Source organism: Paenirhodobacter hankyongi, assembly GCF_003664585.1.
GTDB lineage: Bacteria > Pseudomonadota > Alphaproteobacteria > Rhodobacterales > Rhodobacteraceae > Rhodobacter > Rhodobacter hankyongi.
Genome location: NZ_RCHI01000002.1, coordinates 273530 through 323395 on the forward strand (window position 1 = coordinate 273530; position 49866 = coordinate 323395).

The 49866-nt window shown below is 67.7% G+C and carries 50 protein-coding genes, 1 tRNA gene and 1 pseudogene (1 of these 52 running past the window's edge); 23 read left to right on the forward strand and 29 right to left on the reverse strand.

All coding sequences use genetic code 11. The annotated features are described in order from the left end of the window. From DYS74_RS03315 to DYS74_RS03375, 13 genes are all read right to left on the reverse strand, one after another. Nucleotides 1–531 carry the 5' portion of a F0F1 ATP synthase subunit gamma gene (locus tag DYS74_RS03315; protein ID WP_121530879.1) on the reverse strand. The gene continues 303 nt to the left of window position 1, outside the view, so 531 of the gene's 834 nt are visible here — the first part of the coding sequence; the start codon lies at nucleotides 529–531; the stop codon falls past the left edge of the window. Further along, nucleotides 528–2033: a F0F1 ATP synthase subunit alpha gene (locus DYS74_RS03320; protein ID WP_121530881.1), complete on the reverse strand. Its 1506-nt coding sequence runs from the start codon at nucleotides 2031–2033 to the stop codon at nucleotides 528–530. Before DYS74_RS03320 ends, DYS74_RS03315 begins: the two co-directional genes overlap by 4 nt. Further along, nucleotides 2030–2746, reverse strand: a complete 717-nt coding sequence (locus tag DYS74_RS03325) for an ATP synthase F0 subunit B (RefSeq protein ID WP_121530883.1) — start codon at nucleotides 2744–2746, stop codon at nucleotides 2030–2032. The genes DYS74_RS03320 and DYS74_RS03325 overlap by 4 nt, the downstream gene beginning before the upstream one ends. Nucleotide 2747: 1 nt before the next feature. Further along, entirely contained in the window at nucleotides 2748–2993 is a 246-nt protein-coding gene (locus DYS74_RS03330; RefSeq protein ID WP_113898359.1) for a F0F1 ATP synthase subunit C, read from the reverse strand. Then, the gene (locus tag DYS74_RS03335; protein WP_121530885.1) at nucleotides 2990–3691 is read right to left on the reverse strand and encodes a F0F1 ATP synthase subunit A; all 702 of its coding nucleotides are present in this window, start codon (nucleotides 3689–3691) and stop codon (nucleotides 2990–2992) included. The genes DYS74_RS03330 and DYS74_RS03335 overlap by 4 nt, the downstream gene beginning before the upstream one ends. Next, nucleotides 3688–3960: an N-ATPase subunit AtpR gene (locus DYS74_RS03340; RefSeq protein WP_121530887.1), complete on the reverse strand. Its 273-nt coding sequence runs from the start codon at nucleotides 3958–3960 to the stop codon at nucleotides 3688–3690. The genes DYS74_RS03335 and DYS74_RS03340 overlap by 4 nt, the downstream gene beginning before the upstream one ends. Beyond that, complete coding sequence (locus tag DYS74_RS03345) at nucleotides 3957–4235, reverse strand: AtpZ/AtpI family protein (protein ID WP_121530889.1); 279 nt, start codon at nucleotides 4233–4235, stop codon at nucleotides 3957–3959. The genes DYS74_RS03340 and DYS74_RS03345 overlap by 4 nt, the downstream gene beginning before the upstream one ends. Then, nucleotides 4232–4678 carry a F0F1 ATP synthase subunit epsilon gene (locus DYS74_RS03350; protein WP_121530891.1) on the reverse strand — a complete coding sequence of 149 codons (447 nt, stop codon included), beginning with the start codon at nucleotides 4676–4678 and terminating at the stop codon, nucleotides 4232–4234. Before DYS74_RS03350 ends, DYS74_RS03345 begins: the two co-directional genes overlap by 4 nt. Beyond that, a complete protein-coding gene (gene atpD, locus DYS74_RS03355; RefSeq protein WP_121530893.1) occupies nucleotides 4675–6081 on the reverse strand; it encodes a F0F1 ATP synthase subunit beta in 1407 nt (468 codons plus the stop codon). Before atpD ends, DYS74_RS03350 begins: the two co-directional genes overlap by 4 nt. A 275-nt stretch (nucleotides 6082–6356) precedes the next feature. Further along, nucleotides 6357–6432: transfer RNA gene (locus DYS74_RS03360), tRNA-Thr, on the reverse strand. A 47-nt stretch (nucleotides 6433–6479) separates the two neighbouring features. Beyond that, a complete protein-coding gene (locus DYS74_RS03365; RefSeq protein WP_121530895.1) occupies nucleotides 6480–7934 on the reverse strand; it encodes a heme biosynthesis protein HemY in 1455 nt (484 codons plus the stop codon). Between the two features lie 10 nt (nucleotides 7935–7944). After that, complete coding sequence (locus tag DYS74_RS03370) at nucleotides 7945–9138, reverse strand: COG4223 family protein (RefSeq protein WP_121530897.1); 1194 nt, start codon at nucleotides 9136–9138, stop codon at nucleotides 7945–7947. A gap of 78 nt (nucleotides 9139–9216) precedes the next feature. Then, nucleotides 9217–9954: a uroporphyrinogen-III synthase gene (locus DYS74_RS03375; RefSeq protein WP_121530899.1), complete on the reverse strand. Its 738-nt coding sequence runs from the start codon at nucleotides 9952–9954 to the stop codon at nucleotides 9217–9219. A 72-nt stretch (nucleotides 9955–10026) separates the two neighbouring features. On the opposite strand from DYS74_RS03375, the gene tsaD reads away from it, so the two are divergent. The 11 genes from tsaD to phoB all read left to right on the forward strand — a co-directional run bounded on the left by tsaD (nucleotide 10027) and on the right by phoB (nucleotide 19974). Beyond that, nucleotides 10027–11121: a tRNA (adenosine(37)-N6)-threonylcarbamoyltransferase complex transferase subunit TsaD gene (gene tsaD / locus DYS74_RS03380; RefSeq protein WP_121530901.1), complete on the forward strand. Its 1095-nt coding sequence runs from the start codon at nucleotides 10027–10029 to the stop codon at nucleotides 11119–11121. Then, nucleotides 11118–12074: an NAD(P)H-dependent glycerol-3-phosphate dehydrogenase gene (locus DYS74_RS03385; RefSeq protein ID WP_121530903.1), complete on the forward strand. Its 957-nt coding sequence runs from the start codon at nucleotides 11118–11120 to the stop codon at nucleotides 12072–12074. Before tsaD ends, DYS74_RS03385 begins: the two co-directional genes overlap by 4 nt. Before the next feature lies 1 nt (nucleotide 12075). Continuing rightward, a complete protein-coding gene (locus DYS74_RS03390) occupies nucleotides 12076–12345 on the forward strand; it encodes a YciI family protein (protein WP_121530905.1) in 270 nt (89 codons plus the stop codon). Beyond that, nucleotides 12345–12764 (forward strand): EVE domain-containing protein, encoded by a 420-nt coding sequence (locus tag DYS74_RS03395; protein ID WP_121530907.1) that lies wholly within the window; start codon nucleotides 12345–12347, stop codon nucleotides 12762–12764. The genes DYS74_RS03390 and DYS74_RS03395 overlap by 1 nt, the downstream gene beginning before the upstream one ends. A 260-nt stretch (nucleotides 12765–13024) precedes the next feature. Further along, a complete protein-coding gene (locus tag DYS74_RS03400) occupies nucleotides 13025–13708 on the forward strand; it encodes a CbiX/SirB N-terminal domain-containing protein (protein ID WP_121530909.1) in 684 nt (227 codons plus the stop codon). A 120-nt stretch (nucleotides 13709–13828) separates the two neighbouring features. Next, on the forward strand, nucleotides 13829–14881 hold the full coding sequence (locus tag DYS74_RS03405; protein ID WP_121530911.1) for a substrate-binding domain-containing protein: 1053 nt from the start codon (nucleotides 13829–13831) through the stop codon (nucleotides 14879–14881). Between the two features lie 64 nt (nucleotides 14882–14945). After that, the gene (gene pstC / locus DYS74_RS03410; RefSeq protein ID WP_121530913.1) at nucleotides 14946–16406 is read left to right on the forward strand and encodes a phosphate ABC transporter permease subunit PstC; all 1461 of its coding nucleotides are present in this window, start codon (nucleotides 14946–14948) and stop codon (nucleotides 16404–16406) included. Further along, a complete protein-coding gene (pstA, locus tag DYS74_RS03415) occupies nucleotides 16403–17749 on the forward strand; it encodes a phosphate ABC transporter permease PstA (protein WP_121530915.1) in 1347 nt (448 codons plus the stop codon). Before pstC ends, pstA begins: the two co-directional genes overlap by 4 nt. Nucleotides 17750–17761: 12 nt before the next feature. Then, entirely contained in the window at nucleotides 17762–18559 is a 798-nt protein-coding gene (gene pstB, locus DYS74_RS03420) for a phosphate ABC transporter ATP-binding protein PstB (protein ID WP_121530916.1), read from the forward strand. Between the two features lie 11 nt (nucleotides 18560–18570). After that, nucleotides 18571–19278, forward strand: coding sequence for a phosphate signaling complex protein PhoU (gene phoU, locus DYS74_RS03425; protein WP_121530917.1), 708 nt, complete (start codon nucleotides 18571–18573; stop codon nucleotides 19276–19278). 3 nt (nucleotides 19279–19281) lie between these two features. Then, on the forward strand, nucleotides 19282–19974 hold the full coding sequence (gene phoB, locus DYS74_RS03430) for a phosphate regulon transcriptional regulator PhoB (RefSeq protein ID WP_121530918.1): 693 nt from the start codon (nucleotides 19282–19284) through the stop codon (nucleotides 19972–19974). Here the strand turns inward: phoB and DYS74_RS03435 are convergent. Both DYS74_RS03435 and DYS74_RS03440 read right to left on the reverse strand, forming a co-directional pair. Further along, nucleotides 19959–20846, reverse strand: coding sequence for a ribokinase (locus DYS74_RS03435; RefSeq protein ID WP_121530920.1), 888 nt, complete (start codon nucleotides 20844–20846; stop codon nucleotides 19959–19961). The genes phoB and DYS74_RS03435 overlap by 16 nt on opposite strands. A 69-nt stretch (nucleotides 20847–20915) precedes the next feature. Beyond that, a complete protein-coding gene (locus DYS74_RS03440; protein ID WP_121530922.1) occupies nucleotides 20916–23183 on the reverse strand; it encodes an NADP-dependent malic enzyme in 2268 nt (755 codons plus the stop codon). Between the two features lie 105 nt (nucleotides 23184–23288). On the opposite strand from DYS74_RS03440, the gene mutS reads away from it, so the two are divergent. Further along, the gene (gene mutS, locus DYS74_RS03445) at nucleotides 23289–25934 is read left to right on the forward strand and encodes a DNA mismatch repair protein MutS (RefSeq protein WP_121530924.1); all 2646 of its coding nucleotides are present in this window, start codon (nucleotides 23289–23291) and stop codon (nucleotides 25932–25934) included. Between the two features lie 103 nt (nucleotides 25935–26037). Here the strand turns inward: mutS and DYS74_RS03450 are convergent, their stop codons facing one another. Then, a complete protein-coding gene (locus tag DYS74_RS03450) occupies nucleotides 26038–26586 on the reverse strand; it encodes a nucleotide exchange factor GrpE (RefSeq protein ID WP_121530926.1) in 549 nt (182 codons plus the stop codon). 4 nt (nucleotides 26587–26590) lie between these two features. Next, a complete protein-coding gene (gene hrcA / locus DYS74_RS03455; RefSeq protein ID WP_121530928.1) occupies nucleotides 26591–27652 on the reverse strand; it encodes a heat-inducible transcriptional repressor HrcA in 1062 nt (353 codons plus the stop codon). A 124-nt stretch (nucleotides 27653–27776) separates the two neighbouring features. Between hrcA and rph the strand changes: the two genes are divergently transcribed. From rph to hemW, 4 genes and pseudogenes are all read left to right on the forward strand, one after another. Further along, nucleotides 27777–28490, forward strand: coding sequence for a ribonuclease PH (gene rph / locus DYS74_RS03460; protein ID WP_121530930.1), 714 nt, complete (start codon nucleotides 27777–27779; stop codon nucleotides 28488–28490). Beyond that, a pseudogene (rdgB, locus tag DYS74_RS18785) lies at nucleotides 28487–29086 on the forward strand (RdgB/HAM1 family non-canonical purine NTP pyrophosphatase); the annotation flags it as partial. The gene rph and the pseudogene rdgB, both read left to right, overlap by 4 nt. 9 nt (nucleotides 29087–29095) lie before the next feature. Further along, the gene (locus DYS74_RS18790) at nucleotides 29096–29476 is read left to right on the forward strand and encodes a RidA family protein (protein ID WP_220668817.1); all 381 of its coding nucleotides are present in this window, start codon (nucleotides 29096–29098) and stop codon (nucleotides 29474–29476) included. Then, nucleotides 29473–30630 (forward strand): radical SAM family heme chaperone HemW, encoded by a 1158-nt coding sequence (gene hemW, locus DYS74_RS03470; RefSeq protein WP_121530932.1) that lies wholly within the window; start codon nucleotides 29473–29475, stop codon nucleotides 30628–30630. The genes DYS74_RS18790 and hemW overlap by 4 nt, the downstream gene beginning before the upstream one ends. A gap of 3 nt (nucleotides 30631–30633) precedes the next feature. Here hemW and DYS74_RS03475 read toward each other — a convergent pair whose 3' ends face one another. From DYS74_RS03475 to DYS74_RS03505, 7 genes are all read right to left on the reverse strand, one after another. After that, nucleotides 30634–31533, reverse strand: coding sequence for a ParB/RepB/Spo0J family partition protein (locus tag DYS74_RS03475; protein WP_121530934.1), 900 nt, complete (start codon nucleotides 31531–31533; stop codon nucleotides 30634–30636). A gap of 3 nt (nucleotides 31534–31536) precedes the next feature. Beyond that, complete coding sequence (locus DYS74_RS03480) at nucleotides 31537–32352, reverse strand: ParA family protein (RefSeq protein WP_121530936.1); 816 nt, start codon at nucleotides 32350–32352, stop codon at nucleotides 31537–31539. After that, nucleotides 32345–32965: a 16S rRNA (guanine(527)-N(7))-methyltransferase RsmG gene (rsmG, locus tag DYS74_RS03485; protein ID WP_121530938.1), complete on the reverse strand. Its 621-nt coding sequence runs from the start codon at nucleotides 32963–32965 to the stop codon at nucleotides 32345–32347. Before rsmG ends, DYS74_RS03480 begins: the two co-directional genes overlap by 8 nt. After that, nucleotides 32962–34824, reverse strand: coding sequence for a tRNA uridine-5-carboxymethylaminomethyl(34) synthesis enzyme MnmG (mnmG, locus tag DYS74_RS03490; protein WP_121530940.1), 1863 nt, complete (start codon nucleotides 34822–34824; stop codon nucleotides 32962–32964). Before mnmG ends, rsmG begins: the two co-directional genes overlap by 4 nt. Before the next feature lie 12 nt (nucleotides 34825–34836). After that, nucleotides 34837–36120, reverse strand: a complete 1284-nt coding sequence (gene mnmE / locus DYS74_RS03495; protein ID WP_121530942.1) for a tRNA uridine-5-carboxymethylaminomethyl(34) synthesis GTPase MnmE — start codon at nucleotides 36118–36120, stop codon at nucleotides 34837–34839. 13 nt (nucleotides 36121–36133) lie between these two features. Beyond that, a complete protein-coding gene (gene rho / locus DYS74_RS03500) occupies nucleotides 36134–37417 on the reverse strand; it encodes a transcription termination factor Rho (RefSeq protein WP_394342931.1) in 1284 nt (427 codons plus the stop codon). Nucleotides 37418–37548: 131 nt separating this feature from the next. Then, nucleotides 37549–38013 (reverse strand): CopD family protein, encoded by a 465-nt coding sequence (locus DYS74_RS03505; protein ID WP_121530944.1) that lies wholly within the window; start codon nucleotides 38011–38013, stop codon nucleotides 37549–37551. Between the two features lie 396 nt (nucleotides 38014–38409). Between DYS74_RS03505 and DYS74_RS03510 the strand changes: the two genes are divergently transcribed. The 7 genes from DYS74_RS03510 (at nucleotide 38410) to nadC (ending at nucleotide 44675) form a co-directional block, all read left to right on the forward strand. After that, nucleotides 38410–39009, forward strand: a complete 600-nt coding sequence (locus DYS74_RS03510; protein ID WP_121530946.1) for a Maf family protein — start codon at nucleotides 38410–38412, stop codon at nucleotides 39007–39009. Further along, nucleotides 39006–39845, forward strand: coding sequence for a shikimate dehydrogenase (locus DYS74_RS03515; protein WP_121530948.1), 840 nt, complete (start codon nucleotides 39006–39008; stop codon nucleotides 39843–39845). The genes DYS74_RS03510 and DYS74_RS03515 overlap by 4 nt, the downstream gene beginning before the upstream one ends. After that, nucleotides 39842–40438, forward strand: a complete 597-nt coding sequence (gene coaE / locus DYS74_RS03520; protein ID WP_121530950.1) for a dephospho-CoA kinase — start codon at nucleotides 39842–39844, stop codon at nucleotides 40436–40438. Before DYS74_RS03515 ends, coaE begins: the two co-directional genes overlap by 4 nt. Then, entirely contained in the window at nucleotides 40431–41120 is a 690-nt protein-coding gene (dnaQ, locus tag DYS74_RS03525) for a DNA polymerase III subunit epsilon (RefSeq protein WP_121530952.1), read from the forward strand. The genes coaE and dnaQ overlap by 8 nt, the downstream gene beginning before the upstream one ends. 113 nt (nucleotides 41121–41233) lie before the next feature. Then, nucleotides 41234–42286 (forward strand): quinolinate synthase NadA, encoded by a 1053-nt coding sequence (gene nadA, locus DYS74_RS03530; RefSeq protein ID WP_121530954.1) that lies wholly within the window; start codon nucleotides 41234–41236, stop codon nucleotides 42284–42286. Continuing rightward, nucleotides 42283–43833: an L-aspartate oxidase gene (locus DYS74_RS03535; RefSeq protein WP_121530956.1), complete on the forward strand. Its 1551-nt coding sequence runs from the start codon at nucleotides 42283–42285 to the stop codon at nucleotides 43831–43833. The genes nadA and DYS74_RS03535 overlap by 4 nt, the downstream gene beginning before the upstream one ends. After that, nucleotides 43830–44675 (forward strand): carboxylating nicotinate-nucleotide diphosphorylase, encoded by an 846-nt coding sequence (gene nadC / locus DYS74_RS03540; RefSeq protein WP_121530958.1) that lies wholly within the window; start codon nucleotides 43830–43832, stop codon nucleotides 44673–44675. Before DYS74_RS03535 ends, nadC begins: the two co-directional genes overlap by 4 nt. A gap of 3 nt (nucleotides 44676–44678) precedes the next feature. On the opposite strand, the gene DYS74_RS03545 is transcribed toward nadC, so the two are convergent. The 5 genes from DYS74_RS03545 to DYS74_RS18440 form a co-directional block, all read right to left on the reverse strand. Next, nucleotides 44679–45164 (reverse strand): RNA pyrophosphohydrolase, encoded by a 486-nt coding sequence (locus DYS74_RS03545; RefSeq protein ID WP_121530960.1) that lies wholly within the window; start codon nucleotides 45162–45164, stop codon nucleotides 44679–44681. 48 nt (nucleotides 45165–45212) lie between these two features. Then, nucleotides 45213–46649 (reverse strand): S41 family peptidase, encoded by a 1437-nt coding sequence (locus tag DYS74_RS03550; protein WP_121530962.1) that lies wholly within the window; start codon nucleotides 46647–46649, stop codon nucleotides 45213–45215. A gap of 3 nt (nucleotides 46650–46652) precedes the next feature. Further along, a complete protein-coding gene (locus DYS74_RS03555; protein ID WP_121530964.1) occupies nucleotides 46653–47792 on the reverse strand; it encodes a murein hydrolase activator EnvC family protein in 1140 nt (379 codons plus the stop codon). Continuing rightward, a complete protein-coding gene (gene gpmI, locus DYS74_RS03560; RefSeq protein WP_121530966.1) occupies nucleotides 47789–49312 on the reverse strand; it encodes a 2,3-bisphosphoglycerate-independent phosphoglycerate mutase in 1524 nt (507 codons plus the stop codon). Before gpmI ends, DYS74_RS03555 begins: the two co-directional genes overlap by 4 nt. A gap of 72 nt (nucleotides 49313–49384) precedes the next feature. Continuing rightward, nucleotides 49385–49866, reverse strand: a 482-nt coding sequence (locus DYS74_RS18440) for a hypothetical protein (RefSeq protein ID WP_220668814.1), incomplete at its 5' end; no start/stop codon positions are given.

Here is a 49866-nt window from a genome sequence, read left to right on the forward strand (position 1 = left end):
CAGGCTGCGGTGCTGCGGTCCCGCCCCAATGTCGTCCGGATCGGCATGGATCATCCGCACCGAGGCCTCGGGCGCCTCTGCCAGCCGCTCGAACAGCGCGTCGGTCATGCGGATCGCCAGCGGCGGCACCTCGGGCGCATGCGGCGCCATCTCGGCGCTCCAGTCGGGCACGATGCCCTGATCGGCGAGCGCCCCAAGCGTGCGGCTGCCCACCACCATCAGCCGGTCCCCCGCCTGCACGGCGGCCTGCGCGGCTTCGGCCATGCGCTCGCCATAGGTGCCCGAAAACCCCTGCGCCGCACCGATGACAATCGTGATGCCCGGCGCCGGAGCGCCTGCACCATTCGGCCCGCCAAGTGCCAGCGCCACCGACAGCGCCTCGGCCACGGCCGCCTCCTGCGCGCGGATCGCCTGCAGATGCGCCTTCGCCTCGGCCTGATGCGCGGCGGCAATCGCCCGCAGCGTGGAGATGATCGAGCCGATCTGGTGAACATTCGCCAGCCGGTCGCGGATCTCCTCGGGCCGGCTCACGTCGCCCCCCCGGTGATCCGCCCGACCGCCGATTTCACGCAGGCGACCAGCACCGCGCGCAACTCGTCGCTCAGCTTCGCCGGGCTTTCGCGGAAGGCGGCCAGCTTCGGCTCGGCCGCGATCAGCGGCTCGAGCGCCTGTTTCACCGCGGCGATCTGGCCGGGCTCGATCGTGTCGAGCAATCCGGCATCCAGCGCCGCAAGCAACGCCACCTGCGCGGGCGTCGACAGCGGCTCGAACCGGGGCTGGGTCAGCAGCGCGCCGATCCGCTCACCCCGCGCCAGCCGCGCCTTCATCGCCGCGTCACCGAACCCGCCAAAGCGCGAGAACATCTTCATTTCCAGATATTGCGCGTAATCGAGCCGAACCCGGCCCGAAACGGCCTTCAGCGCCCCCCATTGCGCCTTGCCGCCGACCCGGCTGACCGACAGGCCGATATCGACCGCCGGCCGCTGGTTGCCGGCAAACAGCGCCGCCGAGGTGACGATCTGCCCGTCGGCGATCGAGATCAGGTTGGTCGGGATATAGGCGGACAGGTTCCCGGCCTCGATCTCGGCGATCGGCAGCGCGGTGAGCGAGCCCGATCCCTTCTCCTTCGACAGCTTCGCCGACCGTTCGAGGAGCCGCGAATGCAGGTAGAAGATGTCACCCGGATAGGCCTCGCGCCCCGGCGGCTGGCGCGACAGCAGCGCCAGCTCGCGGTGCACGGCGGCGTGTTTCGTCAGGTCGTCATAGACGATCAGCGCATGCCCGCCGCTGTCGCGCACCCATTCCGCCATCGTCGTCGCGGCAAAGGGCGCAAGCCAGCGCAGCCCGGGCTCGGCCGTGGCGGGGGCGACGACGAAGATCGTGCGCTCGAAGGCGCCCTTCTCGCGCACCGCCTCGATCACCCGGCGCACCGCGGTGCTGCGCTGCCCGATCGCGACATAGACCGAGATGATGTCGGAGCGTTTCTGGTTCACGATGGCGTCGATGGCGATCGAGGTCTTGCCGGTCTGCCGCTCGCCGATGATGAGTTCGCGCTGGCCGCGCCCCACCGCGAAGAGCGCGTCGACGACCAGGATCCCGGTCTCGACCGGCTCGGCGACGAAATCGCGCTCGATGATCTCGGGGGCGGGGCGTTCGGTCTCCATCATCGCCTCGGCCACGATCGGTCCGAGCCCGTCGAGCGGCCGGCCGAGCGGGTCGACGACCCGGCCGAGCAACCCCTTGCCCACCGGCACCGACAGAAGCTGTCCGGTGCGGCGCACCACCGATCCCGCCTCGACCCCGGTCATCGGGTCGAGAAAGGCGGCCTTGACGCTGTCGGTGTCGAGCATCTGCACGAAGCCGCGCGCGCCGGTGTCGAAGACCAGGATCTCGCCGAATTGCGCGTCGGGCAGGCCCGAGATATCGGCCAGACCGTCGGCGAGATGGGTGACGGTGCCGATCTCCTCTGCCTCGGGGCCAAGCGCGGCCGTGGCCACCTTCGCCTTCAGCCCGTCGAGGGGGGCGTCGCTCATGCCGCCGCCTCCGCCGTCAGGGCCTGCGCGATCCGGTCGAGATCATGCGCCAGCGAGTTGTGCACAAGGCCGGTGTCCGAGCGCAGCTCGAGCCCGGCAATCAGGCTCTGATCCTGCTCGAAACCGATGTTTTCAAGGCCGAGTGCCGCCAGTGCCACGGCCTGATCGGCCGCGCTCAGTGGTGCCGGGGCCGCGAGCCGCAGGTTCGCCCCCGACAGGATCGCCGCGCGCTGGTCATCAGGCAGAGCCGTCAGCGCCTGCGCCAGCCGCGCCGCATAGCCCGCGCCGTCAGGCTGCGCGGAAAGCGCGCGCCGCGCGATCACCTCGGCCAGATCACGCGCGCGGGTCAGCGTCTCGGCCGCCGCGCCGGTGACCGTCGCCTGCGCCTGCGCCGTTGCCTTTTGCACCAGTGACGCCGCCTCGGCCCGCGCCGCGTCGAGGATCGCCTTGCGCTGTGCCTCGGCTTCGTCCTGGGCCGCGGTCAGCACGTCGTGGCGGGCGGCCTCGGTCTGATGCCGGGCCTCTTCGGCGGCGCGCTCGGCCGCCCCCGCATCCTGTTCGGCCGCCTCGGCACGGCGCAGCGCCTCCTGCGTTTCCGCCTGACGCTTGGCGATGATCTCGGCCACCGGGCGGAACAGGAAATGCTGCAAGATCGCCAGCAGAACCAGAACGTTCACCAGCTGGAAGCCGAATGTGACCCAGTCGAAGCTCATGTCAGTGAACGAAGGGGTTGGCGAAGAGCAGAAGCAGCGCGATGACGAGGCAATAGATCGCCATCGTCTCGATCATCGCGAGGCCGACGAAGAGCGTGCGCGAGATCGTGCCCGCCGCCTCGGGCTGACGCGCGATCGCCTCCATCGCGGCGGCGACGGCGCGGCCCTCGCCCAGTGCCGGCCCGATCGCGCCGAAGGACACGGCAAGCGCAGCGCCAAGAATGCTGACGATTTCGACCCAGTTCATGCGTCTTTCTCCTGTTTCGGGGGAGGATTCCTGCTGCCTTCGCCCTCGACGGCAGAGCCGATGAAGACGAGGGCGAGGATGGCGAAGATGTAGGCCTGCACGGCGCCGGTCAGCAGATCGAGCGCCATCAGCGGGATCGGCACCAGAAGGCCCGCCAGCGTCAGCACGATGCCGATAACGAAGACGCCGCTCATCACATTGCCGAAGAGGCGCACCATCAGCGAGAAGTTGCGGGTCACCTGTTCGACCAGATTGAGCGGGACCATCACCCAGCTTGGCCGCGCGAAACTGGCCAGATAGCCGCCAAGGCCCTGCGCGCGGATGCCATAAGCGATGGTCGCGACGAAGACGATCACGGCGAGCGCGGCGTCGGTTTCCAGCCGCGCCGTCGGCGGCTCGACCCCGGGGATCAGCGAGGACCAGTTCGCGGTCAGGATGTAGAGCAGAAGCGTGCCGATCAGCGGGCGGAAGCGCGCGGGCTCGCCCGCGATGGTGGCGCGGATCTGCGCATCAAGCGTGGTGACCACCAGCTCGACCACCGCCTGGACCTTGCCCGGGCGCAGGGTCAGCCGCCGCGTCACCGCCCAGGAGCCGAAGCCGAGCGCGCCGATCAGCACCCAGGTGGTGACCACCGCCTTGTCGATGCCGAGCGGGCCGATCGAGAACAGGATGTCGCCGGACAGCGGAGACTGGATCATGCCGCGGCCTCCATCCGTTTCAGCGCGATGCGCCGCCCGATCAGCACCCCCGCCGCGCCAGTGACCAGCGGCGCCGCGCCCGCCCTGGCGCACAGGAAGAGGAAGAGGCCGAGCACCGCAAAGCGGCCGACCTGCAGCGCGACGGCGGTCAGATCGCCCGACAGAAGCCGGTCCGACACCGCGCGCAGCGTGCGAAAATGCAGCCAGCCCGCGCCGGTGCCAAGCCCCAGCGCCGCAAGCGAAAGAAGGATCTGTGCGCTCTGGCTCATTGCTGATGCATCCATCTGAAGGCGAGATAGAGACCAAGCCCGGCGCCCAGCATGGTCAGCGCCGCACTCACCGTGATGCCGGAGTTCAGGGCCCCGTCGATCCAATGGCCGAGCGCCAGCCCCGCCAGCGTCGGCCCGACGATCACCCAGCCCAGCACGCCGATCTGGCCGAAACGGCGGGCCAGCGGCGGTTCTGGATCCTTCTGGCCGGCCTCGACCCGGCCACGCGCCTCGTTGACGGCGCGGCGCAGTTTCGGGTCTGCATCGTCGATCATCGGAACGCCTCCCCGATCTCGTCGAACTCGGGCTCGGGCCCGCCACCGGGGCCGAGCTTGCGCATCAGGTTGCGGATCGCCGCGGTATGCAGGCGCAGCTGTTCGCCACGCGCGCGCCGGGCGGCATCGGCCTGGGCGGCGGCCTGTTCGACCACCAGCGCCTCGAGCTGGTCAAGATCATCGCCCGCCACCGCCTCGCGGCAGGCGACGCGCACGGCATCGCCCGCGACCCGCATCACCCCGCCACGCAGCGCGACGTGATGCCAGGGGCCATCCGCCCGCCGCCAGTGCAGCACCGAGGGGCGCAGCACGGTCAGCAGATCGGCGTGCCCGGGCATCAGACCGAAACCGCCGCTCTCGTCCTCGGCCCGGATCGAGGCGACCTCGCCCTCGTCCAGCACCACCGCAAGCGGCGTGGTCACGGTGAGGTGCAGCCCGCTCATGCCGCCTTCCCCTTGGCACGGCGCGCTTCCTCGCGCGAACGCGCCTCGTCGAGCGTGCCGATCATGTAAAGCGAGCCCTCGTCCCAGTCGTCGCAGGCGCCGTCGAGGATCGCCTTGCAGCCCTTCACCGTCTCGGCGATCGGCACCGAGCGCCCCTCCATCCCGGTGTAGGCGGAGGCGACGAAGAACGGCTGGGTCAGGAAGCGTTGCAGCCGCCGCGCCCGGCCGACCAGCAGACGCTCCTCGCGGCCCAGCTCCTCGACGCCCAGAAGCGCGATGACGTCGCGCAGTTCCTGATAATGTTCGATCACCTCGCGCAGCCGGCCGGCGACGCTGGCGTGTTCGACCCCCACCACCCCCGGATCGAGCAGCACCGAGGTGGTCGAGATCGGGTCGATTGCCGGATAGATCCCTTCCGAGGCGAGCGCGCGCGACAGCACCACGGTGCTGTCGACATGGGCCGAGATCGCGGCGACGGCCGGGTCGGTGAAATCGTCGGCCGGCACATAGACCGCCTCGATCGCGGTGACCGAGGCCTGCCCGACCGAGGCGATGCGTTCCTGCAGATCGGCCACCTCGGTCTCAAGCGTCGGCTGATAGCCCACGCGCGAGGGCATCCGGCCCAGAAGCCCCGACACTTCCGAGCCCGCCTGAACGAAGCGGAAGACATTGTCCATCAGCAGCAGGACGTTCTTCGCCTCGACATCGCGGAAATGCTCGGCGATCGACAGCGCGGTCAGCGGCACCCGCCAGCGCGCCCCCGGCGGCTCGTTCATCTGGCCATAGACCAGCACGGTCTGATCGAGCACGCCGGAATCGCGCATCTCGTTCAGCATCTCGTGCCCTTCGCGCGACCGCTCGCCGACGCCGGCGAAGACCGAGATCCCGTCATAGCCCGAGACCATGGCGCGGATGAGCTCCATCACCAGCACGGTCTTGCCCACCCCCGCCCCGCCGAACATCGCCGACTTGCCGCCCTGCGCGAGCGGCGCCAGCAGATCGAGCACCTTGATCCCGGTCGAGAACACCTTGGTCTGCGCGCTTTGTGCGGCAAGCGGCGGCGCGGCGCGGTGAATGGGGGCGCGCGGCGCGTCCGCGGGCAGCGCCGGGCCATTGTCGCCGGTCGCGCCCAGCACGTTCAGCAACCGGCCCAGAACCGCCTCGCCCACCGGCACGGAAAGCGGCCCGCCAGGGATGCGCGCGACGCTGCCACGCGCCACGCCCTGCGTCGATTGCAGCGCGATCGCGCGCACATGCCGGGCGTCGAGATGCGCCTGCACCTCGGCCACCACCGTGCCGGCGGGGCCGGGGATCTCGACGCCGTCGTTGATTGCGGGCAGCGCGCCCTCGACCCGCAGGTCAAGCACCGGGCCGCGCACCGCCGTCACCACCGCATCGCTCATCGCAGCCCCCGCATCGCAGGGAGGTTTCGCGAGAAAGGGGAAATGCCCGCCATCGTCGGTTCCCTTCTGCCGAACCAGCGTCCGACCGCGCAAAGGCTGCAACCGACCGCAGGAAAAATCTGATTCGCTTTGATCTTACGACGAAATTCTGCAGATGCACATCACGATGCCGGTGACGTCGCATCCCGGGCAAAGGCACAGCCTTCCGGCGCAGGGACGGCAGATCGAGCACAGAGATTCAGAAAAGAAAAAAACCACCATCCCGGGAAGGATGGTGGTGCCGGTGAAGGGACTCGAACCCCCGACCCCATCATTACGAATGACGTGCTCTACCAGCTGAGCTACACCGGCACGGTGGGTGGCGCGCACCTAGCATGCCCGCGCGCCGATGTGTAGCCCTAATTTTCGTCTTTCGCGTCAGAACCCTGCGCCGCATCGATCAGATCGGCTTCGGGGATGTCGCCGGGCTTCGCCTGCGGCTTGCCGACGATCACCGGCAGCATCTCGGCCCCATGCGGCAGCGGCATCTCGGCCTGCACCGGCTCGCGCCAGCTCAGCGTGTCGAAACCACCGCAATTGTCGCAGATCGGCGTCCATTCGGCCTGGATGTTCTGACATTTGTCGCAGCACCATTGCGGCCCGCGCGGCGCGGTCAGCGCCCGGGTCAGCCAGCCGCGCACGACCGCATCCTCGGCGCCCTCGCCGCGCTCGACCGCCGCCATGATGGTCAGCACGCGCGCCGTCGGATGGGTTTCGACCAGATCGCCCAGCGCGCGCCGCGCCGCCGGGAAATCCTCGGCCGCGATCAGCAGCTCGGCGCGCAGAAGCCGCGTTTCCTCGTGGTCGGGACGCAAGGACAGCAGCTTCTCGAACCGCCGCAGCCGGTCGGCCGGGGCCTCGTCGGGGGCGATCTCGGCATAGGCCGCGGCAAGGTCGGGATGCGGCTGCGCCTCCCAGGCCTTTTGCAGCACCCGCGCCGCGTTCTTCGGGCTGCCGGCCTCGATATAGGCGCGCGCGGCCATCACCGCGGCGGGGATCAGATCGGGCGATTCCTTGTTCGCCGCAATCGCCGCCTCGCGTGCCTCGACGGTCGCACCTTCCTCGAGCACGCCCTTCGCCTCCTGCAGCGCCATCACCGCATCGCGGCGACGATGCACATCCTTCGGCAGCTGGCCCTGCGCGCGTTTCGTGCTCAGCACCTCGCGCGCGCCCTTCCAGTCGCCCTTTTCCGCCTGCAGCTTCAGCAGCGTATCCTGCACCTCTTCATGCGCAGGCTTCAGCGCATAGGCCTTCTGCGCGAGCTTCAGCGCCGTCTCGGTGTCGCCCTCGGCCAGCTTCTGCCGCATCAGCCCGCGAATGCCGACGAAACGGGTGCGGTCATCCTCGAGCAGCTTCTTGTAGGCGCGGGTGGCCTTCACCCGGTCGCCCGCAACCTCGGCCGCCTGCGCCGCCAGAAGATTCGTCAGTTCGGGCCGCTGCAACAGCCGCTGCGCCTTCGTCGCCTTGGCCAGCGCCAGACGCCCCTCGCCCGAGGCGACGGCCAGCATGCCCTCGGCCAGCGCGCGATAGCCCTTGCGCTCGCGGTTGCGGTCGAAATAGCGGCTGACCGCGGTCTCGTCGCCGTTCAGGAAGCGCAGGAAGGCGATCAGAAGCCCCACCAGCTTCATCACCAGCCACAGCACCGCCAGCACCACGACAAGCCCGATCGCCGCCTGCAGCGGGCCGAAGCTGTACTCGGTGCCCAGCACGATCACCCGCACGCCCTCGCCGCTGTCGGAGAGATGCGCAGCGCCAAGGGCGACGGCCGCCACCAGGACGAGGAAGAGCGCGACTTTCACAAAGGATCTGATCATCGCCCCCTCCTCACTTCACCGACTGCGCGAGATCACTCACCGCCCGGGCGGCATCGAGCCGCTTTTGCGCCTGCGTGAGCCAGCCGGTCATCACCGCCTGCCCCGCCTGCGGCAGCGCCGAAATCTCGGTCATGGCGGTGACCAGATCGCCGGCATCCACCGCCGCCTGCGCCCGCGACAGCACCGCATCGGCATCCTCGCCCGTCTTCGGTTCCAGCGACCGCGCCCCGGTCTGCGCCATGAAGAAGGATTTGAACCGCGCGCCCAGCGTCTGCCCCGGCGCCGCCTTGCGCGAGGCGGCAAGCCCCGCCCGCGCCGCCTCGGGGAAGGCGGTCTGCAGCGCCGAAAGCGTCGGCACATCGCCCGACAGCACGGCCGGAACGGTCAGGCCCGCGGCCTGCGCATCGGCAAGCGCCGGCGCCATCGGCGCACCGCTTTCGAAGGCGGCGGCAACACGGGCGACGGCGGCCTGCGCCACCGCACGCTGCGCCGCAGCCTCGGCCCCGGCGCTGAGCTTGCCGGCCTCGTCACGCACCGCGCCGATCTGCGCCTGCGCCTCGGCCACCGCCGCCGCGATCTGCGCGCGCGCGGCCGCTTCGGCCGGCCCCCCGGTCGCCATCTCGGCGCGCAGCGTGTCGATCTGCGCCTGGATCCCGCTCAGATCGACCGGCGCGGCACCGCCCGCAACCGGGGCCGCCGGACGGTTTTCCAGCGCCGTCACCCGCGCCTCGAGTGCGGCCAGCGTCTCCTGCACCGCGCGCGTGGCCGAGCCCGCCTCGTCCAGCGCGGCCTGCACGCCCGACAGGTCCGGCGGCGTCGGCGCGGCGGATTTCAGCGTCTTCAGCTCGGCCGTCAGGCTGTCGATCTTGGCGTTCGAGGCGGCGATCTCGGTCTCGAGCGCGGCGGTGCGGTCGGTCCCCATCGGGATCATCGCGGCAAGCTGCGGCGGCAGGTTCGGAAGCGCCCAGACCGTCGCGCCGGCCCCCAGCGCCGCCGCGATCACGCCCCCCAGGAACAGCGGCACGAAGCCCTCCCGGCGGGGTGCAGCGGGGTCGGCTTTCGCCTCCACCGCGGGGGTGGAGGCCGGTGCGGCCACCGTGGGCTCGACGACCTCGGCCTCGTCGATCGGCGCCTTCGTCTCGGGGGTGTCCTGTGCCGCGCTGACCTCGGCCGCTTCGGATTTCTCGTGTTCGGTATGTGCCACGGCAGCTCCTCCAGTCCCGGCGCGACGATGCGCAGCCAACGTTTGTCAGCGGCAGTCTAGTGGCCCGGTCGACATGGCTCAACCCGCCTTGTCCGCCCCGGGGGCCTCCGCGCCAAGAAGCCGCGCAAGCGCGCTCAGCACGCCCGCGGCATCCGGGGTCGGCGCAACCTCGATCCGCGCGGCGATCCCGGCACAGCCCTCGGCCGCCGCGGCAGAGATCGGCGCCAGCCACAACGCCGCCCGTGCCCCCGAAACCGCCTGTGCCAGAAGGCGCCCGCTGCGCGGCGAGAACACCGGGGCCAGAACCACCGGCGCCCGGGCCAGAAGATCGCACGCGGCCGTGGACAGGGGCAGCGCCTCCTGGGCGTAGACCACCGCCTCGATCGTCTCTGTTCCGGCGGAATTCAGCCAGTCGGCCAGCGGCGCCACCACCTCGCGGCCGCGCGCATGCAGCAGGCGACCGCCGCGGTGCTGCGCCGCGATCAGCGCGGCAAGGCCCCGCGCCTCGCCCGGCCCCTCGACCACGTCGAAGCCTGCCGCCCGCGCCACCTCGGCCGTGCGCGCGCCGACGCAATAGGCACGCTGCCCCGCCGCGGGGCCGACCGCAATGACCGGCGCCACCGCCTGTTCCGAGGTGAAGATCAGCGCCTCGGCCGCGGGCAGCTCGGCCCCGGTCGGGCGGGTCTCGGTCAAGGGCGAGATCAGCACCGGCCAGTCCGCCCCGAAACGGGCACGGAACTGCGCAGCGAACCGCTCCGATCCCGCGCGGGGGCGGGTCAGCAGCAGCGGCGGACGGGGGGAATTGGCCTCGGTCACGGCACGTCCCGGGATTGCAGGGTCTGTGCCCCGGTGTTACCTGCGAAGAAAGCACCGTGCAACCGAGGCGCCATGACCCGCACCCTCACCTTCCTCGGACTTGAGTCGAGCTGCGACGACACCGCCGCCGCCGTGGTGCGGATGGAGGCGACCGGGCCGCGCATCCTGGCCTCGGTCGTCGCCGGGCAGACCGCGCTGCACGCCCCCTATGGCGGCGTCGTGCCCGAGATCGCCGCCCGCGCCCATGCCGAGAAGCTCGACCTTTGTGTCGAGGAGGCGCTGGCCGAGGCCGGCGTGACGCTTGCCGACCTCGACGGGGTGGCGGTGACCGCCGGGCCCGGGCTCATTGGCGGGGTGATGTCGGGGGTGATGTGCGCGAAGGGCATCGCCGCGGGGGCGGGTCTGCCGCTCGTTGGCGTGAACCACCTTGCGGGCCATGCCCTGACGCCGCAGCTGACCGAGGGGCTGGCCTTCCCCTATCTGCTGCTCCTCGTCTCGGGCGGGCATTGCCAGTTCCTGATCGCGCATGGGCCCGAAGACTTCACCCGCCTTGGCGGCACGATCGACGACGCCCCGGGCGAGGCCTTCGACAAGACGGCGAAGCTTCTGGGCCTGCCACAGCCGGGCGGGCCGGCGGTCGAGGCCGAGGCGATGAGCGGCGATCCGAAGGCCGTCCACTTCCCGCGCCCGCTGCTGGACCGGCCGGGTTGCGACATGTCGTTTTCCGGGCTGAAGACCGCCCTTCTGCGCGCCCGCGACGCCGAGGTGGCCGAACATGGCGGTCTGCGCCGGCAGGCACGGCGCGACCTGTGCGCCGGGTTCCAGGCGGCGGTGACCGACGTTCTGGCGGAAAAATCGCGCCGCGCTCTGCGCGAGTATCTGGCGCATGCCCCCGAACACCCGGCCTTTGCCGTGGCGGGCGGCGTGGCGGCGAATGCGACCATCCGGACGCGGCTCGAGCAGGTGGCGGCCGAATTCGGCGCGACCTTCGCTGCGCCGCCGCTGAAACTCTGCACCGACAATGCGGCGATGATCGCCTATGCCGGGATCGCGCGGTTCGAGGCCGGCGCGCAAGACGGGATGGACCTGTCGGCCCGGCCGCGCTGGCCGCTTGACCGTTCCGCGCCGGCGATGCTCGGCTCGGGCAAGAAGGGGGCGAAGGCATGACGGTTGCGGTGCTGGGCGCAGGGGCTTTCGGCACGGCGCTGGCGGTGACGCTGGCGCAGAACGGGCCCGTCACGCTCTGGGCCCGCGACGCTGCCCACGTCGCCGAGATGCAGGCCAGCCGGCGCAATGACCGCCGCCTGCCGATGACCGTTCTGCCCGAAAACGTCTCTGTGACGGCGGAAATCGAGGTGGCGACGCAGGCGCCGGTGCTGCTTCTGGCGATGCCGATGCAGCAGATGGGCGGCTTTCTGACGGCCCATGCCGCGCGCCTTGCCGGCAAGACCCTCGTCGCCTGCTCGAAGGGCATCGACCTGACGACGGGCCGGGGCCCGACCGAGCTGATCGCTGCCGCCTGCCCCGATGCGACGGCCGCGATCCTGACCGGGCCGAGCTTTGCCGCCGACATCGCCCGCGGCCTGCCCACGGCCCTCACCCTTGCCTGTGCGTCGGAGTGCGAGGCGCTGCAGGCCCGGCTGTCGACCCCGACGCTGCGGCTTTACCGCAGCACCGACCCGCTCGGCGCGGAACTCGGCGGGGCGCTGAAGAACGTGATCGCCATTGCCGCCGGCGTGGTGATCGGCGCGGGGCTTGGCGATTCCGCCCGCGCCGCGCTGATGACCCGCGGCTTTGCCGAGATGAGCCGGCTGGCGCTGCGCCTTGGCGCTCGTGCCGAGACGCTGGCGGGCCTCTCGGGCTTTGGCGATCTGGTGCTCACCTGCACCTCGGCGCAGTCGCGCAACTTCCGCTTCGGTCAGGCGCTTGGCGCCGGCGAGGCGTTCGACCCGACCACCACGGTCGAGGGCGTGGCCACCGCCAAGGCCGTCTCTGTTCTGGCCCAAAAGCGCGGTGTCGAGATGCCGATCGCGACCATGGTCGCGGCGCTGAGCGAGCACCGCATCACCGTTTCCGACGCCGCGCAGGCGTTGCTGTCCCGCCCCCTGAAGGAGGAATGAAATGCCCTATGCCGTGATCTGCCGCGACAAGCCCGGTGCCCTGCAGACCCGCCTCGACAACCGCGCCGCCCACCTCGCCTATATCGAGGAAACCGGCATCGTCTTCGTCGCCGGCCCCTTCCTCGAGGACGGCCAGATGGTCGGCTCGCTGGTGATCCTGAACGCCGACAGCATGGCTGCGGCGCAGGACTGGGCGGCGAACGACCCCTATGCGAAGGCGGGGCTCTTCGACAGCGTCTCGGTCACCGAATGGAAGAAGGTCGTCGGCTGATGGCATACTGGCTGTTCAAGTCCGAGCCGAACAAGTTCTCCTGGGAGATGCTGGTGGCGAAGGGCGCAGCCGGCGAGGAATGGGACGGGGTGCGCAACTACCTTGCCCGCAACAACATGCGGGAGATGAAGGTCGGTGACCGCGGCTTCTTCTACCATTCCAACATCGGCAAGGAGATCGTCGGCATCGCCGAGGTCTGCGCCGAGTCGCATCACGACAGCACCACCGAGGACCCGCGGTGGGATTGCGTCGACATCCGCGCGGTGAAGCCCTTCGTCCGGCCGGTGACGCTGGCCGAGGTGAAGGCCGACCCGCGGTTGACCGAGATGTCGCTCGTCACCTCGATGCGGCTCTCGGTGCAGCCGGTGACCGAGGAGGAATGGCGGATTCTCTGCGCGCTTGGCGGCGTCGAGCCCTGAGCGCGGCCGCGAAGTGAAGGCCGGGGCTGCCGGCCCTTCCTTCACCCCGCATGTGCCCGCGAAAGACCCGGGCCGGAGGTCTGCTCCTGCCGGCCCGGTCCGGACCACCGGCCCTGTCAGCCGATTGCCTTCCGGGTATGCCAGCGGGCGATTCGCCTCAACGACGTAACAGTTTCAATTTTACTCAATCTTGCCGAATCGAGCCCCGGTCAGGCGCCCCGCCCGTTGCCGTTTCGCTGCCGGCCCCTAACTTGCCTCCCATGCGTCAGATCGTCCTCGTCTCCCATGGCTCGCCCTCCGACCCGGCCCCGCTTGATGCCGGGCTGAAGTCGATCGCCGCACGGGTGCAGGCGCTGTGCCCGGAGCATCAGATCCGCGGCGCGACGCTGGCGCTGCCGGGCGCGCTCGAGGCGGCGCTCAGTGGGTTCGACGCGCCCGAGATCTATCCGTTCTTCATGGCCGAGGGCTGGTTCACCCGGCGCGAGCTGCCGCGCCGGCTGGCACTCGCCGGGGTGACGGCACGGGTCCTGCCGCCCTTCGGCACCGAACCGGACCTGCCGGGTCTGATTGCGAAAACTGTCACGGAAGCGACAAAAAGTGCTGGCATCGAGCCTGAAAGTTCCGATCTGATCCTGGTGGCGCATGGCTCGCAGGTGGCGCGGCGCTCGAAGGATACGGCGCAGGCGATGGCGCGCCGCTTGCGCCCGCTCACCCGCTTCTGGCGCATCCGGACCGCCTTCATCGAGGAGGCCCCCTTTCTGGCCGATGTCGCGGCCGAAAGCCTTTCCGGCTTGTGCCTGCCCTTCTTCGCCCAGCGTGCCGGCCATGTCGCCGAGGACATTCCCGAGGCTCTGGCCGCCGCGGGCTTCACCGGCCCGCTTCTGCCCGCGATCGGCGAACACCCCGAGGCAGCGGCGCTGATCGCCCGTTCCCTGACACGATGAGACTTGCCCGAAAGGGTTTGTCACGCAACTGTCACATATGTTTTGCATAAGCGTCACGGGCAGATCCTAGGAGAAGCCCGAGGCCGCGACCGGCCCCGCAAGTGAACTCAGGAGTGTTCCATGAAGTCCGTGAAACTCACCGTCTCGGCCGTGGCCATCGTGGCTGCCTCGGCCTCGGGTGCCCTCGCCCGTGACCAGATCCAGTCGGCCGGTTCCTCGACCGTGCTGCCCTACGCGACGATCGTTGCCGAAGCCTTCGGCGAGAACTTCAGCTTCCCGACCCCGGTCGTGGAATCGGGTGGTTCGGGCGCCGGCCGCAAGAAGCTGTGCGAAGGCGTGGGCGAAAACACCATCGACATCGCCAACTCGTCGAGCCGCATCAAGCAGTCGGACATCGACACCTGCAAGGCGAACGGCGTCAACGAGATCATGGAAGTCCGCTTCGGCTATGACGGCATCGTCTTCGCCAGCGACATCAACGGCAAGGAATTCGCCTTCACCCCGGCCGACATCTATGGCGCGATCGGTGCGAACGTGGCGAAGGACGGCAAGGTCGTCGCCAACACCGCCAAGACCTGGGCCGACGTCAAGGCCGACTTCCCGGCGCAGGACATCCTGATGTTCATCCCGGGCACCAAGCACGGCACCCGCGAAGTCTTCGACACCAAGGTGATCGAGGCCGGCTGCAAGGCCACCGGCGCCTATGACCTGTTCCTCGCCGCCGCCGAAGGCGACGACAAGGCGAAGGAAAAGGCCGCTGTCGCCCAGTGCAACACGCTGCGCACCGACGGCACCTCGGTCGACATCGACGGCGACTACACCGAGACCCTGTCGCGCATCGACGCGAACAAGAACGCCATCGGCGTCTTCGGCCTGTCGTTCTACCAGAACAACACCGACAAGCTGCGCGTCGCCACGATGGACGGCGTGATGCCGTCGGTCGAGACCATCGCCAAGGGCGAATACCCGGTCTCGCGTCCGCTCTACTTCTACGTGAAGAAGGCGCATATCGGCGTGGTCCCGGGCCTGCAGGAATACATCGACTTCTTCGTCTCGGACGACATGGCCGGCCCGAACGGCCCGCTGGCGGCCTACGGCCTGGTTCCCGATCCGGAACTGGCCAAGACCCAGGAGATGGTGAAGAACGACGTCGCGATGGGTCCGCTGAACTGATCCTCGCAAGGAACTCCGGTGGCGCCTTCGGGCGCCACCTTTCCCTTCTCAGCTGGAATTTCCCATGAGCATCGGCCTTCTTTCCCTGATCGTGATCGCCCTTGCCGCCGCCGGCTTTCTCATCGGTCGGCAGCTTGCACTGTCGAAGGCCGGGGGTGACATCCGGCGCCTGCATTCCCTTCCCGGCTATTACGGCCAGACCGTCTTTCTTTTCACTGCCGTTCCCGCCCTTCTGCTGATGCTGCTGTGGCTCCTGGTGCAGCCGCTGCTGATCGAGACCCGCGTGACCTCGATGATCTCGGCTGCCGACATTCCCGATGGCAGCTCGGCCAACCTGGTGATGACCGACGTGCGCCGCGTCGCCGAGGGCATCGACCTGATCCTTGCCCGGGGCCAACTGGGCGAAACCGACATCGCCGCGATGCGCGCCGATCTGGCCGACGTGCGCAGCCGTCTGGCCGAGGTGGGCGTCGCCGTCGGCACCAATGTGAAACCCGGCGTGTTCGAGGCCGCCAAGGCCTATCGCGATCTGTCGCACGGCGGCCATCTGGCGCTGACCGTCGCGGTGCTGGCGCTCGCGCTCGCGGGCTTTGGCTATGCGCTCTCGCGCATTCGCCCCGAGTTCCGCGCCCGCAACGTCTCCGAAGGCTTCGTGCGTGTGCTGCTGATCGCCGCCTCGCTCGTCGCGATCCTGACCACCGTCGGCATCGTGCTGTCGCTGGTGTTCGAGACGATCCACTTCTTCCGGCTCTATCCTGCCAGCAAGTTCTTCCTGAGCACCACCTGGAACCCGAAATTCGGTGGTGGCTCCGATCTCGGCATCTGGCCGCTGATCTGGGGCACGCTCTACATCTCGGTGATCGCGCTGGTCGTCGCGGTGCCGGTGGGCATCTTCGCCGCGATCTTCCTGGCCGAATATGCCAGCAAGAAGGTGCGCGCGATGACGAAGCCGCTGCTCGAGGTGCTCGCCGGCATCCCGACCATCGTCTACGGCCTCTTCGCCCTGATCACCGTCGGCCCGGTGCTGCGCGACTGGTTCGCCCAGCCGCTCGGCCTTGGCACCTCATCGAGCTCGGTGATGACCGCGGGCCTCGTCATGGGCATCATGCTGATCCCCTTCGTCTCGTCGCTGTCCGACGACATCATCAACGCCGTGCCGCAGTCGCTGCGTGACGGCTCCTATGGTCTTGGCGCGACGCAGTCGGAGACCGTGCGACAGGTGATCCTGCCTGCCGCGCTTCCCGGCATCGTCGGCGCGATCCTTCTGGCCGCCTCGCGCGCGATCGGCGAGACGATGATCGTGGTCCTCGGCGCCGGCGCCGCGGCGAAGATGTCGCTCAACCCGTTCGAGGCGATGACCACCGTTACCGTGAAGATCGTCAGCCAGCTGACCGGCGACACCGAATTCGCCAGCCCCGAGACCCTCGTCTCCTTCGCGCTCGGCCTGACGCTGTTCGTCTTCACGCTCGGGCTCAACATCCTGGCGCTCGTCATCGTGCGCAAATACCGGGAGCAATACGAATGACCGCCGAGGCCACGAACATGCCCGCGAAGGCCCGCCCCTCGCTTTACGCCATCGATCCCCGCACCAAGCGCCGCAACGCCGCCGAGAAGCGCTTCCGCCTGTATGGCGTCGCCGCGGTCGGCTTCGGCCTGCTCGCGCTCGTCGTGCTGCTCAGCTCGGTGCTCGGCTCGGGCCTTGGCGCCTTCCGCCAGAGCGTGCTGACGATGCAGGTGCCGCTCGATGCCGCCGTGCTCGACAAGGAGGGCACCCGCGACCCCGCCGCGATCGCCAAGGTGACGACCATCGCCTATGGCAAGCTGCTGCAGGACGCGCTGACCGCCGAGCTGACCGAAAAGGCGCTGCTTCCCGCCGGGATGAAACCGAAGGACGTCGGCGGCATGATCTCGAAGGAAGCGCCGGCGCAGCTGCGCAATCTGGTGCTGGCCAATCCTGATCTGATCGGCACCACCGTCAGCTTCGACGCGCTGGCGAACGGCCGCATCGACGGCTTCTTCAAGGGCCGGGTGACGATGGAGAGCGCCAAGCTCGACAGCAACGTCTCGCCCGAACAGCTTGAACTCGCCCAGGCGATGCGCGACGCCGGCCTGCTGGCGCTGAAGTTCAACCCGGGCTTCATCTTTGCGCCCGACGCCTCGGAACTGCGCCCCGAGGCCGCGGGCCTTGGCGTCGCGATCCTCGGCTCGGCCTACATGATGCTGATCGTGCTGGTGCTGTCGCTGCCGATCGGCGTCGCCGCCTCGATCTACCTCGAGGAATTCGCGCCGAAGAACCGCTTCACCGACCTGATCGAGGTGAACATCGCCAACCTCGCCGCCGTGCCCTCGATCGTCTTCGGCATCCTCGGCCTCGCCGCCTTCATCAACTTCGGCGGGCTGCCGCAGTCCTCCTCGGTGGTCGGCGGTCTGGTGCTGACGCTGATGACGCTGCCGCGGATCATCATCCCGGCCCGCGCCGCGCTGAAATCGGTGCCGCCCTCGATCAAGGATGCCGCCCTTGGCGTCGGCGCCTCGAAGACGCAGACGATCTTCCACCACGTGCTGCCGCTTGCCATGCCGGGCATCCTGACCGGCGCGATCATCGGCCTGGCCCAGGCGCTCGGCGAGACCGCGCCGCTTCTGCTGATCGGCATGGTGGCCTTCGTGCGCGACTATCCCGCCGCCCCGCCCGAGGGCTTTTTCGACCCTGCCTCGGCCATTCCGGTGCAGATCTACAGCTGGACGCAGCGGGCCGATCCCGCCTTTACCGAGCGCGCCTCGGGGGCGATCATCGTGCTGCTCGTCTTCCTTCTCGTGATGAACTCGCTCGCGGTCGTCCTGCGCCGCAAGTTCGAGCGGCGCTGGTGAGGAGTGACCACCATGAACGACATGCGACTGACGGAGAGAGCCGTGGAGACCAAGGACATCAAGATCGCCGCACATGACGTGCAGGTCTATTATGGCGCCTCGCACGCGATCAAGGATGTGCACATCGACATCCTCGACAAGACGGTGACCGCCTTCATCGGCCCGTCGGGCTGCGGCAAGTCGACCTTCCTGCGCTGCCTGAACCGGATGAACGACACCATCGACATCTGCCGGGTCGAGGGCGAGATCCTGCTCGACGGCGAGGATATCTATGACAAGAAGGTCGACCCGGTGCAGCTGCGCGCCCGGGTGGGGATGGTGTTCCAGAAGCCGAACCCCTTCCCGAAATCGATCTATGACAACGTCGCCTACGGGCCGAAGATCCACGGCCTGGTGAAGAACAAGGCCGAACTCGACGCGGTCGTCGAAAGCTCGCTGCGCAAGGCGGCGCTGTGGAACGAGGTCAAGGACCGTCTCGACGCGCCGGGCACCGGCCTCTCGGGGGGCCAGCAACAGCGCCTGTGCATCGCCCGCGCCGTCGCCACCTCGCCCGAGGTTCTGCTGATGGACGAGCCCTGCTCGGCCCTCGACCCGATCGCCACGGCACAGGTCGAGGAACTGATCGACGAGCTGCGCGAGAACTTCTCGGTGGTGATCGTCACCCACTCGATGCAGCAGGCCGCGCGCGTCAGCCAGCGCACCGCCTTCTTCCACCTCGGCAATCTCGTCGAATACGGCGAGACCGGGCAGATCTTCACCAACCCGAAGGATCCCCGCACCGAGAGCTACATCACCGGCCGGATCGGCTGACGGAGAGACACATGAGCCAGCATATCGTTTCCTCTTTCGACCGCGACCTCGAGGCGGTTCAGGCGATGGTCGTGAAGATGGGCGGCCTCGTCGAAGCCCAGCTTCTCGACGCCGCCCAGGCCCTTGAAACCCGCGACGACGAACTTGCCGAGACCGTGCGCCGCCGCGACAAGGCGGTGGACAAGCTCGAGGAGCAGATCAACGGCGAGGCCGCACGGCTGATCGCGCTGCGTTCGCCCGCCGCCTCGGACCTGCGCGTCGCGCTCTCGGTGATCAAGATCGCGGGCAGCCTCGAGCGCGTCGGCGACTATTCGAAGAACATCGCCAAGCGCACCCAGGTGCTGTCGCAGATGCCGACGATCAGCGGCTCGGCCGGCGCGATCCGGCGCATGGCGCAGGCGGTCGAGGGCATGCTGAAGGATGCCATCGACAGCTACATCCAGCGCGACGAGAAACTGGCCGCCGATGTCCGCTCGCGCGACATCGAGGTGGACCAGATGTACAACGCGCTGTTCCGCGAATTCCTGACCTACATGCTGGAAGATCCGCGCAACATCACCGCCTGCATGCACCTGCATTTCATCGCGAAGAACATCGAGCGGATGGGCGACCTGGCCACCGGCATCGCCGAGCAGGTGATCTATCTCGTCACCGGCGAAATGCCCGACGAGGACCGGCCGAAGTCGGACAGCGTGAGCCTGGACAAGGTGGAGGACTGACGCATGAGCCCCGCCCAACAGCCCTGCGTGCTGGTGGTCGAGGATGAATCGGCCCAGCGTGAGGTTCTGCAATACAACCTCGAGGCCGAGGGATTCCGCGTCGCCATGGCAGTGAATGGCGACGAGGCGCTGCTGATGGTCCGGGAGGAAAAACCCGACCTGATCGTGCTCGACTGGATGCTGCCCAATGTCTCGGGAATCGAGATCTGCCGGCGCGTGAAAGCCAGCCCCGAGACCCGTTCGATCCCGATCATCATGCTCTCGGCCCGCTCGGAAGAGGCCGACCGCGTGCGCGGCCTCGAGACCGGCGCCGACGACTATGTGGTGAAGCCCTATTCGGTCGTCGAGCTGATGGCGCGACTGCGCACCCAGCTGCGCCGCACCCGCCCGGCGACGATGGGCGAGCGGCTGCAGTTCGAGGACATCATCCTCGACGCCGCCGAGCACCGCGTCTTCCGTGACGGCGCACCGCTGAAACTCGGCCCGACCGAATTCCGGCTGCTCTCGACCCTGATGGAGAAACCCGGACGGGTCTGGACCCGCGACCAGCTGCTCGACCGGGTCTGGGGGCGCGACATCTACGTCGACACCCGCACCATCGACGTCCACGTCGGGCGGCTGCGCAAGGCGCTGATGGCGAATGGCGGGGATGATCCGGTGCGCACCGTGCGCGGCACCGGCTATTCGCTCGGCTGAGCCGCCAGAAAGCGCGTGACCTCATCGCGGGCGGGGATGGCATCGGCCGTTCCCGCCCGTGTCACCTTCAGCGCCGCGGCAGCCGAGGCCAACCGCATCGCGGCCTCGGGGCAAAGCCCCTCGGCCAGCCCGGCGACCAGATAGCCCGCAAAGGTGTCGCCCGCCGCGGTGGTGTCGACCGGCGTCACCGCAAAGGCCGGGGTGCGGTGCACCCCGGCGCCGGCGCGGTCATGCCATTCGGCGCCGCGCGCCCCCCGGGTGACCACCACATGCGGCACCGCCAGCGCCTCGAAGGTCAGAGACAGCGCCGAGCACAGCTGCGCCGCCTCGACCTCGTTCATGATCAGAAGCGACAGATAGGGCAGCACCGCCTCGACCGCCTCGGCCTCGAAGGGCGCGGCGGAATAGACGACGAAAAGACCCTGTTCCTGCCCGATCCGCGCCGCCTCGACCTGGGCCGAGGTCTCGTTCTGCAGCATCAGCATGTCGCCCGGACGGGCGCCTTCCAGCGCCGTGCGGACCATCGCGGCATCGATCTGCCGGTTCGCGCCGGGATGGAGCAGGATCGCATTCTCGCCCGCCGCGTCGACCGCGATGATCGCGTGGCCCGAGGCCCCCTCGACCTCGGACACTGCCGCGCAATCGACGCCCGCCTCGGTCAGCCGCGCCACCATCCACAGCCCGTCGGCCCCGACCGCGCCGATGTGGCGCACCGTGGCCCCGGCGCGGGCCAGCGCCACCGACTGGTTCGCGCCCTTGCCGCCAAGCCCGACGGAATAGGACTGCGCCGCCAGCGTCTCGCCCGGCGCCGGCAGATGCGGCAGCCGGTAGAGATGATCGGCATTGATCGAGCCCAAGGTGTAGACGGTCATGCGGCTGCCTTTCATCTTGCCCGAAATACCTCGCGGGGGTCCGGGGGCGCGAGGCCCCCGGGGCCGGGGTCAGCGCCGCTGGCCGAGCTTGCAGGCGGCGATCGAGGCCATGTTCAGGATGTCGTTCACCGTCGACACCGTCGAACAGATCTGGATCGGCGCCGAGACGCCGGTCAGGATCGGGCCGATCACCGTCGCCCCGGCCATCTCCTGCATCAGCTTGACCGAGATCGAGGCCGAATGCCGCGCCGGCACCACCAGCACGTTCGCCGGCCCGGTCAGACGGCAGAACGGATAGTTCTTCATCTGCTCCATGTTCAGCGCGACATCGACGGTCATTTCGCCATCATATTCGAAATCGACCCCGCGCTCGTCCAGGACCTGCGGCGCGATATGCATCTTCGTCGCCCGTTCCGACACCGGATAGCCGAAGGTCGAGAAGGAGCAGAAGGCCACCCGCGGCTCGAGCCCGAGCGCCCGCGCCACCTGCGCCCCCGAGGTGGCGATATCGGCGAGGTCATGCTCGTCGGGCCATTCGTGCACCAGCGTGTCGCCGATCAGCACCACGCGCCCCTTGTGCAGAAGCGCGGTGATCCCCACCGCCCCATCCGAGGGGCGCGCGTCGAAGACCTTGTTGATCAGCTCCATCACATGGCCCGACTTGCGGGTGGCGCCGGTGACCATGCCGTCGCCATGCCCATGCGCCAGCATCAGCGCGGCAAAGACATGGCGGTCGCGGGTGGCCAGCTTGTGCGCATCCTCGCGGTCCACGCCCTGACGCTGCAACCGGGTATAGAGGAAGTCCTTGTAGGCCTCGATGTGCTTCGAATTGACCGAGTTCACCACGGTCAGCTCGCGATAGGCATCGCCCAGCCCCGCCGTTTCCAGCTTTTCGCGCACGTCGCTCTCGCGGCCGACGACCATCGCCCGGCCCATGCCGTTGCGCTGATAGGCCACCGCGGCGCGCAGCACGCGCGGATCGTCGCCCTCGGCGAAGATCATCGTCGCCTGCGCCTGCCGCGCCCGCGCCTGGATCCCCTGCAGGATCGACGCCGTCGGGTCCATCCGCGTCTTCAGGCCCAGCACATAGGCGTCCATGTCGATGATCGGCCGGCGTGCGACGCCGGTGTCCATCCCGGCCCGGGCGACCGCCGGCGGGATCACGTGGATCAGCCGCGGGTCGAAGGGCGTCGGGATGATGTAGTCGCGCCCGAAGGTCAGCTTGCGGCCATAGGCGATCGCCACCTCGTCGGGCACGTCCTCGCGGGCCAGCTCGGCCAGCGCCTTGGCACAGGCGATTTTCATCTCGTCATTGATCGCGCGGGCATGGATGTCGAGCGCGCCGCGGAAGAGATAGGGGAAGCCGAGGACGTTGTTCACCTGGTTCGGATAATCCGACCGGCCCGTCGCCACGATCGCGTCGGGGCGCACGCCATGCGCCTCTTCCGGGGTGATTTCCGGATCGGGGTTCGCCATCGCGAAGATCACCGGATTGTCGGCCATCTTCGCCACCATCTCGGGCGTCACCGCACCCTTGGCCGAGACGCCGAGGAAGACATCCGCACCCACCATCGCCTCTTCCAGCGTGCGCGCGTCGGTCTTCGCCGCATGGGCCGATTTCCACTGGTTCATGCCCTCGGTGCGGCCCTGCCAGATCACGCCCTTGGTGTCGCACATGATGCAGTTGTCATGCTGCGCGCCCATGGCCTTGATCAGCTCGAGGCAGGCGATGCCGGCGGCGCCGGCGCCGTTCAGCACGATCCGGCAATCCTCGATCTTCTTGCCGCTCAGCTCGAGCGCGTTGATCAGGCCGGCCGCGCAGATCACCGCCGTGCCGTGCTGGTCGTCATGGAACACCGGAATGTCCATGATCTCCTTCAGCCGCTGCTCGATGATGAAGCACTCGGGCGCCTTGATGTCCTCGAGGTTGATACCGCCGAAGGTCGGGCCCATCAGGCTCACCGCCTTGATGATCTCGTCCGGGTCCTCGGTGTCGAGCTCGATGTCGATCGCGTTGACGTCGGCAAAGCGCTTGAACAGCACCGCCTTGCCTTCCATCACCGGCTTCGAGGCGAGCGCGCCAAGGTTGCCCATGCCAAGGATCGCCGTGCCGTTCGAGATCACCGCAACCATGTTGCCCTTGACCGTGTAGTCATAGGCGGTCTCGGGCCGGTCGGCGATCGCCTCGACCGGAACCGCGACGCCGGGGCTGTAGGCAAGGCTCAGATCGCGCTGCGTCGTCATCGGCTTCGACGCCGTGATCTCGTATTTCCCGGGCGTCGGGTCGAGATGGTAAGCCAGCGCCTCTTCAGGCGTGATGCGGTTCTTGCTTGACATGGTGCTCCTCCGGTCGCGCCTTCTCATAACGCCACCTCTGGCACGTCTCAATGGATTTGCACCCGGATTCCGCCTTTTGTAGGGTCGCGCCAAACGGGGGAACGCATGGCCGAGCCGACAGTCACGCCGATGATGGCGCAATATCTCGCAATCAAGGAGGCGAATCCGGGGGCGCTGCTGTTCTACCGGATGGGCGATTTCTACGAGATGTTCTTCGACGATGCCGTCGCGGCCTCGGCCGCGCTCGACATCGCGCTGACGAAACGCGGGCTGCATCTGGGCGAGGAAATCCCGATGTGCGGCGTGCCGATCCATGCCGCCGAGGGCTATCTGCTGACGCTGATCCGCAAGGGGTTCCGCGTCGCCATCGCCGAACAGCTGGAAGACCCGGCCGAGGCGAAGAAGCGCGGCGCGAAATCGGTGGTGAAGCGCGACGTGGTGCGCCTTGTCACCCCCGGCACGCTGACCGAGGAAAGCCTGCTCGAGGCGCGGCGCCACAACTTCCTGGCCGCCTGGAGCGAGATGCACGGCGAGGGCGCGCTGGCCTGGGTCGACATCTCGACCGGCGAGTTCCGGGTGATGCCCTGCCCGTTGACCCGGCTTGCGCCCGAACTGGCCCGCCTTGCCCCGCGCGAGGTGCTGGTGAGCGAGCTGCGCGAGGCCGATTGCGCCGAGATCGTCACTGATCTGAAGGCGGCGCTGACCCCGCTCGCGCGCGCAAGCTTCGACAGCGAGGGGGCGGAACGGCGGCTTCTGGGCCTGTTCTCGGTCGGTTCGCTCGATGCCTTCGGCAGCTTCTCGCGGGTCGAGATCTCGGCCATGGGGGCGATCGTCGACTATCTCGAGCTGACGCAGCGCGGCAAGCTGCCGCTGCTGCGCCGGCCGCTGCGCGAAGAGGCCGGCAGCCTGATGCAGATCGACGCCGCCACCCGGCGCAACCTCGAACTGACGCAGGCGCTGTCGGGCGGGCGCGAGGGCTCGCTGCTGACCACCATCGACCGCACCGTGACCGCCGCCGGCGCGCGGCTGCTGGAACGGCGCATCTCGGCCCCCTCGCGCGATCTGAACCAGATCCATGCCCGCCATGATGCCGTGCGTTTTCTGCTGGAACAGGGTCGATTTTCGGAGGATCTGCGCGCCGATCTGCGGCGCTGCCCCGACATGGACCGCGCGCTGAGCCGGCTTTCGCTCGACCGTGGCGGCCCGCGCGACATGGCGGCGATCCGCAACGGGCTCGACCAGGCCGGACGCATCGCCGAAAGCCTTGCCCCGGTGGAGCCGCCCGCGCTTCTGGCCGAGGCGGCCGCGGTGCTCGTGGGCCACGATGCCCTCGCAGCGCTTCTGGATGCGGCGCTCGTCGCCGAGCCGCCGCTTCTGGCGCGCGATGGCGGCTTCATCGCGACGGGCTATGACGCCGAGCTCGACCAGACCCGCCAGCTGCGTGACGAGGGCCGCGGCGTCATCGCCCGGATGCAGGCGCAATACATCGAGGAAAGCGGCATCACCTCGCTGAAGATCAAGCACAACAACGTGCTGGGCTATTTCATCGAGACGACCGCCACCCATGCCGAGAAGATGCTCTCGGCGCCCTTGAACGAGCGCTTCATCCACCGTCAGACCACGGCGAACCAGGTGCGCTTCACCACGCTCGAGCTGAGCGAGCTGGAAACCCGGATCCTGAACGCCGGCAACCATGCACTCGAGATCGAGAAACGGCTCTATGACAGCCTGAAACAGGCCATTCTCGCCCATGCCGGACCGATCGGCGAGGCCTCGCGGGCGCTTGCCGAGATCGACCTGGCCACCGCCTTCGCCGATCTGGCCGCGGGCGAGGACTGGGTCGAACCCACGGTGGACGCAAGCCGCGCCTTCGAGATCGAGGGCGGCCGCCACCCGGTGGTCGAGGCCTCGCTGAAGCGCTCGGGCGAGCCCTTCATCGCCAATGACTGCGCCCTGACCTCGGGCGAGACGCCGGCGATCTGGCTGCTGACCGGCCCGAACATGGCCGGCAAATCGACCTTCCTGCGGCAAAACGCGCTGATCGCGCTGCTGGCCCAGGCCGGCAGCTTCGTGCCCGCGCGCCGCGCCCATATCGGGCTGGTGAGCCAGCTCTTCTCGCGCGTGGGTGCCGCCGATGACCTTGCCCGCGGCCGCTCGACCTTCATGGTCGAGATGGTCGAGACCGCGGCAATCCTCAATCAGGCCGACGATCGGGCGCTTGTGATCCTGGACGAGATCGGGCGCGGCACGGCGACCTATGACGGGCTGTCGATCGCCTGGGCGGTTCTGGAACATCTGCACGGGGTGAACCGCTGCCGCGCGCTCTTCGCCACCCATTACCACGAGATGACGGCGCTTTCGGCGAAGCTCGACGGCGTCGAGAACGCCACCGTCTCGGTCAAGGAATGGCAGGGCGAGGTGATCTTCCTGCACGAGGTGAAGAAGGGCGCGGCCGATCGCAGCTATGGCGTGCAGGTGGCGCGGCTCGCAGGCCTGCCCGAAAGTGTGGTGGCGCGGGCCCGTGTCGTGCTCGAAGCGCTGGAACAGGGCGACCGCGAGGGCGGCGGCAAGAAGCAGATGGTCATCGACGACCTGCCGTTGTTCTCGGCCGCCGCGCATCCGGCGCCCGCACCCGCAGCCCCCGAAAGCACGGCCATCGCGGCGGCGCTGCGCGACATCAACCCCGACGAGATGACGCCGAAACAGGCGATGGAGGCTCTTTATGGCCTCCGGGCCCTGCTCAAGCCCTGATCTTCCAATTGCCGGAAATATCCCGGGGTGAGGCGTAAAAAAACGGCCTTCCGGAGGAAGGCCGTTTCACAGACCGGGCAAGGCGCCCGGGCTTTCGGAGGACTCAGCCCTTCGGCATCGAGCTGACACCGACCTTGGCCGGACGCAGCAGCCGGTCATGCAGCAGGAAGCCTTCGGTCATCACCTGGATGATGTCGCCCGCGGTGGTGCCGGGCACCGGCGCCTCGAACATCGCCTCGTGCTGCTGCGGATCGAACTTGTCGCCGACCTGCGGCATGATCGCCTGGATGCCGTGACGCTTGAAGACGTTCAGCAGCTCGCGCTGCGTCAGTTCCACGCCCTCGATCAGCGCCGGCGCCGCGGCCCGCACCTCGTCGCCCGCCGCATCGAGCGCACGCTTCAGCGCGTCGAACACCGGCAGCATGTCGCGGGCCAGTTTCGAGCCGCCATAGTTCTCGGCCTCGCGACGGTCGCGATCGGCGCGCTTGCGGGCGTTCTCGGCATCGGCCAGCGCGCGCATGAAGCGGTCCTTGAACTCGTCGCGCTCGGCACGCAGGGCCTCGATCTCGTCGAAGCCTTCCGCCATCGCCGCGCCCAGCGGGTCGTTCAGCTGCTCCTGATCCTCGAGGATCTCGTCTTTCTTCTCGGTCATGGTCCTACCCCTTGCCGCGGCCGGACAGAACCCGCCCGACCAGCTGCGCCGTATAATCGACAATCGGCACGATCCGGCCGTAATTCAGCCGCGTGGGCCCGATCACGCCGACCGCACCGATGATCTTCCGATCCGCGTTCATATAGGGAGAGACGACCAGAGAGGAACCCGAAAGTGAGAAAAGCTTGTTCTCCGAGCCGATAAAAATGCGCACACCATCGCCTTCCTCGGTCAGGTCGAGGAACTCGGCGATATCGCGCTTGCGTTCCAGATCGTCGAACAGAGACCGAATCCGGTCGAGATCCTCCTCGCCGTCGAGCAGGTTCGAACGCCCGCGCACGATCAGCCGCTCGTAGGGCGCGCCCTGATCGGCCCATTGCGCGAGCCCGCTTTCGACCAGTTCCGCGGCGAGCGTATCAAGCTCCTGCCGGCGCGCGACGATCTCTTCGCGGATATCGGCGCGCAGCTCGCTCAGCGTGCGACCCTCGGCCAGCGCATTGAGGAAATTCGCGGCTTCGCGCATCGACGAGGGGGTCTGCCCCGGCGGCGGGGTGAAGACGCGGTTCTCCACCTGCCCGTCAGCAAAGACCAGCACCACCAGCGCCCGATCGGGCCCGAGCGAGACGAATTCGATGTGGCGGATCGGCGCTTCGTGCTTCGGCGCCAGGACCAGGCTTGCGCCATGGGTGATGCCCGACAGCGCCGCGCCGACGCGGTCGAGAAGCGAGCCCACCCCGGGCTCGTTCGCGCCCAGCGTCGCATCCAGCGCCTGCCGGTCAGTCACGTGAACCTCGCCGACCTCCATGAAGCCGTCGACGAACATCCGCAGCCCGAGCTGCGTCGGCACCCGCCCGGCCGAGACATGCGGGCTGCCCAGGAGCCCCATGTATTCGAGATCCTGCATCACGTTGCGGATCGTCGCGGCGGAGAGCTTCTCGCTCATCTGCCGGGTCAGGGTGCGTGACCCCACCGGGTCGCCGGTTTCGAGATAGCCCTCGACCACCCGCCGGAAAACCTCGCGCGAGCGGTCGTTGAGTTCCGTCAGAAGTTGTGTCTGGTCGTGCATGGCGTGGCTCATCCCCGCATTAAAGCCGCCCTGCCGCGCCCGTCAATCAGGCGTCGCCCTGCTTCGGGGTTGCATCATGGCGCGGGCGGCCTCAAATGAGGCAAACTCTTCGAAAGGACTGATCATGCGCCCCTCCGGCAGAAATCTAAGTGAATGCCGCCCGATTTCAATCGAAACCGGGATCACGAAGCACGCCGAAGGCTCGTGCCTGATCAAGGTCGGTGACACCCATGTGCTGTGCACCGCGACGATCGAGGATCGCGCGCCGTCCTTCCTGAAGGGCACCGGGCTGGGCTGGGTGACAGCGGAATACGGCATGCTGCCGCGCGCCACCAATTCGCGCACCCGGCGCGAGGCGGCGGCCGGCAAGCAGTCGGGCCGCACGCAGGAGATCCAGCGCCTGATCGGCCGCGCGCTGCGCGCCGGCGTCGACCGCTCGGCCCTTGGCGAGCGGCAGATCGTCGTCGACTGCGACGTGATCCAGGCCGATGGCGGCACCCGCTGCGCCTCGATCACCGGGGGCTGGGTGGCGCTGCGTCTTGCGGTGAACAAGCTGCTGAAATCGGGTCTGATCACCTCGGATCCGCTGGTCGACCATGTCGCGGCGATTTCCTGCGGCATCTATGCCGGCCAGCCGGTGTGCGACCTCGACTATGCCGAGGACAGCGAGGCGGGCACCGACGGCAACTTCATCATGACCGGCGCCGGCAAGCTGATCGAGGTGCAGATGTCGGCCGAGGGCGCGACCTTCTCGCGCGACGAGATGACGAAGCTTCTCGACCTGGCCGAGGCGGGCGTGGCGCAGCTGGTCGCAGCGCAGAAGGCGGCGCTGGCATGAGGAAGTTCACCGGCGACAGGCTGCTGTTCGCCACCCACAACAAGGGCAAGCTGGAGGAGATGCGGGCGCTGCTCGCGCCCTTCGGCATCACCGTGCTGTCGAACGACGATTTCGGCCTGCCCGAGCCCGAGGAAACCGAGACGACCTTCGTCGGCAATGCCCGGATCAAGGCACATGCGGCGGCGAAGGCCACCGGCCTGCCGGCGCTGTCCGACGACAGCGGCATCGAGGTGGACGCGCTCGACGGTGCCCCCGGCGTCTATACCGCCGATTGGGCCGAAACCCCGACCGGGCGCGACTTCACGCTTGCGATGACCCGCACCTGGGACGCCTGCGAGAAGATCGCCGCGCCGATGCCGCGCACCGCGCGCTTCCGCTCGACCCTCGTGCTCGCCTGGCCCGATGGCCATGACGAGGTCTTCGAGGGCAAGGCCGAGGGCCAGCTTGTCTGGCCGATGCGCGGTGCGCATGGCCATGGCTATGACCCGATGTTCCAGCCCGAGGGCCATGACATCACCTTCGCCGAGATGGACCCGGCGAAGAAGAACCAGATCAGCCACCGCGCGGATGCTTTCCGCAAGCTGGTGCAATGTTTCGAGGCGAAGATGGCACGACAGAACATCTCGGGCGGCTCGCCCTATGAACCGAAGCTTGGCTATTCGCGCGCCGTGGTGCAGGGCGACTGGTGCTTCGTCGCCGGCACGACCGGCGCCGATCCGGTCAGCAAGACCTTCCCGGACAGCGTTCTCGATCAGGCGCGCAACGCGCTCGCCACGATCCGGGGCGTTCTGGAAGGCGCGGGCTTCTCGATGGCCGATGTGGTGCGGGCGAATTACGTCATCACCGATGCGGCCTATGTCGAAGAGATCATCCCGGCGCTGTCGGAAACCTTCGGCGAGATCCGCCCGGCTGCGATGATGATCGTCGCGGGGCTGGTGAACCCGGCGATGAAGATCGAGATCGAAGTGACGGCGTTCAAGGGATGAGCGACGATTGGCGGCACGGCGGGTTCGGCCTTTACCTGCACTGGCCCTTCTGTGCCGCCAAATGCCCCTATTGCGATTTCAACAGCCATGTGGCGGCGGAGATCGACCAGGCACGCTGGCAGCGCGCCTATCTTGCCGAGATCGACCGTCTGGGCGCCGAAACGCAGGACCGGGTGCTGAACTCGGTCTTCTTCGGTGGCGGCACCCCCTCGCTGATGGACCCCGACCTTGTCGCCGCGATCCTCGAGCGGGTGCGGCGCACCTGGCGGCAGGCGAATGACATCGAGATCACCCTCGAGGCGAACCCCACCAGCATCGAATCCGGCCGGTTCAGAGCCTATTCCGCGGGCGGCGTGAACCGCGTCTCGATGGGGATGCAGGCGCTAAACGACGCCGATCTGACGCGGCTTGGCCGGATGCACAGTGCCGCCGAGGGACGCGCCGCCTTCGATATCGCCCGCAGCCATTTCGCCCGCGTCAGCTTCGATCTCATCTATGCGCGTCAGGATCAGGACCTGACCGCCTGGGAGGCCGAACTGCGCGAGGCGCTGGCGATGGCGGTGGATCACTTCTCGCTTTACCAGCTGACGATCGAGGAAGGCACCGCCTTTGGCCGCCGTGCCGCGGCCGGCAAGCTGACCGGCCTGCCAGACGAGGAACTGGCCGCCGACATGTATCTGCGCACGCAGGAAATCTGCGAGGCGGCGGGGCTTCCGGCCTATGAAGTGTCGAACCACGCCCGCGAGGGGGCGGAAAGCCGGCACAACCTGATCTATTGGCGCTATGGCGATTACGCCGGCATCGGCCCTGGCGCGCATGGCCGGCTGACCCTTGGCGACACGCGGCAGGCGACGGTCACGCCCAAGGCCCCTGCCCTGTGGCTGCAATCCGTGGAGCAGCGCGGCTCGGGCGAACTCCCGCGCGATGCGTTGCCGCTCGAGGATCAGGCGGTCGAATTCCTGCTCTTCGGGCTGCGGCTGAGCGAGGGGATCGATCCGGCGCGCTATCGCGCGCTCTCGGGCACCGACCTGCCCGCCGAAAAGCTCGCCGATCTGGGCGAGCTTGGTCTGGTGGAAACCGTCGATGGCCGGATCCGCGCCACCCGAGAGGGCCGCGCGGTGCTGAATGGCGTGATCCGGGAGTTGATGCCCTGAGCCTCAGCGCCCGGCGCTGAGGAGCGAGCAGATCCGGTCCAGCTCGTCGAGGTCGCGATAGGCGATGGTGACGAGACCCCCCTCCGACCCCTTGTGGTCGATCGACACCTTCATACCAACGCTAGCGCTCAGATCGCCTTCCAGCGCCCGGGTATCGGCATCCTTCTCGGACGGGCGGCGCGGCTTCGGCGCGCCCCCGCCCGGCGGCGTCACCGACTTTTTCGCCAGCCGCTCGACATCGCGCACCGAGAGGCCCTTCAAAACGGTATCTCGCGCCAGCTTGACGGGATCGGGCGCGGTGATCATCGCCCGCGCGTGCCCCGCGCTCAGCTGCCCCGCGCGCAGCATCCCCTGCACCTCGTCGGGCAGGTTCAGCAGACGCAGCAGGTTCGCGATATGGCTGCGGCTTTTCGACAGCGCCTCGGCCACCTTTTCCTGGGTATGGCCGAAACGATCCATCAGCGCGCGATAGCTGAGCGCCTCTTCCAGAGGGTTCAGATCGGCGCGCTGGATGTTTTCGATGATCGCGACCTCGAGCACCTCGTTATCTGTGAACTCGCGCAGGATCACCGGCAGCTCGTGCAGCTGCGCCAGCTGCGAGGCACGCCAGCGCCGTTCGCCGGCGACGATCTCGTATTGCCCTTCCTTGCGCGGATGGCGGCGCACGATCAGCGGCTGGATGACGCCCTTCTCGCGGATCGAGGCCGCAAGCTCATCCAGCGCCTCGGGCTCGAAATCGCGGCGCGGCTGGTCGGGATTGGGCTCGATATTCTCGATCGGGACGAACATTTCCGCCCGACGCGGTGCCGCCGCGGGTTCGGCCGTGGGCGCCAGATGGACATCCGCCATCAGCGCCGACAGACCACGCCCCAGACCACGCCGTTCGGGTTTCTTCTCCGCCATCCCTTATCCCCTGGTAGTCGCCGCGGCATGCCGGGCAAGAAGTTCACTCGCCAGCGCGCGATAGGCCGTCGCCCCACGCGAGCCGGAATCATAGCTGGTGACCGGCATCGCATAGGACGGCGCCTCGGACACCCGCACATTGCGCGGGATCATCGTGCGGAACACGAGCTCGCCCAGTGTGTTGCGCGCATCCGCCTCGACCAGCTGCGAGAGGTTGTTGCGCACGTCATACATGGTCAGAACCACGCCTTCGATGCGCAGGTCGCGATTGGCGCTCTGCCGCACCTCGCGGATCGTCAGCATCAGCTGCGACAGGCCTTCGAGCGCGAAGAATTCCGCCTGCAGCGGCACCAGAACCGAATGCGCCGCGACCATCGCGTTCACCGTCAACTGGTTCAGCGACGGCGGGCAGTCGATCAGCACATAATCAAGCGCGAAGGCGTCGATGTCGGGCTGGCGCAGCGCGTCATGCAGCAGGAAGCTGCGCTTTTCGTTCGACACCAGCTCCATGTCGGCCGACGAGAGATCGGTGGTCGCCGGGCAGATCCACAACCCCTCGATGCCGGTTTCCTGCACGACCGAGGAGATCGGTGCGTCTTCGAGGATCAGCTCGTAGGTGCTCGACTTCCGATCCTCGGTCTCGAGGCCGAGCCCGGTCGAGGCATTGCCCTGCGGGTCGAGATCGACAAGCAGCACGCGCTGCCCGGCCTCGACAAGGGCAGCGGCAAGGTTGATTGCGGTGGTGGTCTTGCCCACCCCGCCCTTCTGGTTGGCGACGGCGATGATTCTGGGCCCGGGCGGCCGAGTCGGATCAGACACGTTTCACTCCATCGATCTGCAGGATAACGGCTTCGGACTCGGTCTCGCTGGGATGCGGGTTGAGGTGAAAGGACCACCTTTCTTGCGCCGGCGCAAGCTCTTCGCGCCAGCGCGCCCCTTTCGGGAAAAGACAGGTTCCGCCGGGGGCAAGGTGGCGCTCGGCAAAGCCCAGAAGATCGCTCAGCGGCGCCAGCGCGCGCGCGCTGAGGATATCGGCCTGAAGCGGCGCAAGTGCCTCGATCCGGTCGCTTTTCACCGCAACGGAAAGGCCGAGTTCACGCGCCGCGGTCATCAGGAAGGCCGACTTGCGCCGGTCACTTTCAACCAGCGTCACCACCAGATCGGGGCGTTTTTCGGCCGCGAGCACCGCGATCACCAGTCCGGGAAAGCCGCCGCCACTGCCCAGATCGGCCCAGATCCGCGCCGTCTCCGGGCCAAGCGCGAAGATCTGCGCCGAATCGAGGAAGTGCCGCGTCCAGACCTGCGACAGCGTCTGCGGCGAGACCAGGTTGATCGCCGCATTCCACTTGCGCAGAAGCGCCTCGTAGGCGGTCAGCCGGTCGAGTGTTTCACGTGAAACATCGACGGCCGCGGAGAAGACCTCGACGCTCATGCCGAGGCCACCCGGCTGGCCTGGCGCAGGCTGGCGAGGATCAGCGCCAGCGCCGCCGGCGTCACCCCATCGACCCGGCTGGCCTGGGCGAGCGTCTGCGGCCGCGCCCGACCGAGCTTCAGTTTCAGCTCATTCGACAGGCCGGACAGCGCCGCATACTCGAAATCGGCAGGAATTTCCCAATGCTCGTCGCGCTTCATTGCGGCCACGTCGCGCTCCTGCCGCTCGATATAGCTGGCATAGAGCGCGTCCTTGGCCAGCTGATCGGCGATTTCGGTGGGAAGCTCCGTCATCTGCGGGAACACGGCCGACAATTCGGCCAGGCCGATGTCCGGGAAGGACAGAAGCTCGAAGGCCGAGCGCTTGCTGCCGTCCTGGTTCACCTTCAGCCCGGCGGAAATCGCCTGCTTCGGCGTCAGAATCAGCGAATCGAGCAGCGCACGGCCGACGTCCAGCGCCTCCATCTTCTGCGCAAAGGCCTGCTGCCGCTCCGCCCCAACGCAGCCAAGCGCGATCCCCATCGGGGTCAGCCGCTGGTCGGCATTGTCGGCGCGCAGCGACAGGCGGAATTCGGCGCGCGAGGTGAACATGCGATAGGGCTCGGCCACACCGCGCGTCACCAGATCGTCGATCATTACCCCGATATAGCTGTTCGTGCGGCTGAAGACGGCAGGCCCCTGCCCCTGCGCCGCCCGCGCCGCGTTCAGCCCGGCGACCAGCCCCTGCGCCGCGGCCTCTTCATAGCCGGTGGTGCCGTTGATCTGCCCGGCAAGATAAAGCCCCGGCTGCTCGCGCAGTTCGAGCGTCGGCGTCAGCGCACGCGGGTCGACGAAATCATATTCGATCGCATAGCCCGGCTGCAGGATCCGCACATCCTCGAGACCGCGGATCGAGCGGACATAGACCTCCTGCACATCGACGGGCAGCGAGGTGGAAATGCCATTCGGATAGATCGTGTCGTCGTCCAGCCCCTCGGGCTCCAGGAACACCTGATGCGAGGTCTTGTCGGCAAAGCGCACGACCTTGTCCTCGATCGAGGGGCAATAGCGTGGCCCGACCCCCTCGATATGGCCGCCATACATCGCCGACCGGCCGAGGTTTTCGCGGATCACCTCATGCGTGCGCTCGTTCGTATGGGTGATCCCGCAGGAGATCTGCCGCACGAAGGGCGCCTTGTGCAGGAAGCTGAACATCGCCGGATCGTCGTCGCCCGGCTGGCTGTCGAGAACCGACCAGTCGATTGTCCGCCCATCGAGCCGCGGCGGCGTGCCGGTCTTCAGCCGGCCAAGCGGCAAGGCCAGATCGCGCAGCCGGTCGGCCAGCGCGATCGACGGCTTGTCGCCGATGCGGCCGCCGGGCTGACGCTGATCGCCGATATGGATGACGCCGTGCAGGAAGGTGCCGGTGGTCAGCACCACCGCCGCCGCGCCGATCTCGCTGCCGTCGGCCAGACGCACGCCGGCGACGCGGCCTTCGGTCACGATCAGATCGGCGGCTTCGCCCTCGATCACCTCGAGGTTTTCCTGCGCCTCGGTCAGCCGCGCCATCGCCTGGCGATAGAGCTTGCGGTCGGCCTGCGCGCGCGGACCCTGCACCGCCGGCCCCTTGCGCCGGTTCAGCAGGCGGAACTGGATGCCGGCAAAGTCGGCCGCCCGCCCCATCACGCCATCGAGCGCGTCGATCTCGCGCACCAGATGGCCCTTGCCCAGCCCGCCAATCGCCGGATTGCACGACATCACGCCGATCGCCTCGCGCCGCAGCGTGACCAGCGCCGTGCGCGCCCCTGCCCGGGCCGCCGCATGGGCTGCCTCGGTGCCGGCATGACCGCCGCCGACGACGATGACGTCAAGATGTTTCACGTGAAACACTCCTCACTTGCCGATGCAGAAGCTCGCGAAAATCTCGTCGAGAAGATGCTCCACATCCACCCGCCCGACCATGGATTCAAGCGCCCGGGCCGCCTGACGCACCCCTTCGGAGGCCAGCTCGACCCGATCGGACCCGCGCAATACCTCATTTCGCGCCGATTCCAAAGCCTGAAATGCGCGCTCCATTGCCACCCGGTGTCGCTCGCGGGTCATCACGCCGGCCGCTGCGGCCCGATCCTGCAACCGCGCGGTGACCTCGGCGACCAGCCGGTCAAGGCCCGCCCCGGTCTTGCCCGAGACAGTGAGCCCCTCACCCGGGTGAAGATCGGCCTTGCCCTGCACGACCAGATCGCCCGGCTCGGGCAGCAGCAGCGGCACTTCCGCCCCGTCGAGCAGGAAGATCCGCAGATCGGCCTGCTCCGCGCGGGCAAGCGCGCGCTCGACGCCGATCGCCTCGACCACATCGCCGGTCTCGCGCAGCCCGGCGGTGTCCAGCAGGGTGACCGCCAGTCCGCCAAGGTCCATCCGCACCTCGATCACGTCGCGTGTCGTGCCGGCGATTTCCGAGGTGATCGCCGCCTCGCGCCCCGCCAGCGCATTCAGCAAGGTCGACTTGCCGGCATTCGGCCGACCGACGATTGCCACCTCGAAGCCCTCGCGCACCCGCTCGGCCGCGCCGACCCGTGCGATCTGATCGCGTAGCGCGGCGATGACCCCGTCGATCAATGTGGTCACCTCGGGGCTGACATCGACCGGCACCTCTTCATCGGCAAAGTCGATCGTCGCCTCGAGCAGCGCCGCCGCCCGGATCAGCCGCGCGCGCCAGTCCTCGACCACCTGACCGACCGAGCCCGACAGAACCGCCAGCGCCTGCTTTCGCTGCGCCTCGGTCTCCGCCTCGATCAGGTCCGACAGGCCTTCGACCTGGGCGAGGTCCAGCCGGCCATTTTCCAGCGCGCGGCGGGTGAATTCGCCGGGCTCGGCCAGCCGCAGCCCCTCGATGCCCCCAAGCGCCCGCAGCACCGCGGCGACCGTCGCCACCGCGCCATGCACATGCAGCTCGGCCACCTCTTCGCCGGTGAAACTCGCGCCGGCGGCAAAGCACAGCACCACCGCCTCGTCGAGCTCGTCCCCCGCCAGCCGCAGCCGGCGCAGCCCGGCCTGGCGTGGCACGGGCAAGGACCCGGCCAGCATCTCGGCCGCCGCCCAGGCCCGCGGGCCGGAAATGCGGACGACCGCGACGCCCGCCTTTCCGCGGGCCGTCGCCAGGGCGAAGATGGTGTCCATCGGTCGAAAGACCTCAGCCGTTCATCGACTCGAAGAACTCGCCGTTCGTCTTCGTCTGCTTCAGCTTCGAAATCAGGAACTCGATCGCATCGGTGGTGCCCATCGGGTTCAGGATGCGGCGCAGCAGATAGGTCTTCTGCAGGTCCTTCTGGTCGACCAGCAGGTCTTCCTTGCGGGTGCCCGATTTGAGGATGTCCATCGCCGGGAAGACGCGCTTGTCCGCCACCTTGCGGTCGAGCACGATTTCCGAGTTGCCGGTGCCTTTGAACTCTTCGAAGATCACCTCGTCCATGCGCGAGCCGGTGTCGATCAGCGCCGTCGCGATGATCGTCAGCGAGCCGCCCTCTTCGATGTTGCGCGCGGCACCGAAGAAGCGCTTCGGCCGCTGCAGCGCGTTCGCGTCGACACCGCCGGTCAGCACCTTGCCCGAGCTCGGCACCACGGTGTTGTAAGCGCGGCCGAGACGGGTGATCGAGTCGAGCAAGATCACCACGTCGCGCTTGTGCTCGACCAGGCGCTTGGCCTTCTCGATCACCATTTCGGCGACCGCGACGTGCCGCGTTGCCGGTTCGTCGAAGGTCGAGGAGATCACCTCGCCCTTCACCGAACGCTGCATGTCGGTCACTTCTTCCGGACGTTCGTCGATCAGAAGCACGATCAGGTAGCATTCCGGATGATTGGTCGCGATCGAATGCGCGATGTTCTGCAGCAGAACCGTCTTACCGGTGCGCGGCGGCGCCACGATCAGGCCACGCTGCCCCTTCCCGATCGGCGCCACGAGATCGATGATCCGTGCCGAACGATCCTTGATCGTCGGATCCTCGATTTCCATCTTCAGCCGCTCGTCGGGGTAAAGCGGCGTGAGGTTGTCGAAGGCGACCTTGTGGCGGGCCTTGTCCGGGTCCTCGAAGTTGATCCGTTCGACCGAGGTCAGGGCGAAATAGCGCTCGTTTTCGCCGGGGGCGCGGATGATCCCCTCGACCGTGTCGCCGGTGCGCAGGCTGTATTGCCGGATCATGTCGGGCGAGACGTAGATGTCATCCGGGCCCGGCAGATAGTTCGCCTCGGGCGAGCGCAGGAAGCCGAACCCGTCCTGCAGCACCTCGAGCACACCGTCCCCGCCGATCTCGACGCCTTCCTCGGCATGCTCTTTCAGGATCGAGAACATCATCTCGCCCTTGCGCATGGTCGAGGCGTTCTCGATCTCCCAGTCCTCGGCCATCGCCAGCAGGTCCTTCGGGCTCTTGGCCTTCAGATCCGCAAGATTGAGCCGTTCGGTTTCGGTGTTCATCGGCATTCCATCCGCAAAGGGCGCCGGCCGGCGTCCCGGCAGCGCGTGTCCATCGTCGTCTTCAGAAGAACCTGTCGGCCGGACGGCCGGGGCTGATTTCGCAGATAAGCCCTGAGGGGCCGCGAGTCAACGAATGCTCAGAACTTCACGATCACCGCGAGCACGATGACGATCATCAGAAGCGTCGGAACTTCGTTCATCATCCGCCATTGCCGGCCGGTCATCCGGTTCTCGCCAGCGATGAAGCGTTTGCGCGCGACCTCGAGGAAGAAATGATAGCCAGTCATCGCGATCACCGCGGCGCCCTTCGCCCAGGGCCAGGCGGCAGACCAGTCGATCACCGCCGGGGTGACGACCAGCAGCAGCCCGAAGAACCAGCTCGAGAGCATCGCGGGCGCCATGATCGCCTTCATCAACAGACGTTCCTGATGCCGGAACAGCAGCTCCATGTCCGAACCGCGGGTCACGCCCTGCTTTTTGAGGCCCTCGACATGATAGACGTAAAGCCGTGGCAGGTAGAACAGCCCCGCCATCCAGGCGAGCACCGACATGACATGCAGGCTTTTGACCCAAGGGTAGGTGGTCAGCAGAAAGTCGGTCATCGGTCCCTCCGTTCGCATCACTTCATAAAGATAAAAAGAAATAAAAGAAAAGATGATGATGATGTTTGCCCTGTGGATAATGGGGATTACGCAGTTTCAGCACAGTTTTCCCCAGGGTGGACAAGAGTCCCCATCTGTTTGTCCCGGACTCGGGATGTTGCGGAATTATCTTTCAGCTTCAATGAGATTCACGAAATCATCGGGCGGGACGAATCTGTGGAAAAGCCGGACGACTCACTGGCGACTCATGAGTCGCTCACATTTGCCCCCAGAGCGGAGTCACAGGTGCAGAGTCCGCTTTCGTTCCAGGCCGAAACGCGCCAGAACAGGGGAGGAAATTCCATACCCCGGCGGCTCCACAGCTTTGCCCCGGCAGTTCTCCCGGATGTTGTCCACATGACCTTCGCCCTCACCCTCGCCTCTTCCTCCGAAATCCGGGCGCGTCTGCTGCGCGCCGCCGGCATCGAGGTCGAGATCCTGCCCGGTCGCATCGACGAAGAGGCGATCCGTGCCTCGCTCGAGGCCGAAGGGGCCACGCCGCGCGACGTTGCCGATGCGCTGGCCGAGATGAAGGCCGCGAAAATCTCGGCGCGGCGGCCGGGGCACCTGGTTCTTGGCGCCGATCAGGTGCTGGAGCTGAAGGGCCGGATCTTTGCCAAGCCCGCGACGCCCGAAGAGGCGATCGCGCATCTGCGCGCGTTGTCGGGTCAGACGCACCGGCTGCTGTCGGCGCTGGTGGCGCTGCGCGACGGGGCGCCGCTGTGGCGCCATGTGTCCGAGGTGCGGCTGCGGATGCACCCGCTCTCCGACGCCTTCATCGAGGACTATGTCGCGCGCAACTGGGACAGCATTCGCCACGCCGTCGGCTGCTACAAGCTCGAGGAAGAGGGCGTGCGGCTTTTCTCTGCCGTCGAAGGCGATTACTTTGCCGTCCTGGGGCTCCCGCTGATCGAGTTCCTGAACTGGCTGCATGTGCGCGGAGATCTGACGACATGAACGACCATCCCCGGATTCCGCTGGCCGGCGTCATCGGCTCGCCGATCGCACATTCGCGTTCGCCGGCGCTGCATGGCTATTGGCTGAAGCAATACGGCATCCGCGGCCATTACATCCCGATGGATGTGGCGGCCGAAGACCTGGAGACGGTGCTGCGCGCGCTGCCGAAGGCCGGTTTCGTCGGCTGCAACGTCACCATTCCGCACAAGGAGACGGTGCTGGCGCTGGCCGATGTGGTGTCGGACCGCGCCGCGCTGATCGGGGCGGCGAACACGCTGATCTTCCGCCCGGACGGCCGTATCCATGCCGACAACACCGACGGCTACGGCTTCATCGCCAACCTGCGCGAGGGCGCGCCGGGCTGGGCACCGGCCGAGGGGCCGGCGGCGGTGATCGGCGCCGGTGGCGCTGCGCGCGCCATCGTCGCCTCGCTGCTCGAGGTCGGCGTGCCCGAGATCCGCATCGCGAACCGCACCCGGGCGCGGGCGGATGTGCTGCGCACCGAATTCGGCGCCCGCGTCGTCGTCTATGACTGGGTGCAGGCCGGCAACATGATGGAGGACGCCCGCACCGTGGTGAACACCTCCTCGCTCGGCATGGAGGGCAAGGCCGAGTTCCGCGTGCCCCTTGATGCGCTCGACAGTCGCGCCGTGGTGACCGACTGCGTCTATACCCCGCTGCGCACGAAACTTCTGGAAGAGGCGGCGGCCATGGGCTGCACCACGGTCGATGGTCTGGGCATGCTTCTGCATCAGGCCGTTCCGGGCTTCGAGCGCTGGTTCGGCCATCGCCCAGAGGTCACGGCCGAGCTGCGCGAGGCGGTGCTTTCGGCATGAACAGACCCTTTCTCCTCGGCCTGACCGGCTCGATCGGCATGGGCAAGTCGACCACGGCGAAGATGTTTGCCGAGGAAGGCGTGCCGGTCTGGGATGCCGATGCGACGGTGCATGCGCTTTACGCCCCGGGTGGCGCCGCCGTGCCGGCGATTGCCGAGGCCTTTCCCGGCGTCGTGGTCGACGGTGCCGTCGACCGCGCGCGCCTGCGCGAGGTGCTGCACGGCGACAAACAGGCTCTGTCCCGGCTGGAATCGATCGTTCACCCGCTGACGACGGCCGCGCGGATGGAGTTCATCAAGGACCATTCCGAGGCCGACCTGATCCTTCTGGACATCCCGCTGCTGTTCGAGACCGGCGCCGACAAGATCTGTGACGCCGTGCTTGTGGTCTCGGTCCCGGCCGAGCATCAGCGTGCCCGGGTCCTGGCCCGCGGCACGATGACCGAGGCGCAGCTCGACCTGATCCTCGAACGCCAGCTTCCCGATGTGCACAAGCGCGCCCGCGCCCATCATGTGATCGAGACCCACACGATCGAGGGCACCCGCGCCGCCGTGCGCCAGTTGATTGCCGAGATCAGGGCCCGCCATGCGTGAGATCGTCCTCGACACCGAAACCACCGGCTTCGAACCGAACGAAGGCCACCGCATCGTCGAGATCGGGGCAGTCGAGCTGTTCAACCACGTGCCGACCGGCCGCACCTATCACCAGTACATCAACCCCGAACGCGACATGCCGACCGAGGCCTTCGAGGTCCACGGGCTGGGCGAGGAGTTCCTGCGCGACAAGCCGGTCTTTGCCGCCATCGCCCAGGACTTCCTCGATTTCATCGGCGAGGATGCCAAGCTCGTCATCCACAATGCCGCCTTCGACATGAAATTCCTGAACGCGGAACTGGGCTGGGCGAAGAAGCCGCTGATCGCGAATGACCGCGCGCTCGACACGCTGATGATGGCGCGCCGCCGCTTTCCGGGCTCGCCCGCCTCGCTCGACGCGCTGTGCCGGCGGTTCAACATCGACAACTCCTCGCGCACGCTGCACGGGGCGCTGCTTGACTCGGAAATCCTTGCCGACGTCTATCTCGAGCTGATCGGCGGCCGGCAGCCGGTCTTCGGTCTGACGGTGGATACCTCGCGGGCGAAGAATGCGAGCGCCGAGGATGACTGGCGTCCGCGTCCGCGTCCGACGCCCCTGCCCTCGCGCATCACTCCGGAGGAGGCCGAGGCCCATGCTGCCTTCGTGGCCAAGCTGGGCGAGAAAGCGATCTGGAACCGGTGAATCGGACCATCCGATAAAAGTTTCATAAATTCGTCTTTTCCAGCAATTTTGCTGTTTCACCCGGCGGTCCGAGCCCTTACATGCTGGCTCGTTCTCATGTGTCGGGAGGAAACATGCTGGACCTTGCCGTGATCCGTGCCACCCTGGCCGAGGCCTATGACCTTGCGCCGTCGCTGACACTGGCCGAGGAGATGCGCGACATCCATGCCCGGATGGACCGCGTCGTCCCCCTGCCCGACTTCGCCCGCCACGCCCCCTATATCCGTGCGATCAACCGGCTGAAGCGCGAGAAGAACGCGGTGATCCTGGCGCACAACTACATGACGCCGGAGATCTATCACGGCGTTGCCGATGTCGTGGGCGACAGCCTGCAACTGGCGATCGAGGCGACGAAGGTCGAGGCGCAGGTGATCGTGCAATGCGGCGTGCATTTCATGGCCGAGACCTCGAAGATCCTGAACCCGGCGAAGACGGTGCTGATTCCCGATGTCGAGGCCGGCTGCTCGCTTGCCGAATCGATCACGCCCGAGGGAATCGCCCAGATGCGGGCCCGATATCCCGGCGCTCCGGTCGTGAGTTATGTCAACACGACGGCCGCTGTGAAGGCGGCGTCTGACATTTGCTGCACATCTGCCAACGCAGCGCAAATTGTCGCGGCGATGCCGGAAGACACGGTAATTATGACGCCAGATCAATACCTTGCGCAGAACGTGGCAAAGCAGGTTCCGTCAAAACGCGTGGTCTGGTGGGCCGGGTCCTGCATCGTGCACGAGCAATACACCGCGCGCGACCTGCGCGAGTTCCGTGCGTTGCACCCCGAGACGCGAATCATCGCCCATCCGGAATGCCCGCCAGATGTCGTGGCCGAATCGGACTTCTCGGGGTCCACTTCGGGAATCATCGACTATGTCACCCGCGAACATCCGAGCCACGCGATGCTGGTCACCGAATGCTCGATGGCGTCGAACATCGCCGACGCGCTGCCGGATGTGGATTTCGTCGGGCCCTGCAACATGTGCCCCTACATGAAGAAGATCACACTCGAGAAAATCCTGTGGTCGCTGCACACCGGGACCGAGGAGGTCACCGTCGATCCCGTCGTCGCCGCGAAGGCGCGCGTCGCGGTCGAGCGGATGATCGATCTCTCGCGGAAGATCGCGAAGTGATCGAAACCCCGCGCATCGTGATCGTCGGGGCCGGGCTCGGCGCGCTTTATGCGGCGCTGAAGCTCTCCCCGCGTCCGGTTCTGGTGATCTCGCCCGAGGTTCTGGGCGAAGGCGCCTCTTCCGCCTGGGCGCAGGGCGGCGTTGCGGCGGCGATGGCCTCAAGCGACAGCCCCGCCGCCCATGCCCGCGACACCGAGACCGCGGGGGCCGGCATCGTCGATCCCGACATCGCCCGGCTGGTGACGGGCGAGGCGCCGAGCCGCATCCTCGACCTCACGGCGCTTGGCACGCCCTTCGACCGCAGCCCCGAGGGCGGCTATGTGATGTCGCGCGAGGCGGCGCATTCGACCGCCCGCGTGGTGCGGGTGAAGGGCGATCAGGCCGGGCACGAGATCATGCAGACGCTGATTGCCGCCGTGCGTGGCACTGCCTCGATCCAGGTCGCCGAGGGGGTGCTTGCGACCTTGCTCGAGGTGACCGATGGCGCGGTGACCGGGGTCTGGGTGAAGAAGGCGCATACGCCCTCGGGCAAGCTGTTGCTCCGCGCGCCGGCGGTGCTGCTGGCCGGCGGCGGCTCGGGCGGGCTTTTCGCCGTCACCACCAACCCGCCGCGGATCCGGGGACAGGTGATCGGCATGGCGGCGCGCGCTGGCGCCCGCATCGCCGATCCGGAATTCGTGCAGTTTCACCCGACCGCGATTGCGAGTGGCGAGGACCCTGCCCCGCTTGCGACCGAGGCATTGCGCGGCGAAGGCGCGGTTCTGGTGAATTCGCGGGGCGAGCGCTTCATGCTGCCCGTGCACAAGGATGCCGAACTTGCGCCGCGCGACATCGTCGCCCGCGCCGTCTATCTGGAGCGTCAGGCCGGCCGTGCGCCCGCGCTCGACACCCGCGCCTGTCTGGGCGCCGAGATCCTGACGCGCTTCCCGGCCGTGGCGCAGGCCTGCAAAAGGGCCGGAATAGACCCTGTTTCGCAGCCGATCCCGGTTGCCGCCGCCGCGCATTACCACATGGGTGGCATCGACGTGACCGAGGATGGCCGCGCGTCGCTCGGGCACCTGTGGGTCTGCGGCGAGGCCTCCTCGACCGGGCTGCATGGCGCGAACCGGCTTGCCTCGAACGGGCTGCTCGAGGCGCTGGTCTTTGCCCGGATCTGTGCCGAGGGCATCGCTTCGGCCGTGCCGATGGCATCGGCGCCCGAGGTCGATCTGGAGATCCCCGAGGGAAATGAAGTGACCGATGAGGCCGCGGTCACCCGGCTGCGCGCGGCGATGACCGATGGCGTCGGCGTGGTGCGCACCGCTGCCGGGCTGAAAGCCGCGCTGCGCACCATCGCCGAGATCGAGGCCGCGGCCACCGGCGACTCGCTGCGCAACATGACCGCGACGGCAACGCTGATCGCGGCGGCGGCGCTGGCGCGCGAGGAAAGCCGCGGTGGCCACTTCCGCGCCGATTTTCCACAGGCAGACCCGACCCGGGCCCGCCGCACCCGCATCACGCTTGACGAGGCGTGCGCGATCCGCGCCCGCGCGACGGAGGACCGATGACCGCCCCCCTGCCCGATTTCCTGCTTGAACCGCTGGTGCGCGCGGCGCTGACCGAAGACCTGTCGCCGATGGGCGATGTCACCACCCGCGCCGTGGTGCCAGCCGGCACCCGCTATGCCGCCCGGCTGAATGCGCGCGAGGCGGGCGTGGTCTCTGGGATGCAGATCGCGGCTCTCGCCTTCCGCTTGGTGGACCCGGCGCTGAGCGTCGAAACGTGTGTCACCGACGGCAGCCCGATCGCGCCGGGCGACACGCTGATGCGGATCGAGGGGGATGCCGCCTCGATCCTGATGGGCGAGCGCGTCGCGCTGAATTTCGCCGGGCGGCTGAGCGGCATCGCCACGCTGACATCGGCCTTCGTCGCCGAGACCCGCGGCACGAGAACCCGCATCACCTGCACCCGCAAGACGACTCCGGGCCTGCGGGTGGTGGAAAAGATGGCGGTCGCGCATGGCGGCGGCTCGAACCACCGCTTCGGCCTGTCGGACGCGATTCTCATCAAGGACAATCACGTCGCCGCGGCGGGTGGCATCCGTGCCGTGCTCGAGGCGGCGAAGGCCGCGCGCAGCCACATGATGCGCGTCGAGCTGGAGGTCGACCGTCTCGATCAGCTGGAAGAGGCGCTGGAGGTCGGCGGCGCCGACGTGATCTTGCTCGACAACATGGACACCCCGACCCTGCGCCGCGCCGTGGCCCTTGCCGGCGGTCGCGTGGTTCTGGAAGCCTCTGGAAACATGCAACTTTCCCGCATCTCCGAGGTCGCGGCGACGGGCGTCGACTATATCTCGTCGGGCGCGCTCACCCATTCGGCGCGCACGCTCGACCTTGGTCTCGACTTCTGAGGATCAGGCGAAATAGTCGCGGAATTCGGCGAAGACCGCCTCGTAGACCGCGCGCTTGAAGGGCACGATGCCCTCGAGCACCTCGGTATGGGGCTTCCAGGCCCAGACCGAGAATTCGGGATGCTCGGTCGCGATGTTCACGTCACTGTCGTGCCCGAGGAAGCGCAGCAGGAACCATTTCTGTTTCTGCCCCCGGTAGCGGCCCTTCCAGATGTTGCCGACCAGATCCGCGGGCAGGTCATAGGTGATCCAGTCGCGCGTCTTGGCGATCTTCTCGACCAGATCGGGGCGCACGCCGGTTTCCTCCCACAGCTCGCGCAGCGCCGCTTCCTTCGGCTTCTCGCCCTCGTCAATGCCGCCCTGCGGCATCTGCCAGGCGGGCACCGGGCTGTCGATGCGCTGGCCGGTGAAGACCAGACCTTGCGGGTTCATCAGCACCACGCCGACGTTGCGGCGATACGGGAGGGCGGAGATTTCTTCGGGGGTCATGGTCTTCTTCCTGGCGAAAGAGGGGGGGCCGATCGGCCCCCCGTTGTCTCAGTTCGCGGGTTTCGGCGCGGGTTTCACCGGCGCCTTCTCCGGTGCCTTTTCCGGCGCGGCTTCGGCCGGGGCCGCGGGCGTCGCCGGATCGGCGTCAGTGTCCTGCGCCATCACCTTCATGCCCTTGATGATGTCGATCGCATAGGCAAGCTGGAAGTCCTGCAGGCGCAGCTTCGCGGCCTCCTCTGCCTTGGCGCGCTCTTCCTCGGCCTGCTTCTTCTCGTCCTCGGTCATCGAGTCGTTGGTCAGAATCCCCTGCAGATCGGCTTCGGACCGGGTCTTGGCTTCGGGCTTGTCCTCGCTCGTCTGGTCCTCGGCGGCCGGGGCGGCATCGGGTTGCGGCACGACGATATCGGGCTGGATGCCAAGCGCCTGGATCGAGCGGCCCGAGGGCGTGTAATAGCGTGCCGTGGTCAGTCGCATCGCCCCTTCGCTGCGGATCGGCATCACCGTCTGCACCGAACCCTTGCCGAAGCTCTTGGTGCCGACGACGATCGCGCGGTGGTGGTCCTGCAGCGCACCGGTGACGATTTCCGAGGCCGAGGCCGAGCCGCCGTTGATCAGCACGACGATCGGCTTGCCCTGCGCCAGATCGCCCGCTGTCGCGTTCCAGCGCTCGCTGTCTTCGGGCTTGCGGCCGCGGGTCGAGACGATCTCGCCCTTGTCGAGGAAGGCGTCGGAGACCGAGATCGCCTGGGTCAGCAACCCGCCCGGGTTGTTGCGCAGGTCGATCACGATACCGTCGACCTTGTCCATGCCACCGGCCTCGTCGACCGCCTTTTTCAGACTTTCCTGAAGGTTCGGGAAGGTCTGATCATTGAAAGTGGTGATCCGCAGCACGACGGTCTTGCCCTCGAGCCGGCCCTTCACCGCGGTGAGCTTGATCGTGTCGCGGGTCATCGTCACGTCGAAGGGGTCCTGCTGGCCCTGGCGCGCCACGGTGATGGTGATCTCGCTGCCGACCGGGCCGCGCATCTTGTCGACCGCCTGGTCGAGGGTCAGGCCCATCAGGCTCTCGCCGTCGACATGGGTGATGTAATCGCCCGACTGGATGCCCGCTTCGGCCGCCGGCGTGCCGTCCATCGGCGAGACGACCTTCACGAAGCCGTCTTCCTGCGTCACCTCGATGCCGAGTCCGCCGAAGGAACCGCGCGTCTGCACCTTCATGTCGGCGTAATCGTCGGGCGGCAGATAGCTCGAATGCGGGTCGAGCGAGCTGAGCATGCCGTTGATCGCGGCCTCGATCAGCTTCTTGTCGTCGACGGGTTCGACGTAATCTGCGCGGATCCGCTCGAAGATGTCGCCGAACAGATCGAGCTGTTCATAGACCGAGGCGGGTTTGCTGGCCTCCTGCGCCAGCAGCGGGGCGACCTGCGTCGAGATCAGCACCCCGGCAACCGTGCCGCCGAGTGCGGCCATGACGAACTTCTTCATACTCTACCCCTGGTCTTTCGTCTGGGTGAACCACGCGGCGGGGTCCACGGGCGCCTTGCCCTTCCTCAATTCCAAATACAGCGTCTCGGTGCGGCCCGCACTGCCGCCCTTCTGCGCCGCCTGCACGAAATCGGCACCGAATTCCTGCGCGCCGGGTTCCGTGCCGCCCATGAGCCCCACCGGGGCCCCGGCGGCCAGCACGTCGCCGGTTTCACCATAGACGGTGCCCAGCCCGGCCAGAACCAGAAGATAGCCCTTCGCCGGTTCGAGAATCATCACATTTCCGTAGTCGAGCAGCGGCCCGCGATAGCGGATCGTCGCCGGCCAGGGCGCAGTGACCAGCGAGGCGGGCGCCGTCGCCACCACCAGACCGGGCCGGCGGATGCCGGCGGCGTCGGCCTCGTTGAACTGGCGCAGCACCGAGCCGATCACCGGCATCGGCAGGCTGCCCTTGGCCGAGGCGAAATCCTCCATCGGTGCGCCGATGTCGTTGTCAAGATCGGCAACGCCGGTGGCAAAGCCCTCGAGCGTGTCGGCGCTTTCGACCAGCTGGCGCAGCTCCTCCGGTTCCTCGAGATAGCGCTTCGGCAGCTTGGTGCGTTCCGACACCGCCTCGCTCAGCGCGGTGCGCGCGGCCTGCACCGAGGCGAGCCCGTCCTCGAGCACCTTCTCGGCATTCCCTTGCACCGCGCGCAGCGTCTTGATCTCCTCGAGGTCGGTGCGCATCTTCTCGGCCTCGGCCTGCAGCGCCGGGGTGACGGCGCCCAGAACCATGCCTGAGCGCGCCGAGCCAAGCGGCCCCGCGGGGTGCAGCAGCAGCAGCGGCCCTTCGGACCGCTCCATCGTGCTCATCACGCCCAGAAGCCGGCCGATGTTCTCGCGTTTCGCGTCGAAGCCCTGCTGGATCTCGTGTTCGCGCACCGCGGCCCGTCGCAGCCCGTCGCGCAGCGCGCCAAGCCCCTGCTCATAGGCGGTGATCGTCGCGGTCAGCGCGGCGACCCGGTCGGCCTTGGTCTGCGCCGCGTCGAGCGCGCCGATCGAGGCGCGCAGATCCTCCGCGGCCTTCAGCGCAGCATCGGTCGCGGTGCTGGCCGAAGCCGCCCCGGCGCCCAGCATCAGCGCGACGATCGCAGCCCGCATCAACGGACGATCAGTGTCTTGCCGGTCATCTCGGGCGGCACCGGCAGCTGCATCAGGTCAAGCAGCGTCGGCGCCAGATCGGCAAGGCGGCCGCCATCGCGCAGTGTCACCCCCTCGGGCCCGCCGATCAGCGCGACCGGCACCGGGTTCGTGGTATGCGCCGTGTGCGGCCCGCCCGTCACCGGGTCGATCATCGTCTCGCAATTGCCGTGGTCGGCGGTGACGATCATCGCCCCCCCCGCCTTCTTCAGCGCGGCGATCACCTTGCCCATGTCGCGGTCGATCTCCTCGCAGGCGGCGATGGCGGCGGGCAGGCTGCCGGTATGGCCGACCATGTCGGGGTTGGCAAAGTTCACCACGATCAGGTCATAGCCCTTCTCGATCGCGTCGATGAAATGCTCGGTCACCTCGGGGGCGCTCATCTCGGGCTGCAGATCATAGGTCGCGACCTTGGGCGACTTCGGCATGAAGCGGTCCTCGCCCTGCCACGGCGCTTCCTTGCCGCCGTTCAGGAAGAAGGTGACATGCGGGTATTTCTCGGTCTCGGCGCAGTGGAACTGCGTCAGCCCCTGCTTCGACACCCATTCGCCCAGCGTGTTGACCAGGTCGCGCTTCGGATAGGCGGTGGCCATATAGGCATTGTGCCCCGAGGAATACTCGACCATGCCCAGCATCGCCGACCAGACCGGTCGGGCCGAGACGTCGATCTCGGCAAAGTCCGGCTCGGCCAGCGCGCGCAGGATCTCGCGGGCGCGGTCGGCACGGAAGTTCAGGCAGAAGAAGCCGTCGCCATCCGCCGTGCCGGCGTAGTCGGCGATCACCGTGGGCTTGATGAACTCGTCCATCTCTTTCTTGGCATAGCTTTGCGCCACCGCCTCGGCCGGCGTCGCGGCATGCAGCCCCTCGGCCTTGACCATCGCGTCATAGGCGAGCCCCACCCGCTCCCAGCGGTTGTCGCGGTCCATCGCCCAATAGCGGCCGATCACCGTGGCGACGGTGCAGCCTTCGGGCAGCCGCGCCACCAGGTCATCGACGAACCGCGCGGCGCTGTCGGGCGCGACGTCGCGGCCATCGGTGATCGCGTGGACGACGACCGGCACCCCTGCCCCGGCAATCATCCGGCAGGCGGCGAGCAGATGCTCGATATGGCCATGCACGCCGCCATCCGAGACGACGCCCATCAGATGCGCCCGACCGCCGGCGGCCTTCACCTTGGCGATGAAGGCAAGGATCGCCTCGTTCTGGAAAAAGCTGCCATCCTCGATCGCCAGATCGATCTGGCCGAGGTCCATCGCCACCACGCGGCCGGCACCGATATTGGTGTGCCCGACCTCCGAGTTGCCCATCTGCCCGGTGGGCAGGCCGACATCGGGGCCGAAGGTGATCAGCGTCGACTTCGGACAGGTCGCCCAGACCTTGTCGAGGTTCGGGGTGTTGGCGAGCGCAGGTGCGTTGCCCTCGGTCTCGGGGCGTTCGCCCCAGCCATCCAGAATGCACAGCACAACGGGTTTCGGACGGGTCATCGGAGCCTCCTGCGAAATCTGGCTTCTATTTACGCGCCCGGGGCCCGCGCGGCAACTGCTACGGGGCCCTTCTCACGCGTGCGTGCGCGAGCGCGCGTCTATCCAGACTATATCCGGCCCTGCCCTGCCCGCCGTTCGCGGTCGGTTGAGGATGCTTTCGTCGGGGCGGGTGATTTGCGAAAGATTCTTGCGTCGGCATTCCGGGTGATCGTCATCGGCAAGATTCATTGAAAAGAAAATCATTATAAAACAATAGCTTGATGATATATTCTTAATCGGATGCGTTTTTTCCGAAAAAGTCTCTTGCGGAGTCGTGAGGTGATCCGTAAATAGCCCCTCACCGAAGCGGAACACACCGCGCCGGTCGCCGGAAAGCGCCGCAAGGCACTGGAAAGCAAACGAAAATTTGGGAACGGGTTGGCTAGCGGCGCAACGAGATGGTGCGCAACTGGTTGATTTTGTTTCCGTGCTCTTTGACATTGACGGATATCTGAAGAGATATGCGGGCGGTTTGGTCGCAAGCGACGCGGACCGTAGCATATCGCTCACTAGGG

Coding starts and splice junctions, on each gene's coding strand:
- DYS74_RS03320 (WP_121530881.1), bottom strand. CDS start 2,033: ATGAGCGACGCCCCCCTCGACGGGCTGAAGGCGAAGGTGGCCACGGCC.
- DYS74_RS03325 (WP_121530883.1), bottom strand. CDS start 2,746: ATGAGCTTCGACTGGGTCACATTCGGCTTCCAGCTGGTGAACGTTCTG.
- DYS74_RS03330 (WP_113898359.1), bottom strand. CDS start 2,993: ATGAACTGGGTCGAAATCGTCAGCATTCTTGGCGCTGCGCTTGCCGTG.
- DYS74_RS03335 (WP_121530885.1), bottom strand. CDS start 3,691: ATGATCCAGTCTCCGCTGTCCGGCGACATCCTGTTCTCGATCGGCCCG.
- DYS74_RS03340 (WP_121530887.1), bottom strand. CDS start 3,960: ATGAGCCAGAGCGCACAGATCCTTCTTTCGCTTGCGGCGCTGGGGCTT.
- DYS74_RS03345 (WP_121530889.1), bottom strand. CDS start 4,235: ATGATCGACGATGCAGACCCGAAACTGCGCCGCGCCGTCAACGAGGCG.
- DYS74_RS03350 (WP_121530891.1), bottom strand. CDS start 4,678: ATGAGCGGGCTGCACCTCACCGTGACCACGCCGCTTGCGGTGGTGCTG.
- atpD (WP_121530893.1), bottom strand. CDS start 6,081: ATGAGCGATGCGGTGGTGACGGCGGTGCGCGGCCCGGTGCTTGACCTG.
- DYS74_RS03365 (WP_121530895.1), bottom strand. CDS start 7,934: ATGATCAGATCCTTTGTGAAAGTCGCGCTCTTCCTCGTCCTGGTGGCG.
- tsaD (WP_121530901.1), top strand. CDS start 10,027: ATGACCCGCACCCTCACCTTCCTCGGACTTGAGTCGAGCTGCGACGAC.
- DYS74_RS03385 (WP_121530903.1), top strand. CDS start 11,118: ATGACGGTTGCGGTGCTGGGCGCAGGGGCTTTCGGCACGGCGCTGGCG.
- DYS74_RS03390 (WP_121530905.1), top strand. CDS start 12,076: ATGCCCTATGCCGTGATCTGCCGCGACAAGCCCGGTGCCCTGCAGACC.
- DYS74_RS03395 (WP_121530907.1), top strand. CDS start 12,345: ATGGCATACTGGCTGTTCAAGTCCGAGCCGAACAAGTTCTCCTGGGAG.
- DYS74_RS03400 (WP_121530909.1), top strand. CDS start 13,025: ATGCGTCAGATCGTCCTCGTCTCCCATGGCTCGCCCTCCGACCCGGCC.
- DYS74_RS03405 (WP_121530911.1), top strand. CDS start 13,829: ATGAAGTCCGTGAAACTCACCGTCTCGGCCGTGGCCATCGTGGCTGCC.
- pstC (WP_121530913.1), top strand. CDS start 14,946: ATGAGCATCGGCCTTCTTTCCCTGATCGTGATCGCCCTTGCCGCCGCC.
- pstA (WP_121530915.1), top strand. CDS start 16,403: ATGACCGCCGAGGCCACGAACATGCCCGCGAAGGCCCGCCCCTCGCTT.
- pstB (WP_121530916.1), top strand. CDS start 17,762: ATGAACGACATGCGACTGACGGAGAGAGCCGTGGAGACCAAGGACATC.
- phoU (WP_121530917.1), top strand. CDS start 18,571: ATGAGCCAGCATATCGTTTCCTCTTTCGACCGCGACCTCGAGGCGGTT.
- phoB (WP_121530918.1), top strand. CDS start 19,282: ATGAGCCCCGCCCAACAGCCCTGCGTGCTGGTGGTCGAGGATGAATCG.
- DYS74_RS03435 (WP_121530920.1), bottom strand. CDS start 20,846: ATGACCGTCTACACCTTGGGCTCGATCAATGCCGATCATCTCTACCGG.
- DYS74_RS03440 (WP_121530922.1), bottom strand. CDS start 23,183: ATGTCAAGCAAGAACCGCATCACGCCTGAAGAGGCGCTGGCTTACCAT.
- mutS (WP_121530924.1), top strand. CDS start 23,289: ATGGCCGAGCCGACAGTCACGCCGATGATGGCGCAATATCTCGCAATC.
- DYS74_RS03450 (WP_121530926.1), bottom strand. CDS start 26,586: ATGACCGAGAAGAAAGACGAGATCCTCGAGGATCAGGAGCAGCTGAAC.
- hrcA (WP_121530928.1), bottom strand. CDS start 27,652: ATGCACGACCAGACACAACTTCTGACGGAACTCAACGACCGCTCGCGC.
- rph (WP_121530930.1), top strand. CDS start 27,777: ATGCGCCCCTCCGGCAGAAATCTAAGTGAATGCCGCCCGATTTCAATC.
- DYS74_RS18790 (WP_220668817.1), top strand. CDS start 29,096: ATGGCACGACAGAACATCTCGGGCGGCTCGCCCTATGAACCGAAGCTT.
- hemW (WP_121530932.1), top strand. CDS start 29,473: ATGAGCGACGATTGGCGGCACGGCGGGTTCGGCCTTTACCTGCACTGG.
- DYS74_RS03475 (WP_121530934.1), bottom strand. CDS start 31,533: ATGGCGGAGAAGAAACCCGAACGGCGTGGTCTGGGGCGTGGTCTGTCG.
- rsmG (WP_121530938.1), bottom strand. CDS start 32,965: ATGAGCGTCGAGGTCTTCTCCGCGGCCGTCGATGTTTCACGTGAAACA.
- mnmE (WP_121530942.1), bottom strand. CDS start 36,120: ATGGACACCATCTTCGCCCTGGCGACGGCCCGCGGAAAGGCGGGCGTC.
- rho (WP_394342931.1), bottom strand. CDS start 37,417: ATGCCGATGAACACCGAAACCGAACGGCTCAATCTTGCGGATCTGAAG.
- DYS74_RS03505 (WP_121530944.1), bottom strand. CDS start 38,013: ATGACCGACTTTCTGCTGACCACCTACCCTTGGGTCAAAAGCCTGCAT.
- DYS74_RS03510 (WP_121530946.1), top strand. CDS start 38,410: ATGACCTTCGCCCTCACCCTCGCCTCTTCCTCCGAAATCCGGGCGCGT.
- DYS74_RS03515 (WP_121530948.1), top strand. CDS start 39,006: ATGAACGACCATCCCCGGATTCCGCTGGCCGGCGTCATCGGCTCGCCG.
- coaE (WP_121530950.1), top strand. CDS start 39,842: ATGAACAGACCCTTTCTCCTCGGCCTGACCGGCTCGATCGGCATGGGC.
- dnaQ (WP_121530952.1), top strand. CDS start 40,431: ATGCGTGAGATCGTCCTCGACACCGAAACCACCGGCTTCGAACCGAAC.
- nadA (WP_121530954.1), top strand. CDS start 41,234: ATGCTGGACCTTGCCGTGATCCGTGCCACCCTGGCCGAGGCCTATGAC.
- nadC (WP_121530958.1), top strand. CDS start 43,830: ATGACCGCCCCCCTGCCCGATTTCCTGCTTGAACCGCTGGTGCGCGCG.
- DYS74_RS03545 (WP_121530960.1), bottom strand. CDS start 45,164: ATGACCCCCGAAGAAATCTCCGCCCTCCCGTATCGCCGCAACGTCGGC.
- DYS74_RS03550 (WP_121530962.1), bottom strand. CDS start 46,649: ATGAAGAAGTTCGTCATGGCCGCACTCGGCGGCACGGTTGCCGGGGTG.
- gpmI (WP_121530966.1), bottom strand. CDS start 49,312: ATGACCCGTCCGAAACCCGTTGTGCTGTGCATTCTGGATGGCTGGGGC.